This window comes from Paenibacillus sp. SAFN-117 (assembly GCF_051966115.1).
Lineage (GTDB): Bacteria > Bacillota > Bacilli > Paenibacillales > NBRC-103111 > Paenibacillus_L > Paenibacillus_L residui.
In genome coordinates this window covers 115,344-173,014 of the sequence record NZ_JBQCLK010000006.1, presented here as the reverse complement: position 1 = coordinate 173,014, position 57,671 = coordinate 115,344, and the positions used below count along the sequence as shown (strand labels likewise).

General features: G+C 49.3%; 49 protein-coding genes and 1 pseudogene (1 of these 50 only partly in view). 14 read left to right on the top strand and 36 right to left on the bottom strand.

From position 1 onward, the window contains the following. Nucleotides 1-505: 505 nt before the first annotated feature. The 10 genes and pseudogenes from ligA to ACTHRH_RS06265 all read right to left on the bottom strand — a co-directional run bounded on the left by ligA (nucleotide 506) and on the right by ACTHRH_RS06265 (nucleotide 11,803). Nucleotides 506-2,509: an NAD-dependent DNA ligase LigA gene (gene ligA / locus ACTHRH_RS06310; RefSeq protein WP_379289013.1), complete on the bottom strand. Its 2,004-nt coding sequence runs from the start codon at nucleotides 2,507-2,509 to the stop codon at nucleotides 506-508. 111 nt (nucleotides 2,510-2,620) lie between these two features. Beyond that, nucleotides 2,621-4,873, bottom strand: coding sequence for a DNA helicase PcrA (gene pcrA / locus ACTHRH_RS06305; RefSeq protein WP_379289009.1), 2,253 nt, complete (start codon nucleotides 4,871-4,873; stop codon nucleotides 2,621-2,623). 51 nt (nucleotides 4,874-4,924) lie between these two features. After that, the gene (locus ACTHRH_RS06300) at nucleotides 4,925-5,638 is read right to left on the bottom strand and encodes a heptaprenylglyceryl phosphate synthase (protein WP_440414620.1); all 714 of its coding nucleotides are present in this window, start codon (nucleotides 5,636-5,638) and stop codon (nucleotides 4,925-4,927) included. A 163-nt stretch (nucleotides 5,639-5,801) separates the two neighbouring features. Further along, a complete protein-coding gene (locus tag ACTHRH_RS06295) occupies nucleotides 5,802-6,914 on the bottom strand; it encodes an RNA-guided endonuclease InsQ/TnpB family protein (RefSeq protein WP_440414618.1) in 1,113 nt (370 codons plus the stop codon). Beyond that, a pseudogene (locus ACTHRH_RS06290) lies at nucleotides 6,874-6,989 on the bottom strand (IS607 family transposase); the annotation flags it as partial. The pseudogene ACTHRH_RS06290 and the gene ACTHRH_RS06295, both read right to left, overlap by 41 nt. 71 nt (nucleotides 6,990-7,060) lie before the next feature. Continuing rightward, nucleotides 7,061-7,189: a MerR family transcriptional regulator gene (locus ACTHRH_RS06285; RefSeq protein WP_379289230.1), complete on the bottom strand. Its 129-nt coding sequence runs from the start codon at nucleotides 7,187-7,189 to the stop codon at nucleotides 7,061-7,063. Nucleotides 7,190-7,660: 471 nt separating this feature from the next. Next, entirely contained in the window at nucleotides 7,661-8,659 is a 999-nt protein-coding gene (locus ACTHRH_RS06280) for a DUF4340 domain-containing protein (RefSeq protein ID WP_440414616.1), read from the bottom strand. Then, nucleotides 8,656-10,053 carry a GldG family protein gene (locus ACTHRH_RS06275; protein ID WP_144941764.1) on the bottom strand — a complete coding sequence of 466 codons (1,398 nt, stop codon included), beginning with the start codon at nucleotides 10,051-10,053 and terminating at the stop codon, nucleotides 8,656-8,658. The genes ACTHRH_RS06280 and ACTHRH_RS06275 overlap by 4 nt, the downstream gene beginning before the upstream one ends. Nucleotides 10,054-10,065: 12 nt before the next feature. Beyond that, nucleotides 10,066-10,776, bottom strand: a complete 711-nt coding sequence (locus ACTHRH_RS06270) for an ABC transporter permease (protein ID WP_440414614.1) — start codon at nucleotides 10,774-10,776, stop codon at nucleotides 10,066-10,068. Beyond that, nucleotides 10,763-11,803 (bottom strand): ABC transporter ATP-binding protein, encoded by a 1,041-nt coding sequence (locus ACTHRH_RS06265; RefSeq protein WP_440414612.1) that lies wholly within the window; start codon nucleotides 11,801-11,803, stop codon nucleotides 10,763-10,765. The genes ACTHRH_RS06270 and ACTHRH_RS06265 overlap by 14 nt, the downstream gene beginning before the upstream one ends. A 214-nt stretch (nucleotides 11,804-12,017) precedes the next feature. Between ACTHRH_RS06265 and ACTHRH_RS06260 the strand changes: the two genes are divergently transcribed. After that, entirely contained in the window at nucleotides 12,018-12,245 is a 228-nt protein-coding gene (locus ACTHRH_RS06260; protein WP_144934195.1) for a hypothetical protein, read from the top strand. A gap of 132 nt (nucleotides 12,246-12,377) precedes the next feature. Beyond that, nucleotides 12,378-12,770 carry a hypothetical protein gene (locus tag ACTHRH_RS06255; protein WP_440414610.1) on the top strand — a complete coding sequence of 131 codons (393 nt, stop codon included), beginning with the start codon at nucleotides 12,378-12,380 and terminating at the stop codon, nucleotides 12,768-12,770. A 174-nt stretch (nucleotides 12,771-12,944) separates the two neighbouring features. Here ACTHRH_RS06255 and ACTHRH_RS06250 read toward each other — a convergent pair whose 3' ends face one another. Next, nucleotides 12,945-13,529 carry a hypothetical protein gene (locus ACTHRH_RS06250; protein WP_144934199.1) on the bottom strand — a complete coding sequence of 195 codons (585 nt, stop codon included), beginning with the start codon at nucleotides 13,527-13,529 and terminating at the stop codon, nucleotides 12,945-12,947. A gap of 231 nt (nucleotides 13,530-13,760) precedes the next feature. On the opposite strand from ACTHRH_RS06250, the gene ACTHRH_RS06245 reads away from it, so the two are divergent. The 6 genes from ACTHRH_RS06245 to ACTHRH_RS06220 all read left to right on the top strand — a co-directional run bounded on the left by ACTHRH_RS06245 (nucleotide 13,761) and on the right by ACTHRH_RS06220 (nucleotide 21,719). Next, nucleotides 13,761-16,910: an FG-GAP repeat domain-containing protein gene (locus ACTHRH_RS06245; protein ID WP_440414608.1), complete on the top strand. Its 3,150-nt coding sequence runs from the start codon at nucleotides 13,761-13,763 to the stop codon at nucleotides 16,908-16,910. Between the two features lie 32 nt (nucleotides 16,911-16,942). Then, nucleotides 16,943-17,194: an acyl carrier protein gene (locus tag ACTHRH_RS06240; RefSeq protein ID WP_144934203.1), complete on the top strand. Its 252-nt coding sequence runs from the start codon at nucleotides 16,943-16,945 to the stop codon at nucleotides 17,192-17,194. 5 nt (nucleotides 17,195-17,199) lie between these two features. Continuing rightward, nucleotides 17,200-18,399: an aminoacyl--tRNA ligase-related protein gene (locus ACTHRH_RS06235; RefSeq protein WP_144934205.1), complete on the top strand. Its 1,200-nt coding sequence runs from the start codon at nucleotides 17,200-17,202 to the stop codon at nucleotides 18,397-18,399. Nucleotides 18,400-18,413: 14 nt separating this feature from the next. Then, complete coding sequence (locus tag ACTHRH_RS06230; protein WP_379289215.1) at nucleotides 18,414-19,346, top strand: hypothetical protein; 933 nt, start codon at nucleotides 18,414-18,416, stop codon at nucleotides 19,344-19,346. Between the two features lie 98 nt (nucleotides 19,347-19,444). Next, nucleotides 19,445-20,599 (top strand): MBOAT family O-acyltransferase, encoded by a 1,155-nt coding sequence (locus ACTHRH_RS06225; RefSeq protein ID WP_440414605.1) that lies wholly within the window; start codon nucleotides 19,445-19,447, stop codon nucleotides 20,597-20,599. 151 nt (nucleotides 20,600-20,750) lie between these two features. Further along, entirely contained in the window at nucleotides 20,751-21,719 is a 969-nt protein-coding gene (locus tag ACTHRH_RS06220; RefSeq protein ID WP_440414603.1) for a sugar phosphate isomerase/epimerase family protein, read from the top strand. A 255-nt stretch (nucleotides 21,720-21,974) separates the two neighbouring features. On the opposite strand, the gene ACTHRH_RS06215 is transcribed toward ACTHRH_RS06220, so the two are convergent. From ACTHRH_RS06215 to uvrB, 3 genes are all read right to left on the bottom strand, one after another. Continuing rightward, nucleotides 21,975-22,193: a hypothetical protein gene (locus ACTHRH_RS06215; RefSeq protein ID WP_144934213.1), complete on the bottom strand. Its 219-nt coding sequence runs from the start codon at nucleotides 22,191-22,193 to the stop codon at nucleotides 21,975-21,977. A gap of 190 nt (nucleotides 22,194-22,383) precedes the next feature. Then, complete coding sequence (gene uvrA / locus ACTHRH_RS06210; protein WP_440414600.1) at nucleotides 22,384-25,269, bottom strand: excinuclease ABC subunit UvrA; 2,886 nt, start codon at nucleotides 25,267-25,269, stop codon at nucleotides 22,384-22,386. Between the two features lie 87 nt (nucleotides 25,270-25,356). Next, nucleotides 25,357-27,354 (bottom strand): excinuclease ABC subunit UvrB, encoded by a 1,998-nt coding sequence (gene uvrB, locus ACTHRH_RS06205; RefSeq protein WP_144934217.1) that lies wholly within the window; start codon nucleotides 27,352-27,354, stop codon nucleotides 25,357-25,359. Between the two features lie 217 nt (nucleotides 27,355-27,571). Here uvrB and ACTHRH_RS06200 point away from each other — a divergent pair, with 217 nt between their 5' ends. After that, nucleotides 27,572-28,363: a flagellar motor protein gene (locus ACTHRH_RS06200; RefSeq protein WP_144934219.1), complete on the top strand. Its 792-nt coding sequence runs from the start codon at nucleotides 27,572-27,574 to the stop codon at nucleotides 28,361-28,363. After that, a complete protein-coding gene (locus ACTHRH_RS06195; RefSeq protein ID WP_144934221.1) occupies nucleotides 28,347-29,096 on the top strand; it encodes an OmpA/MotB family protein in 750 nt (249 codons plus the stop codon). Before ACTHRH_RS06200 ends, ACTHRH_RS06195 begins: the two co-directional genes overlap by 17 nt. An 84-nt stretch (nucleotides 29,097-29,180) precedes the next feature. Here ACTHRH_RS06195 and ACTHRH_RS06190 read toward each other — a convergent pair whose 3' ends face one another. The 5 genes from ACTHRH_RS06190 to ftsE all read right to left on the bottom strand — a co-directional run bounded on the left by ACTHRH_RS06190 (nucleotide 29,181) and on the right by ftsE (nucleotide 34,967). Next, entirely contained in the window at nucleotides 29,181-30,461 is a 1,281-nt protein-coding gene (locus ACTHRH_RS06190; RefSeq protein ID WP_440414597.1) for a PDZ domain-containing protein, read from the bottom strand. A 159-nt stretch (nucleotides 30,462-30,620) separates the two neighbouring features. Next, entirely contained in the window at nucleotides 30,621-32,060 is a 1,440-nt protein-coding gene (locus ACTHRH_RS06185) for a S41 family peptidase (RefSeq protein WP_440414595.1), read from the bottom strand. Nucleotides 32,061-32,146: 86 nt separating this feature from the next. Beyond that, a complete protein-coding gene (locus tag ACTHRH_RS06180) occupies nucleotides 32,147-33,361 on the bottom strand; it encodes a murein hydrolase activator EnvC family protein (protein ID WP_150959406.1) in 1,215 nt (404 codons plus the stop codon). Between the two features lie 12 nt (nucleotides 33,362-33,373). Next, nucleotides 33,374-34,291 (bottom strand): permease-like cell division protein FtsX, encoded by a 918-nt coding sequence (gene ftsX, locus ACTHRH_RS06175; protein ID WP_379289203.1) that lies wholly within the window; start codon nucleotides 34,289-34,291, stop codon nucleotides 33,374-33,376. Then, on the bottom strand, nucleotides 34,281-34,967 hold the full coding sequence (gene ftsE / locus ACTHRH_RS06170) for a cell division ATP-binding protein FtsE (RefSeq protein WP_144934231.1): 687 nt from the start codon (nucleotides 34,965-34,967) through the stop codon (nucleotides 34,281-34,283). Before ftsE ends, ftsX begins: the two co-directional genes overlap by 11 nt. A gap of 226 nt (nucleotides 34,968-35,193) precedes the next feature. Between ftsE and ACTHRH_RS06165 the strand changes: the two genes are divergently transcribed. From ACTHRH_RS06165 to ACTHRH_RS06155, 3 genes are all read left to right on the top strand, one after another. Then, complete coding sequence (locus ACTHRH_RS06165; protein WP_440414591.1) at nucleotides 35,194-36,612, top strand: VanW family protein; 1,419 nt, start codon at nucleotides 35,194-35,196, stop codon at nucleotides 36,610-36,612. Nucleotides 36,613-36,761: 149 nt separating this feature from the next. Further along, complete coding sequence (locus ACTHRH_RS06160; RefSeq protein ID WP_186328264.1) at nucleotides 36,762-37,298, top strand: HAAS signaling domain-containing protein; 537 nt, start codon at nucleotides 36,762-36,764, stop codon at nucleotides 37,296-37,298. Between the two features lie 3 nt (nucleotides 37,299-37,301). After that, nucleotides 37,302-38,240, top strand: a complete 939-nt coding sequence (locus ACTHRH_RS06155) for a DUF4097 family beta strand repeat-containing protein (RefSeq protein WP_440414589.1) — start codon at nucleotides 37,302-37,304, stop codon at nucleotides 38,238-38,240. An 85-nt stretch (nucleotides 38,241-38,325) separates the two neighbouring features. Here ACTHRH_RS06155 and argH read toward each other — a convergent pair whose 3' ends face one another. The 16 genes from argH to ACTHRH_RS06075 form a co-directional block, all read right to left on the bottom strand. After that, nucleotides 38,326-39,735, bottom strand: a complete 1,410-nt coding sequence (gene argH, locus ACTHRH_RS06150; RefSeq protein ID WP_440414587.1) for an argininosuccinate lyase — start codon at nucleotides 39,733-39,735, stop codon at nucleotides 38,326-38,328. A gap of 54 nt (nucleotides 39,736-39,789) precedes the next feature. Beyond that, complete coding sequence (locus tag ACTHRH_RS06145) at nucleotides 39,790-41,028, bottom strand: argininosuccinate synthase (RefSeq protein WP_440414585.1); 1,239 nt, start codon at nucleotides 41,026-41,028, stop codon at nucleotides 39,790-39,792. Between the two features lie 74 nt (nucleotides 41,029-41,102). Next, complete coding sequence (gene argF, locus ACTHRH_RS06140; protein WP_144934243.1) at nucleotides 41,103-42,059, bottom strand: ornithine carbamoyltransferase; 957 nt, start codon at nucleotides 42,057-42,059, stop codon at nucleotides 41,103-41,105. Nucleotides 42,060-42,176: 117 nt separating this feature from the next. Beyond that, entirely contained in the window at nucleotides 42,177-43,373 is a 1,197-nt protein-coding gene (locus ACTHRH_RS06135) for an acetylornithine transaminase (protein WP_440414582.1), read from the bottom strand. An 84-nt stretch (nucleotides 43,374-43,457) separates the two neighbouring features. Further along, nucleotides 43,458-44,255, bottom strand: coding sequence for an acetylglutamate kinase (gene argB, locus ACTHRH_RS06130; protein WP_144934247.1), 798 nt, complete (start codon nucleotides 44,253-44,255; stop codon nucleotides 43,458-43,460). A gap of 196 nt (nucleotides 44,256-44,451) precedes the next feature. Further along, nucleotides 44,452-45,678 (bottom strand): bifunctional glutamate N-acetyltransferase/amino-acid acetyltransferase ArgJ, encoded by a 1,227-nt coding sequence (gene argJ / locus ACTHRH_RS06125; RefSeq protein WP_440414580.1) that lies wholly within the window; start codon nucleotides 45,676-45,678, stop codon nucleotides 44,452-44,454. A 22-nt stretch (nucleotides 45,679-45,700) separates the two neighbouring features. After that, the gene (argC, locus tag ACTHRH_RS06120; RefSeq protein WP_144934251.1) at nucleotides 45,701-46,750 is read right to left on the bottom strand and encodes an N-acetyl-gamma-glutamyl-phosphate reductase; all 1,050 of its coding nucleotides are present in this window, start codon (nucleotides 46,748-46,750) and stop codon (nucleotides 45,701-45,703) included. Between the two features lie 205 nt (nucleotides 46,751-46,955). After that, complete coding sequence (locus ACTHRH_RS06115; protein ID WP_440414627.1) at nucleotides 46,956-47,849, bottom strand: YitT family protein; 894 nt, start codon at nucleotides 47,847-47,849, stop codon at nucleotides 46,956-46,958. Between the two features lie 151 nt (nucleotides 47,850-48,000). After that, a protein-coding gene (gene prfB / locus ACTHRH_RS06110) for a peptide chain release factor 2 (protein ID WP_144934253.1) occupies nucleotides 48,001-49,126 on the bottom strand; the annotation gives its coding sequence in 2 pieces (ribosomal slippage) (nucleotides 48,001-49,053 and nucleotides 49,055-49,126; 1,125 coding nt in all). Between the two features lie 102 nt (nucleotides 49,127-49,228). Next, on the bottom strand, nucleotides 49,229-51,736 hold the full coding sequence (gene secA, locus ACTHRH_RS06105) for a preprotein translocase subunit SecA (protein WP_440414577.1): 2,508 nt from the start codon (nucleotides 51,734-51,736) through the stop codon (nucleotides 49,229-49,231). A gap of 225 nt (nucleotides 51,737-51,961) precedes the next feature. Beyond that, nucleotides 51,962-52,513, bottom strand: coding sequence for a ribosome hibernation-promoting factor, HPF/YfiA family (hpf, locus tag ACTHRH_RS06100; protein ID WP_144934257.1), 552 nt, complete (start codon nucleotides 52,511-52,513; stop codon nucleotides 51,962-51,964). Nucleotides 52,514-52,663: 150 nt separating this feature from the next. Beyond that, on the bottom strand, nucleotides 52,664-52,861 hold the full coding sequence (locus tag ACTHRH_RS06095; protein WP_144934259.1) for a cold shock domain-containing protein: 198 nt from the start codon (nucleotides 52,859-52,861) through the stop codon (nucleotides 52,664-52,666). Between the two features lie 299 nt (nucleotides 52,862-53,160). Next, nucleotides 53,161-53,496: a hypothetical protein gene (locus ACTHRH_RS06090; RefSeq protein ID WP_440414574.1), complete on the bottom strand. Its 336-nt coding sequence runs from the start codon at nucleotides 53,494-53,496 to the stop codon at nucleotides 53,161-53,163. Nucleotides 53,497-53,506: 10 nt separating this feature from the next. Further along, nucleotides 53,507-53,887: a flagellar export chaperone FliS gene (gene fliS / locus ACTHRH_RS06085; protein ID WP_440414572.1), complete on the bottom strand. Its 381-nt coding sequence runs from the start codon at nucleotides 53,885-53,887 to the stop codon at nucleotides 53,507-53,509. Between the two features lie 29 nt (nucleotides 53,888-53,916). Continuing rightward, nucleotides 53,917-54,303 (bottom strand): flagellar protein FlaG, encoded by a 387-nt coding sequence (locus ACTHRH_RS06080; protein WP_440414570.1) that lies wholly within the window; start codon nucleotides 54,301-54,303, stop codon nucleotides 53,917-53,919. A gap of 41 nt (nucleotides 54,304-54,344) precedes the next feature. Then, nucleotides 54,345-55,823, bottom strand: coding sequence for a flagellar hook-associated protein 2 (locus tag ACTHRH_RS06075; protein ID WP_440414625.1), 1,479 nt, complete (start codon nucleotides 55,821-55,823; stop codon nucleotides 54,345-54,347). 356 nt (nucleotides 55,824-56,179) lie between these two features. On the opposite strand from ACTHRH_RS06075, the gene ACTHRH_RS06070 reads away from it, so the two are divergent. Next, nucleotides 56,180-56,467, top strand: coding sequence for a hypothetical protein (locus ACTHRH_RS06070; RefSeq protein ID WP_440414568.1), 288 nt, complete (start codon nucleotides 56,180-56,182; stop codon nucleotides 56,465-56,467). 480 nt (nucleotides 56,468-56,947) lie between these two features. On the opposite strand, the gene ACTHRH_RS06065 is transcribed toward ACTHRH_RS06070, so the two are convergent. After that, a protein-coding gene (locus ACTHRH_RS06065) for a flagellin N-terminal helical domain-containing protein (RefSeq protein ID WP_440414566.1) crosses the window boundary here: on the bottom strand, nucleotides 56,948-57,671 show its 3' portion. The gene runs 464 nt beyond the window's last position; 724 of the gene's 1,188 nt are visible here — the last part of the coding sequence; its start codon lies beyond the right edge, outside the window; its stop codon occupies nucleotides 56,948-56,950.

Genomic DNA, 57,671 nt, shown 5'->3' with positions numbered 1-57,671 from the left:
CATTGGAGCTCTTTAAAGTGAAGAGCGATTAGCTCATTAATTCGTTCATTCATTGACGTGGATACGGTCCGAAAACCGTATACGCACTGGCTTGTTTCGTTATTGAAATCATTTGTTCAGTTTTCAAAGAGCTTTCGTCAACCTGCTGTTTCATTTGTGGTGACAAGATAATATCTTACCAGCACTCCAGCCTAAAGTCAACTGTTTTTTATTTCCCATTTGTTGGATAGAGCAGAGAAAGCATGGACAACATTTTATTCGTCTTTCCAGCCATCCCGGACTTCCATATGGACAGTCCCGCTCCGAATGGGCGAAAACTAATATATCATGGTCCCACTCAGAAATCAATAGGAATATCTTGCCCTATACTTTTTTATAAAACCTTGTACGCCTTTTGAAACATTTATTGTATTCCTTTCTATAAAATTGCCAACTACAAAGACACCCCAACTCCCAAAAATCCGGAATTGGAGCATCTTTTTTTACGCTTTTAGCAATGTCCGGCTTATTGGCCGCTTTCTCCTAACATCTGCAAAAACTGCTGCTCATCGTCGACCACCTGGATACCTAAATCGCGGGCTTTGGCCAGTTTGCTTCCGGCATTTGCACCCGCAATGACCATGTCGGTTTTCTTGGACACACTGCCAGTAACCTTTGCACCCAACGCCTCCAGCTTCTTCGTCGCCTCATCTCTTCCGAAAGATTCCATCGTCCCCGTAATCACGACCGTTTTACCGTAGAACGGATTATTCTCGTTAATCGCTGCAGCCTGTTCCTCAACATGCGGACGCACACCCGCCGCCAGCATTCTTTCAATACTGGAACGCATCAGCGGATCGGCAAAGAAGCCTACAATGCTCTCCGCTACGATCTCCCCAATATCGGGAATCTGCATCAGCTCTTCTGCGGAAGCGCTCATTACCTTGTCCAGACTCCGGTAATGATCGGCCAGTTCCTTCGCGGTCGTCTTCCCCGTATTGGGGATTCCCAGCGCGAACAGGAAAGAACCCAGATCGCAGTCCTTGCTTTTCTCAATCGCTGCCAGCAAATTACCGGCTTTCTTCTCGCCGAACCGCTCCAAGCCAACTAACTGGTCGAAAGTAAGACTAAACAAATCGGCCGGATCCCTGACTCCCAGCTCCTGATAAAGCTGTTCAGCCGTAGCGACACTGAAGGTTTCGATATCCATGGCATCCCTGGAAGCAAAATGAGTGATACGACCAACTAACTGAGGAGGACATTTCAGCCGGTTAGGGCAAAAGATATGGGCGCCCCTCTGAACAAGCTCCGAACCGCAAGCGGGACATGTTTCCGGATAAAGGATTTCTTCTCCGTCCTCGGCATCCGTAGCCCGTCCTAATATTTCCGGGATGACGTCATTAGATCTTCTAATATAGACAAGGCTGCCCAAAGCATTTTTTAAATCCTTGCGTTCAATATCCCCGATATTGTTCAAGGTGCATCTTTGCACGGTTACCCCGGCCAATTCAACCGGATCCACCGTTGCCACCGGAGTCAGCTTCCCGGTCCTTCCTACTTCCCAGGAAACTGTCCGGAGAATGGTTGTAGCTTCCTCCGCCTCAAACTTAAATGCAATCGCCCAGCGGGGGAACTTCTCCGTATAGCCCAATACTTCACGGGTCCGAAGATCATTGATCTTAATCACGGCGCCATCCAGCAAATAATCCAGTTCATGGCGTTTCTCCGTAATTACGGCAAGCTCCTCCTTGACCTCCTCTATCGAGTGAACCAACCGGGTATGCGGATTTACTTTAAAACGGTTCTCGCGCAAAAATTCAAGCATCTGTTCATGGGTAGCGAAGGCTTTGGCATCCGAAAAACCGACGTTGTAGAAAAAGGCATCCAGCTTGCGGGAGGCCGTTACCGCCGGATTAAGGTTTCTAAGGGCGCCGGCTGCGGCATTCCGCGCATTCTTAAGCGGTTCCTCCGCCGTCTTGTTATATTCCTCAAGAACCGATAGGAACATCAGTCCTTCTCCTTGAACTTCAATAACTCCATCCTTATAAGGAATGGTTAGCGGTACGGACCGAATAGTCCGAACCTGCGCCAGTATCCCTTCACCGACCGTTCCGTTTCCCCTGGTGGCCGCCTGTACCAAAGTGCCTCTATCATAAGTCAAATTTAAGGTTAGTCCGTCGAATTTCAACTCCACCACAAACGATAACGGAGGCAGCGGATGATCCGGGTTGGCTTGATTATATTGCTGGATCAGCTTCTGAATACGCTGATACCAAGCCATCAGCCCTTCTTCATTTTGAGCTTTGTCCAGACTCCATAGACGTGCCCGGTGCTTGTGAGGCTCGAACCCCTTCAGCAGCTCTCCGCCAACCCTTTGAGTAGGGGAATCGGGAAATACCGTCCCGGTCTCCTTCTCCAGCTGGACCAGACGGTCATACAGCTTGTCATAATCCGGATCGGATAATTCCGGAGAGTCCATTGTATAATACAGATAATTGTGCCGATTGATTTCCTCAATTAACGCTCTCATTTCTTTGAATTGTTCTTCCACAGGCAATTCATCCTTTCCAAATGGTCATCCCGCTTCCAAATTTGAAAATCAATGTACACAACGGATCCCCGCCGACAAGCTCTCATGATTTTATACTTTAGTAATCGGGGCGAATTTGGCAAGCAATCTCTTCACACCGACCGGTGCAGGGAAAGCGATCTGCAGCTCCATATCATCGCCGCTGCCTTTAACCGCCACAATAACGCCCGTTCCCCACTTGCCGTGCTGAACCTTGTCGCCATTATGAAAATCCGTTACGTTATTAACGGCAGGAGCCGCCGGTTTAGTACGGTTGTAAGGTTTGGCCGCGCCGGCCATTCCACCGGGCGAACGGTTCAACCCGGCGAAGGATCCCCCTTGTATCCGCCCATAGCGGTCCTCCGAAGGGGAGTCATTTTCCAGAAGCTCTTCCGGAATTTCCCTCAAGAACCGGGATGGAGGGTTACTGCTTGTGCGTCCGAATAAAACCCGCATCCGGGCACAAGATAGATACAGCTGCTCCTCAGCCCGAGTAATACCGACATAAGCGAGACGACGCTCTTCCTCTAGCTCCGTATTGTCCATCAGGGCCCGGCTATGGGGGAACACTCCCTCTTCCATACCTATAATGAAAACAAACGGAAATTCCAATCCTTTCGCGCTGTGCATGGTCATTAATACGACTGCGCTGCCGGAAGTCCCGTCATCTTCTTTATCCATGGTGTCGATATCCGCAATCAAAGCCAGATCCGTCAGGAACGAGACAAGAGATTTATCTTCATTTCGATTTTCAAACTCCAGGGTTACGGATAAAAACTCGTCAATGTTCTCTAGTCTGGTCTTGGCTTCAATGGTTGCTTCCCGCTCCAGCTCCATACGATAGCCGGTTCGGTTCAGCATCTCCTCCGTCAGTTCGGTAACGGATAGATACTCAACCATGTAATGCAGGTTCGCAATCATCTCTCTAAATTCCCGAAGCGCCCCTTTGGCACGGGAGCTGATCTCCAGCGAATCTACATCCTCCAGCAGCGCAAAGAGGGAAACTCCGCGTGCCGCCGCCTGTTCGGCTAATCGATCCAGGGTCGTATCCCCGATCCCCCGCTTCGGAACATTGACGATACGGCTGAAACTAATGTCGTCATCCGGATTTGAAATCAAACGCAGATAAGCGAGCAAGTCTTTAATTTCTTTCCGGTCATAGAACTTGATGCCGCCGATAATTTGATAAGGAATATCCGATTTAATCAAAATTTCCTCGATTACACGGGACTGCGCATTGGTACGGTATAGGATCGCATAATCGGAATAGCTTCTGCCCGCATTCCTGCCTTTATTAATCTCCGAAGCGACATAATACCCTTCGGCATGTTCCGAGTCGGCCTGGTAGAACTTGATCTTGGGACCATCTCCCTTATCGGTCCATAACTGCTTGTCCTTCCTCCCGGCATTATTCGCTATTACTGCATTGGCCGCATTCAGAATATTGGCGGTAGACCGGTAATTCTGCTCCAATAAGATCGTTTTCGTCTCCGGGTAATCCTTCTCGAAATTCAAAATATTAGAAATATCCGCCCCTCTCCACCGATAGATCGATTGGTCGCTGTCTCCTACCACACAGATCCGGTGATGCTTATCCGCAATCATCCGACAGAGCAAATATTGCGCACGGTTCGTATCCTGGTATTCATCCACATGAATGTAAAGAAATTTATTCTGGTAAAACTCCAGCACTTCCGGAACTTCCTCGAACAGCTCGATGGTCTTCATGATCAAATCGTCAAAATCAAGAGAGTTATTGCTCTTCAGTTTCTTCTGATACATCGTATAAACCTTCGCGACAATGCCTTGGAAATAGTCTCCGATTTGGCTTTCAAATCGCTCAGGGGATATTAACTCGTTCTTGGCGCTGCTGATTGCTGCCTGAATGGCCTTGGGGTCGAACTTTTTCGGATCTATGTTCAACTCTTTAACACAGGAACGGATAACCGACAATTGATCGGCCGAATCCAGAATGGAGAAATTCGAGGTATATCCGATGCGTGAGATGTCTCTGCGAAGTATTCGGACGCACATGGAGTGAAAGGTCGATACCCAGATGTCGCGGGCGGCAGAGCCGGCCAGCTTCTCCACTCTTTCCTGCATTTCCCGAGCGGCTTTATTCGTAAAGGTAATAGCCAGTATGCTCCAGGGAGCCGCTTTGCCGGTGGCAATCAAATAAGCGATACGATGGGTTAACACCCGGGTCTTCCCGCTACCTGCCCCGGCCATAATCAGAAGCGGACCGTCCACGCTCTGAACAGCCTGCTTCTGCTCCGGATTTAACTTGTCGATTGCCTGAAAAATATCATGAACAGAATTAATCATATTAATTAACCTTTCTGCTTGGATTGTCTAGAAAGTCTGGAACATCTGCCGCTACTCCCGGGCATCCTCCGGACGATCGTAACGGATAGCCTCCACGGTAGCCAGCGCCTGCTCCAGATTCTCATAAATCAAATTTCCAACTACGATGGTATCCGCACAACCTGACGCCTGCCGGGCCTTGTCGGGCCCATCAATCCCGCCGCCATAGAACAACCGGGCATCCTCCAGCACTTCCCGTACTTGGGCGACCCAATCCATATTACCGAACGTACCGCTATATTCTACATAAACAATCGGAAACCGGAACAGTTTATCAGCCATTCGGGCGTAAGCCGCGAGATCCTTGTTATCCAGATTCGAATCGGCCCCGGTTACCAAGGCTGCTGTCGATTGCCCATTCATAATGATATAACCTTCCGGAATGACCGCATCCCAATTCATCATCGCCCCGTATTCCCGGATCGCTTGTTGATGATGCCCGGTTATCCATTGTCCGTCCGGTGTATTCAGAACTACCGGAATCAAATACAGGTCGAAGCCGGGTACAATCGCATCCATCGAAGATATTTCCAAAGCGCAGGGAAGCTCAAACCTTCGTACTCTTCCGAGAAGTTCAACGGTATTATCAAAGGCAACCCCCGAAGAGCCGCCTACAATAACGGCGTCTGTCCCGGATAGACATATCTTCTCCAATTGTTCATCGGAGAGGCTCCGGTCGGGATCCAGCTTAAACACGTGCTTCCATTTACGAATGTCCAATTCCACAGTTCATCCCGTTGCCAAGAACTTATAAAAGTCTATAAATCCTTGTTTGCTTCCTGTTTCGCCGTGTCCGCTTTTGCCGGAACTACTCGCGTTTGGTATGACACTCCACAGGCGTAAATTCGGATGCAACGAATCCTACATATTGGCGATGACGAGATACGTGTCAGACCGCCAATTTAGATAGGTTGATCGCCGCGTTCAAGTCGCGGTCGATCACATGTCCGCAAGTGCATTCATAGGTGCGATCAGATAGTTTCAGGTTTGGCTTGATCTGACCACAACATGAGCACATTTTCGATGAAGGGAACCATTTGGCGGCTTGAATAAATTTCGCGCCGATCTTCTCGCACTTGTATTTCATCTGCCGGATGAACTCGTGCAGCTTCTGTCCGGCAATCGCCTTGCTCAAGTGGCGGTTCTTCATCATTCCGCTCACATTTAAGTCTTCCATCACTACAGCGCTTGGCTTGGTTTTCGCTATCGCGCTCGTCGTTTGGTGAATGTGATTGGTGCGGATATTCGTTAATCTCCGATGAAGCAAACGAATCGACTTTTCGACTTTTACAATGTTGCGTGTCTTGACGAAACGGTTTCCCTCCTTGTTCATCTCGTATTTGCGGGAAACCTTGCGCTGCAACCGACGCAAGCGTTTCTCCACCTTTCTTACGGCGGCAGACTTGTTGATGTTCTTGAACACCATTCCGTTACTGCATACCGCCAATTCCTTAATGCCTACGTCAATACCGATCACCTCGTCCGTCAGTTCGGACTTCTCTTGCTCGTGCCTGATACCAATAGACACATACCAATACTTGCCGTCAAAGGATACTCGCGGGTTGCTATATGCTCCTGATTGAGGAATCGGTTCACTGGTTTGTATCCAGCCGATCTTTTCCAGATAGACCGTGTTTCCATCTGCTTTAAATCGGTCATATCTGCTATAAAATGCTGGTTTTGAATGTTTTCTGCTTTTGAACTTCGGTTTCCCGGATTGTCCTTTGAACATCTTCTTGTAGGCATCACATGCGTCTTTGACGGCTTGTTTCGTTGTCTGGGCAGATATATCGTTCAGCCACGCATATTCTTCCGTCTGCTTCAGCTTCGTCAATTCTTTTCGCAGCTCCCCACCAGGAATAAACTTGCTGCCATTCCGATAGTTTTCTTCCTGACGAGCCAGCGTCCAATTGTATACCCACCTAGCCGCCCCGGCCGAACGCCATAACGCTTGTTCCTGATCAGGAGTCGGTTTGATTCTGACTTTTTTCGCAAGAATCATCTTCCATCAACTCCTTGAGCATCTTTCTCGCTTTGTTCGCTCGTTCCCTTGCAATTGACAACTAAATACGGTGACGCTGTATCCACTGGCGCTAACATGATGGGGTTTTAGCTTTCCTTTTTTAAAATATAAGAAAGTATAAGTTTTCATCTATACCTGTTCTTATATTTCATCGGTAAACGCGCCCGTCCTAAGGACGGCGATAGCCGTTTATCCTTGTCCCATATCCTCAAAGTTTGCTGCGTAACGCCAATCATCTTCGAAAAGTCGCCAATTCCGTACAGCTTTATTACATCACCTCTATAGCATTAAAACATTAGAGCATTTGTTATAGAGTATACTAAAGATTAATAGACATTGATTAGCTGTTGTTATCCCTCGCGGCAACGTCAAAATCCGCTGTCCTAATCTACTCTTCCTCAGTCTATTCCAGCGTCCGGGGAGTGTCAAATCGTTCTTAGAACATTATACTATCCGGAACAAACGTTCTCAACCCGATGACTCCTTCTGACATGCTTTTTCCTAAAAATAGTACTATTTTTTCTTTTTCAGTCCTAATTAGAAGTCGGTAACTAACCCAATCAAGTCATTTTGAAAATAGTCAAACGTAACCTTGCCCTTGACTCCCCCTTGATCGTTTAAAACAAGAAATTCCATTGATAGCGCAAACTTGTCCGCCCCTTAATTTCTCGTCTGCATGATAAAAAGAAAAAAAACCGGGTAAATCACCCGGATTCATCATCACTTCATTCCTTGTTCCCTTCTGCCGGCTCCGCCGGAGTTTCATCCGTGCTCTCCCCGCTGGCTGCTTCCGCCGCTGAAGCCCGGGCTTGCTCGACATTATCCATTAACGCTTTCAAATCCGCCTCATTAATAGAATAAGCCCATTCATCGCCTTCTCTGACAACCAGGAATTGATCATCCTTTACCTGGCCGACGAAGCGGATTGTCTTCTCTTCCTCGCCCTTTCCTTCCTTAAGCTCCACCCTCAGCTCAGGTGTTTCCAGTTGGAGACTGCCTGCCTGCAAGGGTAATTGAGACGTAGCAATCAAGGTGAGTTTGTCCAACACCGCACTTCCGGCATTAGCCTCTAATTCCTGCCCATTCAGGCTCCATTTCGATTCATAGGCGGTCTTGTCCGGCTCCAGCTTATCCAACTGCCAGCTTTCCCCTTTCCAAGTGAACGAAAGATGATTGATTTTATTGTACTCGGCTTTAAAAACCTTCTTATCCAAAAAGTCCAGCGTTTGCTTATCCAAGCCCTGCACCGAAGTTCCGGCCAGCGAATAGACGGCGTTAGAGTCTCCCAATTTGGCGTAATATCCATCTCCTACCGGAAGCTCGCTGCCTACCACAACAGTGATAACCGATCCGTCCTTGAGCGATACTTCGAATTGACGAGCGGGGGATTCAAAGCCAAACGGCTTTAGATCCTCCGCATTCTCTTCAACCATTTCGTTATAGGGGAGCAATGTAAATGTTGAAAGCCAATTTTCCACCGTAAACCGGTTAACCGGATATCCCATCGGCTCACTCATGGTCCAGCCGCCATCACTTTTAACAAGCCGGACCGTCTCGCCTTCCGGAGAGCTGATCTTGATCTCTTTCACGTCATCTGCCGCTATGGAAACCAGTTCTTTCGTTTTATTGTCCTCCGGCTCTTTAAACCAGTTTTGAGAGGACGCATACCAGAACCCGGATATACATAGGATAACCAGCACCAGCGTCGGAATAAACTTCTTCATCCCCGTCTCCTCCTCCACCAGATCAATCCGCCGCTTACCAGGAACAGAAGCGGAATAACAACTACCGTCCCTATGAAAATCGTGTTGGCCTGAGAAGCCGTAATGAATGCCTGCTGAAGCTGTGCTTCTTCACGGGGCCGGATCGTAACGGAGCTCTCCTGCTCGTTCAACCAACCGACGCTGTTCAGGATGAAGTCCCGGTTCCCCTGCTGGTTCAGCAATGAATCGGACAAGAAGACCCCGTTTCCAATAATAACCGCCCGCGGCTGGCCTTCACTATTTTCGATAGCATAAGCCAAATCGATGGGGCCGTTCAAGTCAGCATCCGTTTTGTTCAGGTCTTCCATCCGAATCTGGCCTGACGCGAATAGCCCCAAATCTGTTTTGCCATAAGCTTTATCCGATGTTTTCAGCAGAGCCGTCGAGCTCCACTTTTCGTTAGAAGCATCGATGCTTAACCCTATGGCGCCCGGGAAGACGGCAATCCGGTTTTCATTTTTCAGCTTATCGACAATCGTATGATACTGGTATTGAGGGACAATTGTGAACGGATCACTTATTAGAGTCTGTTTTGATTCTATGATCAAAGCATGCTCGTTGGTGACCCCATAGGTCCCCAGAAGATCGTTCCAGTTGGCCCATTGCTCCATGTTTTGCGCAAGGTCCAAAGTGATCAGGAGCCGACCTTCTCCTTCCGCATAAGGCTTAAGCAGATTTTTCTCCGCCTCGGACAGATCGGATTGCGGCGAGAGAACAAAGATGGAATCCGCATCTTCAGGAACTTGCGCCTCCTGCACCAGATTCAAATCTTGAATCTCGTAGCCTTCCCCTTGCAGGCTGGAAACAAACGATGGAAGCTGCTTGCTCGTCATTTCTCCGTGCCCCGTCAAGAAGTAAAGCTTCCTTTTCTCATCGGAAGACAGACTGACCAGAGCCTGGGTGAATTTCTCCTCCCCGCTGAACGCGTAAGAGCCTTGCGTCGATCCGTAGCCGAACAGCTCATGACTGTATACATTCTTCGTCTGGCCGCCGCTTTCGAATACAATTGTACCATATTGGTTAATCTTGTATTGCTGTGCGATCGCCGGCTGCTTCACGGGATCAATGATTTCATAAGTAAATTGGCTGCTTCTCTTCTGATATTCCTGCAGCAGATCCTCCACCTGCCGGTCCATATAAGGGTCCTGGGAAGTAAAAGCTACCGCATGAACCGGTTTATCCAGCCCTTTAAGCGTCGTGACCGTCTGATCCGATAACGTAAACTTTTTATTTTCCGTCAAATCCCATTGCAATCCATTAATCGAGTGAAGGAAGATCGTGAGCAAGATGAACAGGCCGACTACGGCCAGAGACAGAACAGTCGCATTGGTCCCTTTAATCCAGTTGTTTTTCACGGTTCTTCCCCCTTATCTCCAGCGCTTTCTTTCCAACGCTTGTACGCTCAATACTATGAATACGGCAGCCAAGGTCACGTAAAACAGCACATCCGCCCAGTCCAAAACCCCTTTATTGAAATTGGACAGCCGGCCGACGATGGAGAAGAGGCCGAACCATTCCTTGGTGGAATAGAACAAGCTTTCTCCGATCCAATCGATCATCCATAGACCGAGGAGCATCGCGAACCCGATAATCCCCGCCACCATTTGATGAGAGGACAAGGTGGAAGCGAACAGTCCGACAGCCATCATGGCTGCCCCCAACAGGAACAGGCTTAAATAGGTTAGCCATAGTACCGGCTGATCCAAGTCTCCAAAGGCAGACAGAATAAGAGGATAGATCAGCGCACCGACCACGAGAACCAGCTGCACGGTCAAAGCGGCCGCATATTTGCCCAGTACAATTTCCCATACGGAGGCCGGAGAAGTAAGGAGAAGCTCATCCGTTCCCTGCCGCAGCTCATCGGAAACCAGTCTCATGGTCAAGAGCGGAACAGTGAACAAGTAGACAATGAGAAGGCTGCCTAACAAAGGCCTTACGTCCACAATCGGGAAACTAAGGAAATCCAGACTGAACATCAGACCGCTGACCAGAAAATAAAACGCAAACGCTACATAAGCGGTAGGTGAATAAAAATACATTTGCAGCTCCTTACGGCAAATGGCACTAATTTTTCTCATTGTCATTCACCTCCGACTCCGATTCCGGCGCATCCTCTGTCCGGCCGATCTGATCGCCGGCATTCTCGCCCGAACCGCCTTCCTCGGTTGTAAGCTTGACGAAAATATCTTCCAGACTCAAGCTTTCTCTGCGCATCTCTACAATGGGATAACCCAGAGCGGCCATCCGGAAGAAGAGCCCTTCCCGAATATCCTCGCGATCTCTGGAGGAAACCAGGAGTTGAACCGCGACCTCCTGTTCTTCCCCGGCGGCCTTATCGTTGATGACTTGCACCGATTCCACTTCTTCCATCCGTTCCAATTCTTCTCTAACGCGATCAAGCGGCCCTCTTATCTCCAGCTTTACTTGGAAGGCTTGTCCCATCGAGTGAGCGATCTGGTCGGGCCGATCATCAAGCACGACCTTGCCTTGATTGATAATCAGCACCCGGTTGCAGATCGCATTCACTTCCGGCAGAATGTGGGTGCTCAGCAGCACCGTATGGTTCTCCCCCAATTCACGGATTAATTCGCGAATCTCAATAATTTGATTGGGATCCAGACCCGAAGTCGGTTCATCCAAAATAAGCAGGTCCGGCTTATGCAAAATGGCTTGCGCCAATCCGACACGCTGCTTGTAGCCCTTGGACAGGCTGCGAATGATTTGCTTCTCTCTGCCCTGCAATCCCAGTTTGTCTACCACCTCGCCGATCCGGGATTTCTGCTCCTGACGGGGGATTTCCCGCAGATCGGCTACAAATTTCAAGTAAGCAGCCACGGACATTTCCGGGTAAAGGGGGGGTGTCTCCGGCAAATATCCGATTTTACGTCTAACCTTCCTGGGATGGTCCGCCATGGATTGCCCGTCGATTCGAATGCTTCCTGAAGTCGGATTCAAGTAACCGGTGATCATCCTCATCGTGGTCGTTTTGCCTGCTCCGTTAGGCCCCAGGAATCCGACGATTTCTCCCCGGCTCATCGTAAAATCTATTTCATGGACACCTCTGCGATTTTCATATATCTTGCTAACCCGATTTACTTCGAGCACCAGTAACCCTCCCCTGTCATTTGAACTTCCTTCGAGCAATTACAAACCGAATATAAAAGGAGAACAATAAACAAACCTTAATTTCTCCTAAATCTAAGCTTAAAAAGATGTGTCAATTTTGTGTCAAAGCTCATAAATATTTTTTCGCAACTTTTACGGAGCACGGAAGGAACTGATCGACTCTTGGCGAACTAATGAGTTAGAGGTGACCGCAATGTACAGTTTTAAATCGCTGACTACAGACATGGAATTGTTTGCAGCAGCTCTGCTTCAACGCAAAGTATCCGTGTGGACTAAAACAGCGGATGACATATATGCTTTATTGGATGAGGGGGGGATTATTGAGAAGATCACTCCGGACTGCGTCGTCATTCGCTTTGCCGACGCCCGAAACAGCAAGGAATATTATTTGAGGGAAGAATGCGATTTCCGCATTGAATGATAGGGTCAGGGTATTGGACCTGATATAAGGATGACAGCGAATCGAAAGAGACGCGCTCCGCTTGGAAATATTGAGACCGAGAATACGGATAGATATAGACACGAGCTATATGGAAATGGAGTCGATCAAGCGATGATAACTTACAGTAAGTGGCTGATTCGCGTGGCGGTGGTTTTTTCCGTTATGGGAGCCTTACTCGGATCGGACATGGCCGGGCGTAAGGACTATTCTTTTATTCCGGTGCATTCGCATATTCTTGTGGTAGGATGGCTGTCGTTATTTGCATATGGAATTTTCTATTATGTTTTTCCCGAGCCGCAGAAGCTCAAGCTGGCTAAGGTCCAGGCCATACTTTCCATGCTCGGCGCCATGCTGCTGCCCCTGGGCATGCTGCTGTACAACAAAGCTTACAACGGCTTCACAACCGGATTATTCATCGGCGGAGGGACGATTCTTCTGATCGGAATGCTGTTATTCGCTTTTCTCGTCTTTTTCGATAAACAATTATTTACGAAGAAAAACTAGACTTGTCCGGCTATCGGGCATTATAAACACGCTGCTGCCTGAACAGTTAGCGTGTTTTTGTATTCTCATGGCCCTGATATTACACGTGGCCGCTCGAAATCTTCCCGTCAAGCTTCTCAGATCACCGAATTACAATGGCACAACTTAGTCCTTCAATGCTCAACCTGCAGCCATTTACCCGGAAATCTTCATCTCTCTGATCTGCCCATCCGAGAATACGCGATATTCTACTACCGCCCGGTCATTGTCGGAATAAAACACCGTAAACCGGCTGACCCGGGTTCCCTCCGCATTCCAATTTATATACAACTGGGCTTGCAGTGCACCTTTCTTCAGCCCTTCTATATCGACCTCATCCCCATTAATCGTTGAACCGTCCGGCGAAAGCAGGGCTCCGTGAACCAGATCATACCTTGAGACCGGTGTACCGTCCAGATTGTTGGAAAATTCGGCGTAAGCCGGTCCCAGCCGCTTCTGAACTTCTTCTCTGGCCATGCCGAGCTGTACCATCTTCTTAAGGTCGTCCGGTCCTGCTATATTAAAGGGGGCTTCGGATGCGATCCGGTCAGACGGCATTCTGTTGACCGCTTGGGGCAGGTTGTTAACAACCCCGATCGTTTCTCCCGCCTCAACGCCCAGGGCTCCGATTACCGCCGGATAAGGACGATATGCTTCCATCCATCCGGCCGCCTTGGCTGCTCCGATTGACGATATAATCAATGCCGACATGATTGCGACAGACGCGACCATCTTTTTCATTTCAATAAGCCCCCTTATGACTTCCTTTCAAACTCCCTGCCATGTTACTAATATAGACGGCAGCAGGATGGATTTCGTTCCACCTATTACGAAAATGTTACAAAGTTTATTGTCATTATTCCCCCATTGTTCTTCCTCTCATCCGTTACCGCCTCTATTCGACGTTTGTTAACAATGTTCGCGAAAAATGCTATAATGACTTGTGACATTTTAGAGACGGAGGAAACTCCCGTGAAATCCTTTTTACGAATCATTGCAGTTGTCGGCAGTGTTCTGGTCATCCTCATTGCCGCTCTTTTTTTTATTAATCGCGTGGAGGAGGTCCGTCTGCTGTATGCGACAAACGGCAGCGATACGGATTTGTCCGCCTGGGGTAATTTCGAACAGACGCTAGCTGCGAATGTCCGGGTGGAGCAGCGCGGGTTATCGGACCTAAGCTCCAAACAGTTAGCTAAATTTGATGCTATTTATTTAGATGTTCATTTGTTAAAATCGGAATCTCTGCAAGCCAAGAAGGAAGCGTTAATGGATTATGTCCGTCAGGGAGGCCACCTGTTTCTGGAGAACGGGTTTGCCGCAGAGTTTCCGCCAGAGTTCCTGGGTGCGGAGCAGTTGGTCGAGCTTCCCGAGAATACCGCCCCGCAGTTCCAATATCCTGAGGTGACGGAATCTATCCGCGGGATGCAGACGGTGTTCCGCTTATACGCGGATAATTTCCTGAATCATTCCGGAATGGACAGGCTTCCCGGCTTTGCCTGGGGATACGGCCTCGTTCCAAGCACTGCGGAGACGATCGTAACCTTGAATGAGGTTCCGGTCATGACGCTGAATCATGTGGATCAAGGCTCGGTCCTGCTGACCAGCGCTTTCCTGCCGAACCGGTATTTCATTACCGGCTTCGATCTGCAGAGCGGCATGGATCCGCAAGCCGGATTCGAGCAGTTGGCCGCACAATATAACGGCCCTTCGACGGAGGACGGGACCGCCTATTTCAACCGCTACCGGCTTCCCGTGGAGCCCTATTTTCAGTTCTCGTTCGCCGCGGCCAATTACGAGCTTCGGGGACAATTTCTTTCTTATATAAGTAAGGAAAAGTACGGCTACTCCATCACTAAAGTATTGGGACCGTACGGGCGCCCGGCCATGGCCTTCCAGAACCATTACGAAGCGCTGCCCGCTTTCCGCGATCTCGAGGCTATTCAATGGACGGAAATGCTTAAGCAGTACAACATGCTTCCTTCGTTCTCGGTCGTTCGCGGCTCCTATGATTGGGGGCAATGGTGGGAATCTATCAATATTCACATCAATAAGGGCACCCAGGAGAAGCCAGAGTTCATCGGAGAATACGTGAACTCCTTCTACGGGAGCGGAGCGAAGCTATTGAGCGAAGGCAAGCCGTTGAAGCTCGCCCAATACCCGAAATATGTCCAGCTTTCGGAGCCGATCGAGCTTCCTTACCGCGCGTATCCGGCCTTCGCCGACCTTGACGGCAGCGGGCGGGCGGACCTGCTGGTCGGCAGCGCCGACGGGTTCATCTACCGGTATCCCAACGAAGGGATGAACCCGGACGCTTACGACTACCAGCCGCTGCCGCCGGGGCTTGAGCCGCCCGCCGTCTTCGGCGCGCCGGAGCCGCTGCTCACGCCAAGCGGCGAACCGCTCCGCGCCTCCGGCTATGCCGCGATCGCCGCGGCGGACGTCGACGGCGACGGGCGCCCCGACCTGCTCATCGGCGATGAGCACGGTGCGGTGTTCGTTTCCTTGAACCAAGGAAACGGCACTTTCGCACCGCCCACGCCGGTGATGGCAGGCGGCGCCCCGCTCGTCGTCGCGTCCTACGCGGCGCCGGCCTGGGGGGACGTCGACGGTGACGGCATCCCCGACCTGGTTGTCGGGGATGGGAACGGTGACGTCCGCCGGTATCGCGGCATCGCCGGAGAGCCGCTGCGGTTCGAGCGCGGCGAGGTGCTCGTGAGCGCGGTCGGCCGGTTCGCGGCGCCTGCGCTCCGCGATATGAGCGGCGACGGCCGGCTGGACCTGCTGGTCGGCAGCAATGAAGGAGACATCAAGCTGTTCGTTCGTGATGGAGATCATTGGACCGCCCAAGGACCACTGGTCGGCGACAAGCTGAATCCGGCCGGCAATCACGCCTTGGTCGGAGGCCATAATTCCGTACCACTATGGTATGATATTAACGGAGACGGCATAGACGATCTGCTCGTCGGCCAAGTGGAATTCGGTATTCCGGTGACCATCGACGATCCCGATTTTCCATACGCCGATGAGCTGCAGCAGTTTTTACAATATGCCCGGGAAAATCATTTAGAACTGTATCCGCACGTGTTCTTTCATAATTTTATTAGCGATGAACAGGAGAAGCTGGAGCTCGAGCTGCACCGCAAAGCTTTCGACAAGCTCGGCATTCCGTGGACAGATACCGGGACCAACCAGCATACCTGGAGAATTAACCATCCGGACAGGCTGCAGACGCTGCGCAACGAGAACCATCAGGACATCTGGTTTAATTTCGGATTCAGGCCTTCCTTCGTGCCCAGCGATCCCCGCTCGTATCTCGACTATATGTGGGGAGTGCCTTTCCTGTTGATGGATCCGGAGCTGAAGCATCCGATGGTGCTGTATACACCTTCTCCCATCTACGATAGCAGCTCGGCGTCCTCTACTCTGGATATCTATCAATCGATTATTCAGTTGGACATGCCGATCAACTATATGGAGCATATTGAGTACTTCGAAGGAAAGAAAGCGAATTTCGAGAAATTCGTCCAATATTTCGATCGGGTTCGGACCGAGCACGATTATAATTTCGTCTCCGAGCCGCAGATGGCCCGCTCCTTCCTCGCGACGTTGACGGCCCGGGTGGAGGTTCGCCAATCGTGGGGAATGTACCTGCTGGACCGGATCAAGGATACTCTCGGCAAGGGCGTTCACCGAACGCTGCAAATCACGGCCGATTCTTCCGGAATCCCGTCTCAGGCCGGGGCTTACCGGGATACGCTCGGGGTCCGGATTGAATCCGGCTCGTCGTTGGCGGGACATCCGCTGAAGGTCGATTCCGATATTTTCTACAGCAAGGACGGCACCCTCTACACCGGGCTGAGCCGGCCGACCAAGCTTCAGATCAGTTGGGAGAGCGACCCGGTCCATCTGATTCGGGCCAATGTTCCCCTTCAGATCGACAAAGGAGAGAAGCAATGGACCATCAAGCTGCTGGAGGCCGGAATGCAGCAATTCAAGCTGTACAGCCCTGTGCCCGTACAGTTCGAAGGAAACGATTTGAAGCTGGAAGAAGATGCTGAAGCACATACTTATACCATTACCCGATACGGTGATGCCTCTGAGATCATCGTTCGGTGGGAGTAAGAACCCATTCTTATTAATCAGGAGGAACTGATATGGAAGAAATCGTCCGCCACTTGGAAGAGCATATTCGCGAACGCTATGAAATCGATCCGGACGACGATGAGTTTACGGTTGATGTTCATCTATTCGACTACGGGTTCATCGACTCGATCGGGGCTACCGCTCTTATTGCCCATATTGAGAAAAAATACGGAATCGAAGTGACCAATCAAGACCTGATGCTGTACCCTTTGAACACCATTAATGAAATTGCCGAATTTATCCACAATAAACTAGCGGGGTGAGCGAAATGGAATGCATCGTATCACTGAAACGGTTAGACCCGGGCCAGTACGGACAGCTAAAATACGCTTCCGCTTTTGTAGATGAGCATATTGAAGAAATTCGTCTGGACGAGGCTCGTCAAGAGCTGCTTCTTGTACACCACTCTCCGCTTGGTAATGATGTGATTGCCGAGCGGCTGGAGCGGTTGATCGAGCGTTTCTCGAAAGGGGACTTCGGCTTCAAGGAAAACCGCCTGTTCGAAAACCGCGGTCCTCTTCCTTACAACGGAGATATCATCGCAGAGCTTGTCCAGGCCAAGACGATCAAGGTGCTGGAGCCCGGCTTGTTTATCTTCCGCGAGCCCTTCTCCAGTTTGATGAGATTTATGGACTATGCCTTTGTGACGAAGGTGGCGAAGCCGTTCGGTGTCACGGAGGAATCTTACCCGGCCGTTATTCATTGCGATACTCTGAATAAGACGAACCACTTTACCTCCTTTCCGGAGCATATTCATTTTCTGACCCACCTGCGTGAAGACCTGGATGTTATTGAAGGCTTCTCCCAATCGGTTCGCGAAGCCGGCGGGTGGAAGCAGGATGCCCCGCTCGCGTTGGATGCTAATATGCCCAAGCCCAGGTTCGCTATGAATCCGTCCACCTGCTATCACTGCTATGAAGGGCTTCAAGGAGAAACCATCGAAGGAGACGGATTGGCGGTTACAGCCATATCGAAGTGTCACCGGTTCGAATCCAGGAACCATACCGATTTCGGAAGGCTTCTGGATTTCAGCATGAGGGAGATTGTATTCGTCGGCAAACCGGACTACGTCAAGGAGAATCGCTTGAAGTCCCTGGAATATATTCAGGATTTGGCCCGGGAGTGGGAGGTTGACAGCTACCTCGAGGTCGCTAACGATCCTTTCTTCACGAACGATTTTCAAGTGAAAGCCTCCTTCCAGCGCAATCAGGAAATGAAGTATGAGCTTCGGCTCACCATTCCTTATTTAAACAAGTCGATCGCATGCAGCTCGGTCAACTTCCACAGCAATACCTTCGGCAGCGCCTTTAATATTAAGGTCGGCAAGCGCAACGCGGTAACGGGATGCGTCGGTTTCGGCATAGAGCGCTGGGTGTTCGCCTTTCTCTCCCAGTTCGGGCTTGAGGAATCCGGATGGCCGGCACGCTTCCGCGAGCAATATGAAGCCTGGAAAGAAAAATCATTATAGTGAGATGAACTGACGTGAGAGTCCTTTCGTTCCTTAGAAAAAACGGGTTCATTCTTGGACTGCTCGCCGCCTTCCTGCTGACGGATTGGCTGGTCGCTCGCTGGGATCCGTTAACGAATTCGCTTCGATTCCGCAAGAATGATTTTACTAAAACCTTGTCCCAGCATAACTGGGAAACGTCCGGCCGGGTTTTCTTCGGCAATTCGGCGGTGACCGGAGCCTATATCGAGGATCAGGCCGGCTATCCCCTCGTGGAGATGGGCCTGTCTTACGGAAAAATAACCGATCTGCAGCAAATTATCGAGCGTTCGTTGTATACTTTCGAAGACGAGCTTGTCATCGGTATCGACGTTCATACGATGCTGGACCGGCTGGAAACCGATCCGACCTATCCCTGGAATTCGAAGAAGTATCAGCCCTACCTTTACGAGTACCGGGACTATTTCAAGGAGGCCGGGATCGGCATGCTGAAGCAGATGGTGACCTCGCTCCGCGAGCGGAAGCCGGAGGAGATGTTCGAGTATTGGGCCTGGAACGACAAGATGCTGTATTACGGAATCAAGCCGGCAGAAGGGCCCGGCAGCAAGCAGGCGGATTGGGAGAAATACGAGCAGAAATTTAATTATATGAGGATGCCTGACTTCCAGCAAAACCTTAACGCTTTGGAATGGGTAATGAATTACGCCGATAAACAACAGCTAGAATTGAAGGTCATCTGGATGCCGTATAATCCCGAATACCCCCTTCCCGGATATATGCCGGAGCTGAAGAAGGAAGTGGACCGGATTCTGGCCGAGCATCAAGTTCCTGTGTTGGATCTGCTGAATAGCTTCGAGCCGCAGTATTTCCATGATCTGGTTCATATTAACCGTGAGCAGGGAGCTCCTCTCTTTACCAAGGAGGTGGACCAATGGCTTCTTTCCTTCGAAAAACCGCCGAAATCCTGATCTATCTGGCTATGCTCGTCCTGGTCATCATCCATTTTAGCGGGAAGGGCGTCTTTATCTATGAAGGGTTTTAGCTGATCGCGAGGGAGCCGTAAAGTATGTTTTACTTTAATATATACTCGATGATGGGGTTGGCCGGCATGATTGCTGCCCTGCTGCTGACCCGCCTATGGAAGGATAACAAACGCATTTTGCTCCTTCTGTTTAATTGTGGCTTTTTGCTTGTGTTCAACTACAAGCTTTTTTTGTTCTATGCCGCTTATACGGTTCTGAATTATCTGGGCTATTCTTTGCTGTGCCGGGTTACCTTCGCCCGTTTGGCCTGGTTCATCGGATTCATTGCCGCCAACATCGGTATAGTGTCGCTGACCCGGTTTATGGAATATGGTTGGCTGGAGCATCCGATAGCCAATCTGATTGTCACGATCGGACTGGTTTATAATGTGCTGAAGGTAATCGACGCTTATTACTTCGCCTATTTTTTCCGCAGGGATGGGCAAGTTCCGGCTCTGGATTACGCCAATTTTATTCTGTTTATCCCCACCTTCACTTCCGGCCCGATTCTGCGATTCCGCGATTTTATTGCAGACAGCAAGAAGCCTTACACGGTGGATTCGGCGTTAATCGAGTCGTCCGTCAAGCGGATTATTCTCGGCTTGTTCAAAGCGGTCGTCGTCGCCTTTTACATGAGAACCGTCTTTGATTATATAGCGGGACAGGAACTATTGTTCTACCATTCCATCTTCCTGCTGTTCTGGTTCTATCTGTTGATCTACGTCGACTTCTCGGGGTACTCGGACATCGCCATCGGCTTCGGACGACTGCTCGGCTATCAAATTCCGGAAAACTTCAAGAAGCCGTTCCTGTCTCCATCCATGACGCAGTTTTGGCGCAACTGGCACGCATCCTTGGGGGATTGGTTTCGAGAGCATATCTTCATGTTCTTCTCACGCAAAGCGATCTCCAAGTGGACCGGCGCCTACTTGTCCCTGTTAATTATGACGCTGATCGGACTTTGGCACGGTTATACTTGGCCTTACTTTCTATACGGACTCTACCATGGCGGCCTGATGGCGTTGGAAAACCTGTTCGGCTTGTCCCTGGTTAACAAGAAGAAGTCCTCGAAAACCTACTATTATTTCCGTGTGGTCTGCACTCAAATATTGGTCGCCATCTCGGTCATCGTTTATTCCGGAAACATCGACATCGTAATGAAAATCTACAAGGGTCTTCTTTCCTTTCCTTCTTTTTGACAGAGGAGGATGATATAATGAATTTGATTTGCCCCAACCTGTAAACACCTTAGACGATAGAGGATTCTATGCACCGGGTAGTTTCGCCAGCTACTTATGGTATCAGCGGAATCCTTGTTTCAGCTTCACATTATCACGGGAGGTGCCCAGTATGAAATTGGGAGTTTTTACAGTACTATTTTCGCAGAAGCCATTGGAAGAAGCCCTGGATTACATTGCGTCCAAAGGATTGGATGCGGTCGAGATCGGAACCGGCGGCTATCCGGGTAACAGCCACTGCGATCCTGATGTTCTGCTTAACGATGCAGCCAAGCTTAAGCAATTCAAGCAGGCCGTAGAATCGCGGGGATTAATAATCAGTGCCCTGAGCTGCCATTCGAATCCGCTTCATCCTCAGAAGCCGGTGGCCAAGGAAGCCCAAGAACTGATAACGAAAACGATTCAACTTGCCGAAAAGCTGGAGGTCCCCGTAGTCAACACCTTCTCCGGCTGTCCGGGAGACCACGAGGATGCAAAATACCCGAATTGGCCGGTCGCCCCTTGGCCTAACGATTATCAGGAAATTTTGAAGTGGCAGTGGGAAAATAAAGTCATTCCTTACTGGACGGAGGTTGGTAAATTCGCCTCTGAACGGAATGTGAAGATCGGCTTGGAGCTGCACGGCGGTTTCTCCGTACATACTCCGGCTACGATGCTCCGTCTTAGGGAGGCTGCAGGGGAAGCGATTGGAGCCAACCTCGACCCCAGCCATATGTGGTGGCAAGGAATTGACCCGGTGCAGGCGGTTCTTATTCTCGGCAAAGCCGGAGCGATCCACCATTTCCATGCGAAGGATACTTCGATGGATACGAACAACGTCAATATGCACGGAGTTACCGATATGCAATCCTATACCCGGATGCTGGATCGGGCATGGCAATTCCGCACCGTCGGTTTCGGCCACGATCTGAAAACCTGGGCAGACATTATCAGCGCTCTTCGTCTGGTCAACTACGATTATGTTGTCAGCATCGAACATGAGGATGGCCTGATGTCGATCGATGAAGGCTTTACCAAAGCTGTGCAAAACCTTCAACAGGTGCTTATCAAGGAGCCGTTAACGGAGATGTGGTGGGTGTAAAGAGAGCAGATCTATTATGAGGCTCTCGAGGTAAAGCGAGCGGGCTCTCTTACTCTACTTTTGCAAGCAACCCATATTGTCTATCAAGGATAAACGACTATCGCCGTCCTTTGGACGGGCGCGTTTACCGATGAAATATAAGATCAGGTATAAGGTGAAACTTATACTTTCTTATATTTAAATAAAGAACCCTCTAATCTGTAAAGATTAAAGGGTTCTTCTATGTGTTCATTGCCGCTGGATGAAAAGCGGGCATCAGCCCATCCAGCCTTTAATCATAACGATGTCCATGAATACAAACACGCCTAAGCTGATAACTGTGAATCCGATAGCGAATAAATTCTTGCGTGGTGCTGCCAGCAGTCTCACAAGACCGATAGCAATAATAACCGTTATGATCAAGACAAAAATATCAAAAAAAGTAAATGTGCTGGTGGATTGTGCAGCCGCTTCCGCCCCTTCTGCCAGAAACATCGATAGTCCTCCTTATCATACCTTATCTTATCTTATGTTATCTTCTGAGAAGCAATGTTGCAAGTCCTTTATTTGAACTGTAACAACATTGTCACCTTTATTATAATCGATCTATGGCACTCCTATCCTTTATAACCAAAAGTGCACAGATCTCATACAGGCTTTACGGTTTAGTCTCTTGAAGGTCGGATTATACGATCGCATCCTCTTTTTCCAGATAAGGTTCAGTGGAAGCTTCCTCTGTGCGTTTTCTATCCCGCTCCAAAATAGGCTTCAAATACTTCCCGGTATACGACTGCTCTGATTTCACAACCTGCTCCGGCGTCCCTTGAGCAATTATCGTCCCTCCGCGGTTACCTCCCTCCGGCCCCAGGTCAATAATATAGTCCGCCGTCTTGATGACATCGAGATTATGCTCGATGACAATGACCGATTCCCCGTTGTCCACCAATCGGTGAAGGACTTTGAGCAGACGGTCGATATCGTGGATATGAAGGCCAGTCGTAGGTTCGTCCAAGATATAGATGGATTTGCCGGTGTTCCTCCGGTACAGCTCCGCAGCCAGCTTCACCCGCTGGGCTTCTCCGCCCGACAAGGTTGTCGCAGGCTGGCCTAATTTCATATAGCCCAGTCCTACATCAAGCAAGGTTTGAATCTTGCGATGAATTCGGGGAATATTTCTGAAGAACTCGCAGGCATCCTCGATAGTCAATTCCAGAATCTCGGCAATATTCTTCCCCTTATATTTAATCTCCAGGGTTTCCCGGTTGTATCTCTTGCCTTTGCACACTTCACAAGGAACGTAAACATCCGGAAGGAAGTGCATTTCAATCTTGATTATCCCGTCTCCACGGCAGGCTTCACAGCGTCCTCCCTTGACGTTAAAGCTGAACCGCCCCTTCTTGTATCCACGAACCTTAGCTTCCGTTGTCGCGGCGAATACATCCCGAATATCGTCAAAGACACCGGTATATGTCGCCGGATTGGAACGGGGGGTCCGGCCAATCGGAGATTGGTCAATGTCGATGACCTTCTCGACGTGCTCAAGTCCCTTGATCTCTTTAAAATAACCTGGCCTTACTTTGGCGCCGTTTAAATCTCTGGCTAAGGCTTTATACAGAATTTCATTAATGAGAGTGCTCTTCCCGGAGCCGGAAACTCCTGTTATGCAGGTGAAAGTACCAAGCGGAACCTTTAAGTTAACGCTTCGCAGATTGTTCTCTTTAGCGCCTTTGACCTCGAGCCACTTGCCATTGGGCTTCCTGCGTTCCAGAGGTACCGGAATGAATCTGCGGCCGCTTAAATATTGGCCCGTCAGGGACTTCGCATCCTTCATCACTTCCTCAGGCGTTCCTTGAGCCACAACCTGTCCGCCATGAATACCCGCTCCCGGACCTATATCGATAATATAGTCGGCGGCCAGCATAGTATCCTCGTCATGCTCGACAACAATTAACGTATTTCCCAGATTCCGCATATGCTCCAGTGTCTTAATGAGGCGGTCGTTATCCCGTTGATGGAGACCGATGCTGGGCTCATCCAGAATATACAGCACCCCCATAAGACTGGACCCGATTTGGGTAGCCAGCCGGATCCGTTGGGCTTCTCCGCCGGACAAGGTTCCTGCCGACCGGCTTAATGTCAGGTAATCCAGCCCGACATTAACGAGAAAGCCCAACCGGGAATTGATTTCCTTCAGAATCAAGTTGGAGATCGTCTGTTCTTTCTCGCTTAATTTCAAATCGCTAAAAAACTGCTGCGCTTCACCGACCGAGAGTTGAGTCGCATAAGCTATATTCTTGCCGTTGATGGTTACCGCCAGAGACTCCGGCTTAAGGCGGTCCCCTTTACACTTGCTGCATGGCTTGGCGCTCATATAGGATTCTATATGCTCGCGGATTCCGTCGGATGCGGTTTCCCGATATCTTCTCTCCAGATTGTGTATAATCCCCTCGAAGGGAACCAGCGCTTCCTTCGACCTTCCAAACTCATTCTCATAGCGAAAACGAACTCTCTCTCCATTCGTGCCGTGGAGAATGATCTTCATCTGTTCATCGGTTAATTCGGATACCGGAACCTCTCTTGGTATATTAAAGTGCTCGCATACGGCGGCCAAAAATTGCGGGTAATAATTCGAAGTGCTCCCCGCCCATGCGGCAAACGCCCCATCCTCAATCGATTTCGAAGGATCGGGGACAAGCAGGTCCGGGTCTACGATCATTTGGTTGCCGAGACCGTCACATTCCGGACAAGCGCCGAACGGACTGTTGAAGGAGAACATGCGCGGAGCGAGCTCCTCCATGCTGAACCCGCATTCGGGGCAGGCCAGGTTCTGGCTGAACAGCAGCTCCTCCTGATCTATAATATCGACCAGCACTCGGCCATCCGCCAACTTAAGTGCCGTCTCCAACGAGTCAGCGAGGCGGGTTTCTACCCCCTCCTTGACGACAATGCGGTCGACCACCACTTCAATAGAATGCTTCTTGTTCTTCTCCAGCTCGATCTTCTCGGAGAGTTCCCTGATCTCTCCGTTTACACGAACACGGACGAATCCTTGCTTCTGAACATCCGAGAGCAGCTTTACATGCTCTCCCTTTCTCCCGGAAACGAGAGGGGCTAAGATTTGCAATCGGGTCCGTTCCGGATAGTCCATAATCCGGTCCACCATGTGCTCAATGGTTTGCGCCGTAATCTCAACCCCATGCACAGGGCAATGTGGACGGCCGATACGGGCAAACAACAGACGCAAATAGTCATAAATCTCCGTTACGGTCCCTACGGTAGAGCGAGGATTCCGGCTCGTCGTCTTCTGATCGATTGAAATCGCAGGAGATAGTCCGTCAATGGAATCGACATCCGGCTTATCCATTTGTCCGAGAAATTGTCTGGCGTAGGCGGACAGAGACTCGACATATCTTCTCTGTCCCTCCGCATAGATCGTGTCGAAGGCGAGAGAGGATTTGCCTGAGCCGCTTAACCCGGTCAGAACTACGAACCGATCTCTCGGAATGGTGACATCGATATTTTTTAAATTATGGGCTCGCGCCCCTTTAATGACGATATGATCACTTGCCATGTGAATCCTCCTCTTAAGGAATGCCCTCTCCACTATATCAAAACACATTGGCTATTTCTTTCACTAACCTCAGGCGGGTAAATCGTATCAGGATTGAGCCTTCAGTTCCAGAATGGCATCCCGCAGCTCTGCTGCCCGTTCGAACTGCAAACTCTTGGCGGCTTCCTTCATTTCCGCTTCCAGCCGCTCAATCAGTGCCGCGCGGTCCTTCTTCGACATCTTGTCGGCCCTTACCTCGGCCAGATAATCGGCTTTCTGCTCGGCTACCTTCGTTGCCTCAATCACTTCGCGGACCTTCTTCTGGATGGTCTGTGGAGTGATTCCGTGACGCTCATTATAGGCGATCTGAATCGCGCGGCGGCGTTCGGTCTCCTGGATTGCTTTAGTCATCGAGTCCGTATATTTATCCGCGTACATGATAACCTTGCCTTCCGAGTTCCGGGCAGCACGGCCGATCGTCTGGATCAGGGAACGCTCCGCACGCAGAAACCCTTCCTTGTCGGCATCCAGAATAGCAACCAGCGAGACCTCCGGCAAGTCAAGGCCTTCCCTCAGCAGATTAATACCTACCAGCACGTGGAATGTTCCGACCCGCAGATCCCGCAAGATCTGCATCCGCTCAAGCGTCTTGATGTCGGAGTGCAGATAGCGAACCTTAATCCCGATTTCCTTCAAATAATCAGTCAAATCCTCGGCCATTTTCTTGGTCAAGGTCGTTACGAGCACTCTCTCGTCCTTCCGAATTCTCTCCTGGATCTCTTCGATTAAATCGTCAATTTGACCCTCGGTTGGCCTTACCTCAATGATCGGGTCGAGCAATCCGGTAGGACGGATAATTTGCTCGATCATTTCCGGGCAGTGCTCGATCTCATAAGGACCCGGAGTCGCCGAAATGTACAGCGCCTGTTTAACCTTGCTCTCGAATTCCTCAAAACGGAGCGGGCGGTTGTCCAGCGCCGACGGCAGCCTAAAGCCGTGCTCCACCAGTACTTCCTTCCGGGCTCTGTCTCCGTTATACATTCCACGAATTTGCGGGAGGGTGACATGGGACTCATCGACTACCACCAGCATATCCTCCGGGAAATAATCAAACAGCGTATACGGCGTCGCTCCCCGCTCGCGGAACGTAAGCGGCCCGGAATAGTTCTCGATTCCCGAGCAGAAGCCCATCTCCTGCATCATTTCGATATCGTAGCGGGTTCTTTGTTCAAGTCTCTGCGCCTCGAGTAGCTTGCCTTGACTACGAAACTCGGCCAGCCGCTCCTCCAGCTCCCGTTCAATATCAACTAGCGCCCGCTTCATCGTATCCTCGTGCGTGACAAAGTGAGAAGCCGGGAAGATCGCGATATGTTCTCTCTCGCCGAGAATTTCGCCCGTAAGCACATCAATCTCGGTAATCCGTTCAATCTCGTCCCCGAAGAGCTCTACCCGCACCGCATGCTCGCTGCGCGAGGCCGGGAAAATCTCGACCACATCCCCGCGAACCCGGAAGGTGCCGCGGACAAAATTGATATCGTTGCGCTGATACTGGATATCCACCAGCCTGTGCAATATCTGATTTCTCGGCAGCTCCATTCCTACTCTTAAGGAAAGCAAAAGATCCCGGTACTCCATTGGAGAACCGAGTCCATAAATACACGACACGCTCGCCACGATAATGACGTCACGCCGTTCGAACAGCGCACTTGTAGCAGAGTGCCGAAGCTTATCAATTTCGTCGTTGATGCTCGAATCCTTCTCAATATAAGTATCGGAAGAGGGAATATAAGCCTCTGGTTGATAGTAATCGTAGTAGCTTACGAAATATTCTACGGCATTGTTCGGGAAGAATTCCTTGAATTCACTGCAAAGCTGTGCCGCTAAAGTCTTGTTATGGGCAATGACCAGAGTCGGCCGGTTCAACCGCGCAATAACCTGAGCCGCGGTAAACGTCTTACCGGTTCCGGTCGCTCCGAGCAGGGTCTGATGTCTTCTCCCGCTCTGAATGCTTTGCACAATCTTCTCAATGGCCTGCGGCTGGTCCCCCTGCGGCTGGAAGTCGGAGACCAGCTCAAATTTCTTATTGCTTAATATGAGATCGCTCATAAGAATCCTCCGTTAAATTCGGAATGCGATTTCCTCTAAACTTTTACACATTGGCGGTCGATAAAAAGGATAGAAAACGGCAACTGCCGTTTATCATGTGTTGAAATATAGGAATGTTTGTTCCTACTATTATACCTTGTTTGCAACCGAGTTGCAAATCAAGATTGGTTCCTTATCCTCCCAACTATTATAAGCTGAACTAGGAGTGGTATCTATCGTGGATTTGACAACAATTATTGGGCTAATTGTGGGCTTGTTTGCACTGATTATGGGTTATATATGGGATGGCGGTCATTTAAGCGCCTTGTTCGTTCCCAGTGCCTTATTAATAGTCGTTGGCGGAACCGTCGGCGCGGTCATCGTCAGCTTCCCCTGGTCCAAGCTCAAGGAACTGCCCAAGGCGATGGGGATGGCTTTTAAAGAACAGAAGCAAGAAGCAGGAGTCATTATCGACGACATTGTGGAGATGGCGACTATTGCTCGAAGAGAAGGTGTTCTTGCCCTGGAGCAAAGAGCTGTCGAATACCATGATCCATTCCTCAAAGACGGATTAATGATGGTTATCGATGGAACGGATCCGGAATTGACCCGCCAAATTCTGGAACTGGAGATGGATGCGCTCGAAGCCCGCCACGAAGGATACGCGAAAATATTCGAATCGGCCGGAGGATTCGCTCCGACAATGGGGATTGTCGGTACCGTTATGGGCCTTATTCACGTTCTCGGCAGCCTCAGCGATCCGGATTCCCTAGGTCCCGCGATTGCCGTTGCATTCGCCGCCACTCTATATGGGGTAGCCACGGCAAACGTTGCCTATCTGCCGATAGCCAACAAAATTAAAGTTCGCAGCAAAGAGCAGATTTCCACTATGGAGCTGATGCTGGAAGGCATCCTGGCACTACAGGCAGGTGAGAATCCTCAGTTAATTCGCAAAAAGCTGACCTCCTTCCTTCATCAAAAGAAAAACTCAAAAGCGGAAGTAGGTGGAGAATTTGGCGAGGAGAGGTAAGAAGCCGGAGGTTCCTGAAAATCATGAACGATGGTTGATCACATATGCGGACTTGATAACGCTGCTGCTCATTTTCTTTGTCATTATGTACGCTATGAGCAAGGTCGATGAAACCAAATATAACGATCTGGCACAAACTTTGCATCTGCAGTTCAGCAGCAAAGGGGACTCGGTTCTACAACAAGGATCCGGCGTCATCGGCGGAATGGATTCAGGCAAAGGAAAAGAAGGCAACCTTAAGGATTTCGAGGCTTTCCTGGAGGAAATGGATAAGCGGAAAGAGCAAGGCCTTCAGGACTTGATGAAGATTGTCAATGAATACATTGAAGAAGAACAGCTGCAAGACACCGTGTCCATAGGCGACACCCCAAGAGGCGTTGCCATTACCTTGAATGATTTGCTGCTATTTGATTTAGGTAAGGCTGATCTCAGGGAAAACGCCTATCCGATTCTCGAAAAGTTGGCCAGCTTGTTCCCGACCTTGAATACGAAAATAAGCATCGAAGGACATACCGACGACTTGCCGCTGGCGACCGGTGCTTATTATAAAGATAACTGGAGACTCAGCTCCGAAAGATCGCTGTCCGTACTGCGGTACTTCACGAATGAGGCCGGACTGCCGGAATCCATGTTTCTCTCTACCGCCTATGCGGATACCAAGCCTATCGTTCCTAATACATCCGATGAAAATAGACAAAGGAACCGGCGGGTGGAGATCATCGTACTCAGATAATATCGTTAATCGATTGAAAAGAAGCGGACAGGAAGACGCTGAAGTTACAATGTCTTCCTGTCCGCTTCATTATTTAATCCGCCCTCAAGAGGAGGCGGAGGAAGGATTGCTGCGAAGCCTGTTGTCTCTCTTGCGGAAATATGCAAAAATCGAAGCCGGCTTCTGTTCCACATAATATACGGCCTTATCATCCGGACAGAGAATCAGTCCTAACTGATGATGCTCTCCTGCGAACATAGCCCGGCTGACAAACTTGGAGTGCCCATCCAAATTGATAATTTCCAGCTTGCAGAAAGCTGGATTCAACTGCATCGCAAGATGAAGCCCTTCCTTCGTTATCACTTTCCGCTGATTTACTTTACGAATAATTTCTCCGGCCCGGATGCCTGATTCGGCTGCAGGACTGTTCGGTAGGACGGCCAATATTTTCAAGCCCCGGGTATCATGCACATAGAGCGGGTGGGCCGTTTCCTCCTGACTGTTGGAATAAGCAATCATCCCTTCATGCAGCAGCAAGGTCAGCAAGGAGGCCGCCAGGATCAGCGGCTCCCAATAGTAGCTTCCGATGGCAGCACAGAGAACAAGCACCGAGTAACCCAATAATAATGTCGAATCGAATCTCGCCTTCAGATAGGGAAGCTTGCTGATCGTGGACGACGTAAATCCAATCAGCGCGGGAAAAGCGACCATTCCCCAGCCGGCTGCTCCGCCCTCCACAAACCATGGATTCCACGGCAGATGGCTTATTCCCGTCTCGGAAGGAACTAACAGAAACAGGGGTACTGGCCAAAAGCCATGCAGATGGTATGCTCCTACCAGCTTTCCCCGTTTGCTCTCCATAAAGAGAGGCGTTGCCATCCGGCTGCCTTGCCACCGCACCAGCAACCCTTCCGTCAAATGCAGAATCGCGGCCAACGCTAGCAGCGATGGGATATTGACCGATAATGCGGTGGCAAATATCCAGCCTGCCCAAGGCCAGTCAACGGCGCTTGGGACGAACAGTGCCAGGGAATGAAGAAGACCTATGATCCCGACAGAATAGGCAATGCAAAAATAACGGACCCGCACCAGCATCAGCAGGAGCGATATCCCCCAAATCAGCAGCATTGCTTGGAGGGGTAGCGTCACTCCGAACAGGAGCATTAGAACCGATGCCATTATGCCCGCCAGCCACCCCCATAGCAGCGTCCGCCAAGTTTCGCCTATTAAGGAATGCAGGCGGGAATGAAATAGTTTGCGCTCCAACGAAATTTGCCGGCGGTATTGAAGGATAATAAAGGCGATTCCTATATAATACAGAGGATTCAGCAGAAGCTGAGCCACTGCACGGACAATCTGCTCTCCCCAATCAACCCAAGGATTCATTCCATTTCTCCTTAATAGAAAAGAATAAGAAGGCGGTGCAAACCGACCTTCTTCACAAATTCTACGTTTCTATTCAATTTCCTGCCGCTTCTCTAAAAGGTAGTCAATAAGTCTTCAGCATGTATTCAGTAAAAGAGCACTGCAGCGATGCTGCAACCTTTAATTACCGTTAGCCAGCTTTTCCCGCAAGTATTGAACAGCGGCCTTAAGCTGATTATCGTTGTTCGGATCGCGAATCGCCTCTATCACTTTACTTTCTAACAGGCCCATCATCTGTTCGTCCACTTCCCCGTTGACAACCAGGCTGTTATCCGTCTGGAAGGCTTTGACGGCATCCACCGTCTGCTGATCGAAATATCCGTCGTTACGGCTGACGGAATAGCCTAGGGCAGGAAGCATCGTCTGCAGTACTTTTACATCCTCATTAGCCATGTCATAGGTTAGCGTCACCTGTTTACTGAAAGGTCTGACCGTAAAGATTTCCGGCTGCTCAACCTTCATATCCGGCTCGATTCCGGTCTTGTTAATCCAGTTCCCGTCCGGAGTCAGCCATTTGGAGGTTGTCAATTTGATATTGCTGCCGTCCCCCATTTCCTTCTCAAAAGTGACCTGTACCGTTCCCTTGCCATAGGTCTTCTCGCCGATTAATTGGCTGCCGGCCGATTCCTTCAAAGCACCGGCCAGAATTTCCGAGGCGCTCGCACTTCCTTGGTTTGTAAGAACCGCGACCGGATACGCTTTGGCCGGGTTAGGATTCTTGGAGAGCGTCGGCTGCCGCTTCCCATTGCGGTCTTCGATTTGGACAATAGGCTTGCCTTTCTCGATAAACGGCTGAACGATATGAATCACCTGATCCAACAGACCTCCGGGATCATTCCGTACATCGATAATCAAGCCTTTCATTCCTTGGGCTTCCAGCTTGCTCAATTCCTCCTCAAATCTTTTACTTGTCTGGAAAGAGAATTGAGTAATTTCGATCTTGCCTATGGAATCCTCCAGCATCTCTGCGTAGACCGTCTCTATGGGGATGTCGTCGCGAACGATGACAATCTCCACCGGTTCCGAGGTACCGCTCCGCAAGACGGATAATTTTGCTTCGGTTCCTTTGGGCCCGCGGATCTTGGCTACGGCTTCATTCAAAGTCAGCCCATCCAGCGATTCTCCGTCTACACTTAATATGACGTCCTTGGCCCGCAAGCCGGATTTCTCTGCGGGAGAGCCTTTAATAGGCGAGACGATCGTCACCCTGCCGTTATCCAACGATACCTCTGCCCCGATGCCTTGAAAGGAAGAACTGATATGCTCCTCGAAATCCTTGGCTTCCTTGGTCGTCATATACGTAGAGAACGGATCCTCCAGGGAGGCAAGCATGCCTTGAATGGCACCGTCGATGATCTTATCATGATCGACTTGCTCCAAGTACCTCTGACGAATAATCTCATAAGCTTTCGTGACCTTGTCCAGATCCTTGCGGGTTACTTCTCCTTGCGGAGCTTCGACGGTTGCAAAGGAAGGACTCACTATCGTTAAAGTAAGAATGCTGCTGGCGAACATAGCCAGCACAATAAATGCCAAAACCGTACGGCCTTTAAAGACCATAAACCTTGCACCACCTTTGCTACCCTGACTTACCTGCTAGTATATGACAAGCACGTGCGGTTTATAATAGACAAGCTATTAATTTTCTACTCCACATACGGCCTTGGGTTAACAGGCTTCTCATCAATTCTGACCTCGAAATGAAGATGGTTGCCGGTAGAATCTCCCGTTGATCCTACTTCAGCAATCTTCTGTCCTCTTGTAACCGAGTCTCCCTCGCTAACTTTGATTCCGTTCTCCCGGATGTGACCGTACCAGGTCCACATTCCACCGCCGTGGTCGATCACAACCGTATTGCCATATCCTCTTACCCAGGAAGCGATCAAGACCACTCCATCGTCCGCAGCCACAATTGTAGTTCCGTTAGGGGCGGCGATATCCATGCCCGCATGCAGCTTTCTCTTCTTGGCAATGGGGTCTATCCGATAACCGAATTCGGAGGTAATGATCCCGCTGTCCGGAACCGGCCAGGCCAGCTGCCCGCCGGCTCGGCTTACATTGGATGTCTTCATCTTCGCTTCTTTAGCCTTTTGCTGCTGAATCAATTTATTTTTTTCATTGTACAGTTGGGCTTTCTCCTTGGCCAGAGCGACCAGACTCTGTTCCTGCTCCTCACTGATGCCCTCAGCTTCTGCCTCTTGGGCGGACAGACTGGCAATGGCCACTTCCTTCTGCTTCTCGCGTGCCAGCAGCTGCTGACGCACATCCTCCGCTTCAGCATACAATCTCTCGGCTTCCTGCAGCTGAATTTCGACCTCTATCTTTTTCTCCGCGATCAGGTCGCGGTCCTTTTTGTTAGCTTCCAGTAACCGCTTGTCATTACCGGATATCAGCTTCAACGTATTAAATCTTTCGATAAAATCCGAGAAACTGGTCGCGCTAAGTATAACATCAAGATAGGACACCGTACCGTTCATATACATGGCCCGAACTCTCGATTTCAACTGCTTGTCCCTTTCTTCTACCCGTTCCTCCGCATCTACTAGCTGTTGGGTCGTTTCATGAAGCGTAGCCGTTACCACATTAACCTGCTCATTCAGCTCGTTCAGCTTGGCTACCTGCCGCTCAATCTCTTCCTGAATCTCTTGCAGGGTAATGATTTCTACTCTTTTTTGCTCCTGTAGGGAAGCCTTAAGCTCTTCGGCTTCCTTCCGTTTCTTGGCCGCTTCCTGCTCCTGCTTCTGCAAATTCTCCAGCTTGCGGTTAATATCGTCCAAAGGACCGGCAAATCCTGTATAGGGCTGCACTACCAGGCATAAGGCCACGACTACGGCGGTGAGAGACAACGACAACTTTTTCAAAAGAAATACCTCCTACACTTTTAAATACTTGCGAACCGAAATCGTGCTGCCCCATATTCCGATAACTAATCCGATGGAAAGCAATAAAATGCCGACCGGATATATGACTTCCAGAAGCGGTTTGAAATGCACCATAAAAACGCTGATATCGGCCTGGGTCGACTTTAGAAGTTCAAAGTATCCGTAGGACAGGATACCGATCGGAATGATCGATCCTATCAATCCAAGCAGCGCCCCCTCTATGAAGAAAGGCCAATTGATAAAACTGTTGGTAGCTCCTACAAGCTTCATGATCTTAATTTCCCGGTTACGGGCCATGATGGTCAGCTTGATCGTATTGGATATCAGGAACATCGCCGTCAACGCTAGGCAAACGACCAACACCAACCCAACGTTGCGAATAATGGAGGTTACTTTAAACAGAGTATCGACGGTCCCCTTACCATAATTAACGCTGACGATCGGAGCCGGGTCCTTCCCTGTATTCAAGGCTTCAATCTTCTGAGCCACCATTCCTACTTGGCTCGGTTCCTTGACTTCTACCGTGAAGGAATCATTCAATGGATTGTTCTCGCCATCCAGCCCTTCCAGATAGGCTTCACCGGATTCCCCCATCTTTTCCCGCAGAATCTCTAAACCTTCTTCTTTGGAAACAAAAGTGTTCTTCTCTACTTCGGGCATGCCGGTAATGCCGGCTTCAATCGCTTCTATTTCCTCCTGCGGCGTTTCCAGCTCCAGGAAGACCTTGATTTCCACCTGCTTCTCTATTTGTTCCGTCAAATAATTGACATTCAATGATAAAATCAGGAACAACCCTAGTATAAATAGCGATATAGATATCGAACTGATCGAAGCGAACGTCATCCACCCATTGCGGATAATGTTCTTGCCACCCTCTCTGAAGTGCCGGCCAAGTGTACTAATCGTCATAGCCGTAATCTCCTCTCGCTTGGTCGCGGGCAATCTGGCCGTGTTCGATAGCAATTACTCTCTTTCGGATGGTATTAACAATTTCTTTGTTATGCGTAGCCATGATGATCGTCGTTCCCCGGTAATTGATTTCCTCCAGCAAGTTCATAATTCCCCATGAGGTCTCAGGATCCAGATTTCCCGTAGGCTCGTCCGCTATAATGACAGCCGGATTGTTGACAATCGCCCGGGCTATAGCAATTCTCTGCTGCTCCCCGCCGGACAGCTGCGTCGGGAAAGAGGCCGCTTTGTCCTTCAGCTTGACCAGTTCCAGTACTTCCATCGTTCTTTTCTTGATTAACTTCTTGGGAGCTTCGATAGCTTCCATGGCAAAGGCAATATTCTCATAGACCGTTAACTTGGGCAGAAGCCGGAAGTCCTGGAAAATCACTCCGATATTGCGCCGGACATAAGGAATCTTACGCGGCTTCAGCTTCTCCAGATTAAAGCCGTTAACAAAAATTTGACCTTTGGTAGGCCGCTCTTCCCTATATATCATTTTCATAAAAGTAGATTTCCCCGCTCCGGAGGGGCCTACAACATAAACAAATTCATTAGCATTAACCTTAAGATTTATGCCCCTTATCGCATGTGTCCCGTCCGGATAAGTCTTCCAGACGTCCTGCATTTCAATCATGCTATCACATCCTGTTTGTAGTAACCTTCTTAAACTTCGACATAAATCTTTAAATTCCTTTAGATTGGTATCAAAAACGTAACAAATCCCCGTTATTTTCACCAAATTAACAGTTTATCCCGACATGTGACGAATAACGCCGAATGAAGAAGGAGGCGAAATATCTCGTCCATTCTCTTCATACAATTGAAGAAAGGTTGTTGCATCATCTAAGGAGGTCATTCTCATGCCATGGTCAAGGAGGAGCCTATTAATCATTGTTTCGGCATTATCGGCTCTACTTTTAATTTTTTTGGCGCTTATAGGCTATGCCTCTCAGAACCGATTTCCCAGGGGAATGAGTCTGCACGGCTGGTCCATTGCCGGAGCCCCCTATTATTCAACCGTCGCCAAGCTGGAACAAGCGGCCCGGGAGTTCTCCCAAACCAAGATCGCTTTGACATCGGACCGCCCGGAGGCCCCTCCGAATACGTTAACTATGGAGCAGCTTGGAATCAGAATCGATATGGATCCCTTCTTCACTGTCCTGCAGCAGCTTCGCTCTGGAAACCGTTTCGAACAAGTAAGGAACCGCTGGAGACTTTCCGGGTCATCCTTAAAGCTTACCTTATTTTTTAATGACAATGCAATGCACAATATGTTGAAATCTGTATGGTCGGATATGTACAGCCAAACTCCCCAGAATGCCCGAAGAATGATTACGGAGGATGACCGGATTGAAATCATACCCGAGCAAACGGCATACCGTATAGATGAACAGGAGCTTAAGCGCAGAATTATGGAATGGTTTGATAAAGAGTGGAATGGCCTAAACGGCGAGATCGCCCAGGCTTCCATCCATCTGCCCCTGCTTGCCGAGAACCCGCAAGTGACGGCTGCAGATCTGAATGCCCAAGGCATTGACCGCAAGTTTAGTGAATTTACCACAGTATTCATGACTAATGAGGAAGGCCGAATGCACAATATTCAATCCGCCGCCCGCATAATGGATAACATGCTGCTGGGTCCGCAGGAGGTCTTCGACTACGGCCAAATCGTCCATAGGGCTGAAACGGAATTCGGCTTTAAGGAAGCCCCCGTTATTGTGAACGGGCAGCTTGTAACCGGAATCGGCGGCGGGATTTGCCAGGTGTCCAGCACGTTGTATAATGCCGCCCTGCGTGGCGGCCTGGAAATTGTGGAAAGAAGGAATCATACCCTTCCCGTCAGCTATGTCGAATTGGGTCAGGACGCCACTTATGCGGACGGATATATTAATTTCAAGTTCCGCAACAATACCGGCCATCATTTGCTGATTAAGACAACCTTGATCGAAAACCGGCTGACCATCAAATTGTTCGGTCATACTCCAAGTCATATTACTTACGATGTAGAATCGGTTATAGTGAAAGAAGTGGAGCCTTCGGTGAAATACGTGTATAATCCCGGCCTGACCAGAGAGCAGCAGATTCAAAAAGGCAAGCCCGGCTATATTGTCGAAACTTATCGGCATAAGATTGAAAATGGGCAACGGACGGATTCCCAACTCATTTCCAAAGACACCTATGCCGCCCAGCCAACTCTCATCGCTACTCCTCATGACGCCAAAGCCGAGAACCCTTCCCAGCCGGCACCCATGGTAGAAGACGGGATAAGGGGACGCTGATATCCAGGAAGGCAAAGCTGGCCCTGGTCCAATTACATTGGACCAGGGTCTTTTATTTATGACAAGTCATATGACTTCGGTGACTTGGCAGCGCTATCTTCTTCTAGTAATCTAAGTTTACGGAAATGGAACAAAGAGGTGAGCAACCGATGTCCAAGGAAGATTTCTTCCGAGACCTTGAATATAAGCTGAAGGGCTTGCCGGAACAGGAACGGCGACAAATTCTGCAAGTGTATGAAGACCTGTTTCGGACGGCCGCCGAGAATGGCAAGGATGAACGCGAGGTAACCGCTTATCTGGGATTCGCTTCGGATCATCCCCCCCATGACCATCTAGCTGTTTATCCGCATCCAGCTATCGATAGCTCGCACCAAGGGATTCGGCCGTTGATAGCCAGCGTAGCTCTCGGATTATTTAATCTGATTATTGTTCTGCCGCCGTTTCTGGCCATTAGCGCATTACTGTTAGCCTTCTGCATCATGACGTTCGTCCTGCTGGCTCTGCCGCTGTTCATTTGGTGGTTCCCCTATGGGGATATTCTTTTTATTCACAAGCTGTTCTTAACTATGGCCGTGTTCGGTCTGGGCATGCTTACGGGCATCGCGTCATGGTATTCCGTCAAGTGGTACTTCATTGCCGTACGGAAATATATCCAAATTAACGTTAATCTGATAAAGGGGGAATAAGTCTTGAAACGTAAAGCAGTCGCCTTTCTCGCCCTCTTTTCATTTGCATGCTTCCTGATTGGTTCCATCGGCTTTGCCGCTACCTATGTCTGGAAGCGGGGAGCAAGCACCCATGCCATTAGTACGGAATTTGGCCAGTCCCGGGATTCGGCTGATGGCTGGAAACCGTTAACGTCCGAGAGCTCCGAGGAGGAGCAGACGTTCGATTCGTCTGACATTTCCCGCTTTTCCCTAAGGACCGATTTGGCCAAGCTTCAGTTTGTTACCAGCCCGTCCGATACGATTACTGTCCGTTTGACCAGCCAGTCTTCCGATAAATATAAGCCTGAAATCAAAGCTGAGCAGCGGGGTGATCATTTAAGCGTAGAGGTCCTCCATCCCGAACAGACAGGGTTTGGCCTCGATCGGATTCAGGATTTGCTTCAGAACAATAATAATCAGTCTCTGACGATGACCGTGGAGGTAGCGCTGCCTGATAAAGTTTTCTCCGAAGTCAGACTGCAGTCCGATATGGGGAGTATTGCTTTGGGAGGAATGAAAGCTGATAAGCTTCATATCCGAAGCGATGCAGGCTCCGTTCACCTGAATGATTATGTTGGAAAGAAGTTGGAGGTTAATACCAATATAGGCAGCATTCAGTTAAAGGAAATTGATGCGGAGATTAACGTCAGCAGCGATATAGGGAGTATCTCCGTTGAACAGTCCTCCATTCTCCATCCGTTGAACATCAAGAACGAAATTGGCAAGGTCGAGTTAATCGTCAGCGAAGTGGCGCCTATGACGATGGAGCTTACAACCAGTATGGGCAGTATCCATACCAACCTCCCGGGGATGACAGAGGAAGAACGCCGCCGCACCTACTGGAAAGGATCCTACGGGAATAACGGTCCATCGGTGAAAATAAATACGGAGATCGGCAGTATAAGCGTTCTATCCAAGTAATGGAATCTTGCGCGCCGTTCGAATACTTACCTAACAAGCCCCCTTGCTGTTCACGCAGGGGGGCTTGTTTATGGATGGTTGCTTGCTATTTATCCAGATGGGTCTGAACCCATTCTTCCGTCTTCCCGACGGCTTCCTCCGCCCGGCCAATCGCTTGCGCTACTTGCTCGGAGGCTGTTCCTCCGTAGACGTTGCGGGCATTGACCACCTGTTCCGGCTGCAGCACCTGATAAATATTGTCGTCGAACAGCTCGGAAAACTGCTTGAACTCGTCCAAAGTCAGGTCAAGCAAATATTTTTTGTTCTGAATGCAGTAAAGCACTGTCTTCCCGATAATTTCATGGGCTTGACGGAATGGAATCCCTTTATTCACCAGGTAATCGGCAATATCGGTCGCATTGGAGAAATCCTGATTGACTGCTTGTCTCATTCGGTCCCGGTTTACCTTCATGGTCGAAACCATAGGGGCGAATAATTGCAAGGCCCCCTGCAGCGTCTTGACGGTATCGAACATTCCTTCCTTGTCTTCCTGCATGTCCTTGTTGTAGGCCAACGGAAGTGCCTTGAGGACCGTCAGCAAGCCGACAAGATTGCCGTAGACCCGTCCGGTTTTGCCCCTTACCAATTCGGCCACGTCCGGATTCTTCTTCTGCGGCATGATGCTGCTGCCGGTGCAGAAGGCATCGTCCAGCTCGATAAAAGCAAACTCGGTGCTGGACCACATCACCATCTCCTCGCAGAGACGGGACAAATGCATCATTATCATAGAAGCATTGGACAGAAATTCGATAATGAAATCCCGGTCGCTAACCGCATCCAGACTGTTTTCATATACGCGGTCAAAGCCAAGCTGTTCGGCCACGAAATGGCGGTCGATCGGGAAAGTCGTACCGGCTAATGCTCCTGCCCCGAGCGGGAGAACATTAATCCGTTTGTAGCTGTCCTGGAGCCGTTCGATATCCCGTTGAAACATGGAGACATAAGCCATCAGATGATGGGCGAACAGGATCGGCTGGGCCCTTTGCAAATGGGTATAGCCCGGAATGATTGTGTCCAGGTTGGCCTTGGCCTGTTCCAATAAGGCTAATTGAAGCTTATGCAGCATGCCGACAAATTCCACTACTCTTCTGCGCAGGTACAGATGCATATCCGTAGCTACCTGATCGTTCCGGCTGCGGCCTGTATGCAGCTTGCCTCCTACAGGACCGATTTCCTCGATCAAGGCCTTCTCAATGTTCATATGGATATCTTCGTCACTCACCGAAAATTCCATCTCACCGCGCTGAATCCGCTCCTGAACCTTGAGCAGTCCTTCCTTGATCCGCTCGGCATCGGCCACCGGAACGATGCCGCACTTGGCCAGCATGGCAATATGGGCAAGGCTGCCTTGAATGTCTTCTTCCGCAAGCTCTTTATCAAATAGAATCGAAGCGGTATACTCTTCGACGAGCTGATCCGTTTTTTTGGTGAACCGGCCACCCCATAATTTTGACACTGTACTTCCCCTTTCCATCAACAAGCGAGCCGCACCAGGCGGCCCGCTGTTTTCCTATTTCTGCTTGCTCTGCTCGACACCCGAACCTACCTTCAAACGCAGTGCGTTCAGGTGAATAAATCCGGTGGCATCCGACTGATTGTAGGCTTGGGTCGGATCCGCCTCCATCGTTGCAATATCCGGATTGTACAGGCTCACCGGGCTCTTCACTCCAGCGGCAATGATGTTGCCTTTATACAGCTTGATGCGCACGGTACCCGTTACATTCTTCTGGCTTTCCGTCACCAATGCCTGAAGCGCAAGCCGCTCCGGAGCAAACCAGAATCCGTTATAGACCAAAGTGCTGTACTTGGAAATCAAGGAATCACGCAGATGCATAACGTCCCGGTCCATTGTCAGAGACTCCATTTTGCGGTGGGCATGGAATAAGATCGTTCCGCCCGGGGTCTCGTAAACGCCGCGGCTTTTCATGCCGACGAACCGGTTCTCGACCATATCGACGCGGCCAATTCCATGCTTGCCGCCAAGCTCGTTCAAGGTATCCATAACTTCAAGCGGAGTCATTTTCTTCCCGTTTAGAGCGACGCAGTTCCCCTGTTCAAACTCCAGCTCCAGGTATTCCGGGGTGTCGGGAGCGTCCTCCGGAGATACGCTTAATACGTACATATCTTTGCAAGAATCGGCGCTTGCGTCAAACCAAGGGTCTTCCAGCATGCCGCTCTCAAAGCTGATATGAAGCAAATTGCGGTCCGTTGAATAAGGCTTGGAAGCCGTCGCCTGCACCGGAATGCCGTGCTTCTCCGCATACGCGATCATTTCGGCGCGTCCCGGGAATTGCTCACGGAACGACTCAAGACGCCACGGAGCGATCACGGAAATTTCAGGAGCCAACGCCGCGGCTGCCAGCTCGAAGCGGACCTGGTCATTCCCCTTGCCCGTAGCACCATGAGCGATAGCCGTCGCTCCTTCCGCTCTGGCGATCTCCACCATCCGCTTGGCGATAAGGGGGCGTGCGATGCTGGTGCCCAGCAAATACTGACCTTCGTACAAAGCACCTGCCTGAAACATCGGGAAGATAAAGTCACGGGCAAACTCGTCGCGCAAATCATCGATATACACTTTCGATGCCCCGGTCCGCAGTGCTTTTTCCTCCAGTCCGTCCAACTCGTCCTTCTGTCCGATATCCGCCGTGAACGCGATAATCTCCGCATCATAGGTTTCCTTCAACCATGCCAGAATTACAGAAGTATCCAATCCGCCGGAATAGGCGAGAACAATTTTATCTTTTGCCATGACTATTTCACCCTTCTCTATACTTGTTCGCATGGTGCCTAAGCTTCGCTGCCTTAAGCACATGGGTCCGTGAGCTACATAATGGCGGCCATAATTGCCTTCTGCGCATGCAGCCGGTTTTCCGCCTGATCGAATACGATGGAATGATTTCCGTCTATGATGCCTTCGCTAACCTCTTCGCCACGATGGGCTGGCAGGCAATGCATGAATAAGTAATCCGGCTTCGCGTACTTAACCAGTTCCTCATTAACCTGATATTGGCTGAAAGCGGCGACTCGTTGAGCCTGCTCCTCTTCTTGCCCCATGCTCGCCCATACATCTGTATATATGATGTCCGCATCCGCTACCGCTTCTTTCGGATCGGTCACAATTTCCAGCTTGGAGCCGGTTTGCGCAGCGATTTCCCTAGAGACATCAACCATTTCGCGATCGGGTCCATAGCCTTCCGGAGAAGCCACAGAGACGTCCAGTCCCAGTTTACAGCCTCCCACCATCAGAGAGTGGGCCATATTGTTGCCATCGCCGATATAAGCCAGCTTAAGCCCCTGAAGCTTGCCCTTCTTCTCGAAGATGGTCTGGTAGTCAGCCAGCGCCTGGCAAGGATGGGACAGATCGGACAAACCGTTAATAACCGGGATGGTAGCCCCTCTAGCCAACTCAATAACAGTCCGGTGTGCAAACGTGCGGAACATAATGCCGTCCAGATAACGGGACAGGGTCTGAGCCGTGTCCCAGATTGTTTCCCCGCGGCCGATCTGCAAATCATTGCGGCTCAGGAATAGTGCGTGCCCGCCAAGCTGGTACATCCCCACCTCGAACGATACCCGCGTACGGGTCGAGGATTTTTCGAAGATCATGCCCAAAGTTTTTCCTTTGAGCGGCTGATAAACTTCTCCCTCTTTATTTTTCCGTTTCAGCTCTACGGCCAAGTCGATCAAGTATTGGATTTCTTCTGTGGTGTAATCGGCTAACCCGAGAAAGTCTCTTCCCTTCAAATTCAGCCCATTTTCGGATGATGTTAAATTTGTCATGTCATCGCTCCTTTCAAGTTGATTCCTTCAAAATAGTTTCGGCAGTTCAAAAGAAATTGTTCATGCCGATCTATTGACAGCGCCTCAAAGCACAAATAATTATTTAGTAATCGTTTCTCACTCTTTAACGGCGAGCGAATAGCCGGCCATCACCTTGCTGATGACGGCAATGCCTTCATCGAGCTCTTCCTTCGTAACCAGCAGGCTCGGAAGCAGACGAATAACATTGGGGCCCGCCGATACTACCAGTACCCCTTGCTCATGAATCTTCGCCAAGATGTCGGCTACCGGCTCGTGACATTCGATACCGATCAACAGCCCGAGACCGCGGACTTCCTTAACCAAAGGATGACCGTTCAACTCTTCCCTCAGCCGGTTCATGGCGTATTGTCCCATTTCCGCTGCCCGCTCGGACAGCTTGCCTTCCAGAAGCGTCTCTACGGTAGCTATCCCTGCGGCCGTAGCTATAGGCGTTCCTCCGAAGGTAGATCCGTGGCTTCCTGCGCCGAAGGCCTCCTTCAGCTTCTCCTTGCCGAGCATGGCCCCTATTGGGAAGCCGCTGCCCAGAGCCTTCGCTAAGGTAAAGATATCCGGTTCAATTCCGTAATGCTCATGGGCGAACCATTTCCCTGTGCGGCCCATTCCGGTTTGGATCTCATCAACGATGAGCAGCAGGTTGTGCTCCTTGCACAATCTGGCCACTTCTTGAACAAATTCGGGCTCCGCTATCCGTACCCCGCCCTCAGCCTGAACCATCTCCAGCATGATAGCACACGTCTTGTCGGTAATGTAACCGGATAGCGCAGATGCATCGTTAAACGGTGCATAAACAAAGCCTTGAGGAAGAGGCTGGAACCCCTCCTGCACTTTCTCCTGACCGGTTGCGGTCAAGGTAGCCAAGGTCCGGCCATGAAAGGACTGTCTGAAGGTGATGATCTCGTACCGTCCGGTTCCGAGCACCTTCTGATGATATCTGCGCGCCAGCTTGATCGCCGCTTCATTAGCTTCCGCTCCGCTGTTGCAGAAGAAGACGGCATCCGCACAGCTTACATCTGTCAGCAGCTTAGCGAGCTTCTCCTGATTAGGAATATGAAATAAATTACTGACATGCCATAAGTCATCCAACTGCGCTACAAGCTTCTCCTTCACTTGGGCGGGAGAATGCCCCAGGCTGGTGACGGCTAGACCGCTCATCAAATCCAAATAACATTTGCCCGTATCATCCCAAAGCCGGCTGCCCTCTCCCCTAACCAAGGTTATCGGATACCGGGTATAGGTTGGAAATAAAGAGCTCTTATTGCTTGCTTCCCCCATCGTTTGTTCCCTCCCGTCTAAAAATGCATATATTATGTTCATCCAGAACTTAGTCTGGATTTCCCATTTTTAGTTAAATAACGATCATGCTTCCTTAACAATCCTCGTGCCGATAGCTTCGCCTTGTATGACTTTGCTCAGCACTTCCGGCACCGTGCCGTCGACAATGACGACTTCCCGTACCTGCCCCTGTATGCACTGCACAGCCGCCCGAACCTTCGGAATCATTCCGCCGTAGATTTCCCCGCTCTCGATCATTTGATCGATTTCCTGCACGGTTACAGATGGCAGAACCTTCTTTTCCCCGTCAACGGTTTTCATAACCCCCGGCACGTCGGTAACGACGATCATACGCTCCACTCCGACTCGGGAAGCGACCGCCCCTGCAGCCGTATCCGCATTAATATTAAACCGCTGGCTTCCATCCTCGCCGATTCCTATCGGAGCAATGACCGGAATATACCCCATGGAGACAATCCCCTGGATCAGTTCAGCATTGACGGCCGTAACGTCCCCGACCCAGCCGACCTCTTCCGTGTTATCCACCGGTTTGGCTTGAATCAGTTGGCCATCGACTCCGGACAAACCAAGGGCTTTAGCCCCCGATTCTTGGATTTTACGTACAATTTCTTTATTAATCCGTCCGGCAAGCACCATCTCAACGACATCCAGCACCTCTTCGCTTGTTTTGCGCAGACCGTTAACGAACACGGATTCAATGCCCAATTGCTCAAGTGTGCTGGAAATAGCCGGTCCGCCGCCGTGTACGATGACCGGGATAGCTCCTTCCTGCTGCAGCTTCCTCATGTCGTCAAAGAAAGAAGACGGAAGAGCCGCCAGAGTGCTGCCTCCGCATTTAATAACAAAACAATGGTAACTCATAACTCCACCTGCTTTCCTCACGCTGCTATCAACACAAGTTATGTCGTAGCGTTATTCTGAATCCTTCATCCTTCAGGATGAAAACGACCCTTGCAGGAGCAGTGGACACCTATCCCTCACGTTCTTGACTTCATTGAATATTGGCGTCCAGACTGCTTTCTTGCCTATATATCTATTAAAGTTAATAAATGCCTTATTAAGTCCGATAAGCCGCATTAATCCGCACGTAATCATAGGTTAAATCACAGCCCCAGGCCGTAGCCTGATGTGTTCCCATATGAAGATCGACATGGATCTCTACCAGATCGCCCTTTAAATACTCGGCAGCCCGCTCCTCATCGAATTTCACGGGTCGCGATTGCTCAAGCACCGATATGTCGCCAATGCGTATATCGACCGTCTCCGTGTTGATCGGCTGACCGGCTCGGCCGGCGGCTGCAATAATCCGTCCCCAGTTCGCATCGGCCCCGAAACAGGCAGACTTGACGAGGCTCGATCCCACGATGGTCTTGGCGATAGCCCGCGCCGCCTCTATCGAGGCCGCTCCGTTCACCTGCACCTCGACCAGCTTGGTCGCTCCTTCTCCGTCCCGGGCAATTGCCTTCGCCAAATATTCGCTCACATGCCGGAAGCCTGCCGCGAAGGCTTCCCAGTCCGGATGGCCCGGCGCCAGCTTTGCACTGCCGGACAATCCGCTTGCCATGGCCACGACCATGTCGTTCGTGCTCGTATCCCCGTCCACCGTAATCATGTTGAACGTAGAATCCGTCACCCCGCTGAGCAGCTTCTGCAATGGATCCGCATCGATATTCGCATCGGTCGTAATAAACCCGAGCATCGTGGCCATGTTCGGATGTATCATCCCCGAACCTTTAGCCGCTCCGGCGATATAAACCGGACGTCCATCCACTGTAACCTTGACGCAGATCATCTTCTGAACCAGATCGGTCGTCAGAATGGCCTGGCAGAAATCGTCGCTGCCGTCAAGCTTTACCCGCTCCGGAAGTCGGGCGATGCCCGCACCCAATTTATCCATCGGCAGCAGCTCGCCGATAACGCCGGTGGAGGCGACCCCGACAAGATGCTCCTCCACGCCGAACGCTTGGGCCGCGGCCGCACGCATAGTTCGGGCATCCTCTTCTCCTTGCTTGCCCGTGCATGCGTTAGCGTTACCGCTGTTGACAACGACAGCCTGCAGCTTGCCTCCGGCAGCCAGGCTCTCCCGGGTTACCTTAAGCGGTGCCGCCTGAAAAGCGTTAAGCGTGTAAACCGCGGCCGCAGCCGCCGGTACCTCGCAAACGACCGCACCCAAGTCGTAGCGTTCCACCTTCTTCAGCCCGCAATGAAGGCCGCCTGCCCGAAAACCCGCGGGCGTCGTCAGGCCGCCGTCGGGCACGACAGTAAATTGCTCATGATCATTCATTCTGGTTCACCTTTCCTCATCATTACGGGTAGACCGGAGTAAATTCCAAACCGGTAGTCTCATCCCAACCCATCATCAGATTCAAATTTTGAATCGCTTGCCCGGCAGCGCCCTTAACCAGGTTGTCAATGACAGAAACGATCGTCACCCGGCCCGTACGCTCGTCTACGGAAAATCCGATATCGCAATAATTGGAGCCCCATACCTCTTTAGTTGCGGGCCATTGGCCGGATGGACGAATTCGGACAAACGGCCGGCCTTTATAATATTCGCGATACAAGTCGATGAACTCCTCATCGCTTTTGGAATCCGTCAACTGGGCATACATCGTGCTGAGAATCCCTCTAGTCATTGGAACCAGGTGGGTAGTGAATGTCGTCAGCACTTCCTTGCCGGCAATCTGGCTTAACACCTGCTCAATCTCAGGCGTATGCTGGTGCCGGTTCACCTTGTAGGCCAGGAAATTCTCGTTCATTTCCGAATAATGGAACGATTGGCTTAACCCCCTGCCTGCACCGGATACACCCGATTTAGCGTCAACTATAATCGTCGAAGGATCAATCCAGCCGGCATTCACGGCCGGGATCAGACCCAACAGGGTGGCCGTCGGGTAGCAGCCCGGGTTCGAAATAAAATCGGCATCGCGGCATTGTTCACCGAACACTTCGGCCAGACCGTAAACCGCCTTCGCCAAGTAGACCTCATCCGCCGCTTTGCGCTTATAATACTTTTCATAGACAGCCGGCGACTTCAAACGGAAATCCCCGGACAGGTCAATAACCTTCAGCCCTGCATCCAGCAGCTGGGGAACAAGCTCGGCACTTACTCCGTGCGGTGTCGCCGCGAACACAACATCCGCCTTCTGCTTGATTAAAGGAATATCAACGGCATCCAAATGATCTACTATAATTTCTCTTAAATGGGGAAACCCGTCAGACAGCGGTTTTCCCGCACTCGATGAAGATATAACCGATGTAATCTCCACATTGGGATGCCTTAACAAAAAACGAATCAGCTCCACCCCGCCATATCCGGTGGAACCAATAATGGCCGCTCTTATCGATGAATTCATAATCTAAGCCCCTCCTCCATGCAACCAAGGATAAACGGCTACTGCCGTCCTTTTGACAATCGCGTTTACCGATGAAATTATAAGAACAAGTATAAGGTGAAACTTATACTTTCTTATATTTGAATAAAAAAACTTATGTATTATTATACGTCCTGTGGTATAAAAATTCAATCAGCTATTTTATCGACCCTTCTATTTTACATATTTAGCCGTTCACTTTAAACCCTTCTCCCAAAACTTCCTTAGTGTCGCTGATGATGACAAATGCATTCGGGTCTACCGTCTTGACAATGGTCTTTAACCGCGAGACTTCAGATTGATTCAAGACGACCATGAGGACCATTCTCTCATCACCCGTATAGCCCCCCAGCCCCTGCAGCTTGGTCAAGCCACGGTCTAGGTCGACCAGCACCGCCTGGGATAGACTGTCGGCTTCCTTAGATATAATGAAGGCTACTTTAGAGAAATTAAAGCCCGATTGGATAAGGTCGATCGTTTTACTCGTGACGTACAGTCCGATCAAGGCATACAGAGCCTTCTCGGGAGAAAAAACAAGGCCGGCCGTCAATATTACCAGTCCATCCAGCAAAGCCACGGCTACTCCCAGGCTGAGGCCTGTATAACGGTGAATTAGTTGGGAAGCCAGCGCCAATCCTCCTGTCGATCCCCTGGCCCTGAAGACGACCCCCAATCCGATCCCCGTCAGAATCCCTCCGTATAAGGACGCCAGCAGCACGTTATCTGTCGGAGAAGGCATTCCTTCCGTCAGAAGCACGAATAAGGGAAACGCTACCGTGCCGATTGCGGTTTTAATGGCGAAATCCCGACCCAGAAATTTAAAGCCCGCGACAAAAAGCAGGACATTAAGGGTCCATTGGATGAAAGCCGGCTTGATGCCCGTTACATGCTGAACGATAGTCGATATTCCCGCAACCCCGCCGGAAGCGACCTGATTCGGGTTCAGAAACACATTAAAGCTAAGAGCCATAATGAAAGCACCGATGAACAGCAGTACGTATTCTGTTATCAGCGAAGGAGCGGAAAGAGCCGGGGATTTGAATCTATCTCTATTTTTATTTGACCCCCCGCTTCTTTCCATCCCTCCCCCCTGATTTCCTTCTCTGTTGTTGTCATTGTCCCTGCTCAACAGTCCCACCTCTTTATAAATCGCTTAAGACAGCTCTTTCGCATCTGCATAAAAACATCCTACACATTTCATTTATGTGTAGGATGTTACATAGATGTTAAGTTTATGTCGATTCCCGATCCGGTTTCTTGTCAATCTGATGGCGAAGATAAGCATCGATCAGAAAATCGATTTCTCCGTCCATGACTGCTCCAATGTTTCCGGATTCCGCTTGGGTCCTGTGATCCTTAACCATACTGTATGGGTGGAAAACGTAGGAACGAATCTGGCTTCCCCAGCCGATCTCCCGCTGCTCTCCACGAATTTCCGCCAAATGCTGACGTTGTTCCTCAATTTTCTTCTCGTAAAGCTTGGAGCGAAGAATTTTCATCGCACGTTCCCTATTCTTGATCTGGGACCGTTCCGTCTGGCAGGTTACCACGATTCCAGTAGGCAAGTGGGTAATCCGGACCGCGGAATCGGTTGTATTGACGTGCTGGCCTCCGGCCCCGCTGGAGCGGTACGTATCGATCTTCAGCTCCTCCGGGCGGATCCCCACCTCTACATCATCATCGATTTCCGGAACGACGTCGCAGGATACGAAAGAAGTATGCCTTCTTCCCGACGCGTCAAAAGGCGAAATCCGGACCAGACGGTGAACTCCCTTCTCGGCCTTCAGATACCCATAAGCATTGTAGCCCTTAATCAGCAGAGTGACGCTCTTCACCCCAGCCTCGTCTCCAGGCAGATAATCCAGTACCTCGACCTTAAAGTTGTGCTTCTCCGCCCATCTCCTATACATCCGGAGCAGCAGCTCCGCCCAATCCTGGGATTCGGTGCCGCCGGCCCCCGGATGAAGCTCGAGAATAGCGTTCATCCGGTCGTAAGGCTCATTGAGCAGAAGCTGAAGCTCATAGTTCTGAAGCTTCTCCTCAAGTTGAGCAACGCCGGCCTCGAGTTCCTCGAGCATGCCCTCATCGTTTTCCTCTTCGGCCAGCATCATCATAACTTCCAGGTCTTCGTATTCTTTGGACAGAGCTTCGAATTCGGCCACCACATCCTTGACCGCATTGAGCTCGGCGATCAGCTTCTGAGCACGCTCATTATCGTCCCAGAAATCGGGAGCGCTCATCTTTTCCTCGAAATCGGCAATCTGTTCATGCTTGTAATCTAAGTCAAAGAGACCCCCGTAATTCAAGTATTCGCCTTGCCATTTCTTTCAAGCTATGCTTCCAACTGCTGTCGATCATAGCATACACCTCTTTCATATTAGTCATCGTGGTTATTGGGGTATCCATGGAGCTGATACCGGGCTGTTCAGTGTCTGGATAGTTTATGCTGACGAAATTCGCTTACTTGCCGCAGCATTGCTTATATTTCTTCCCGCTTCCGCAAGGACAAGCATCGTTGCGGCCGATTTTATCCTCTTTCTTAACCACAGGCCGCTTAGCTTGAGGCTCACCGCTCGGATTGACCGCCTGACCTTCAGCCACGGCCTTTCTTTCGAGGTTCGTCTCGACGTGAGCTTTCATTATATAAGTAGCAACTTCTTCCTGAATGCTCTCGATCATTTGTTGGAACATTTCGAACCCTTCGAATTGATACTCTCTCAGCGGGTCTGTTCCGCCGTAGGCTCTGAGGTGAATTCCTTGGCGAAGCTGGTCCATCGCGTCGATATGGTCCATCCACTTGCTATCCACGGCCCGAAGCACAACGACCTTCTCAAACTCGCGCATATATTCTTGGCCAATTTCCTGTTCTCTTTCCTCGTACTGCTCGAGAACCTTGGCTTTAATATACTCAATGATTTCTTCCTTCTCTTTGCCCCACAGCTCATCTGCGGTAAGCGTTCCTTCTTTGAGGAAGGTGGCGTTGGCATAATCGGCAACGGCCTGCAAATCCCATTCTTCGGGAACCTGGTCGCCCGGACAATGTGCTTCGACTATTCTCTCGATGACCGGGTAGATCATATTCAGAGTAATCTCACGGATATTCTCCGATTCGAGCACTTCCCGGCGCTGCTTATAGATAATATTCCGCTGTTGGTTCATGACGTCGTCATACTGCAGGACGATCTTGCGCACATCGAAGTTGTTGCCTTCCACGCGTTTCTGCGCAGATTCGATAGCCTTCGTAATGAGGCGGCTTTCGATTTCCTGATCTTCCTCGAACCCGAGCCGGTCCATCATTCCCATAATATTCTCTGCACCGAAACGGCGCATCAATTCATCCTCGAGTGACAGGAAGAACTGAGAGGAGCCTGGGTCTCCCTGACGTCCGGAACGTCCACGAAGCTGGTTATCAATCCTGCGGCTCTCGTGTCTTTCCGTACCTATAATATGCAGACCGCCAAGCTCGGCTACTCCTTCCCCGAGCAAGATGTCGGTTCCGCGTCCCGCCATGTTGGTGGCAATCGTTACGGCGCCGGGTTGACCGGCCCGAGAGACGATTTCCGCTTCTTCCGCATGATATTTCGCGTTCAGAACCTTGTGAGGCACGCCCTTCTTCTTAAGCATATCCGACAGGCGCTCGGAATTCTCGATCGATACGGTACCTACGAGCACAGGCTGCTTATTCTTGTGCCGCTCTACTATTTGATCCACCACTGCCCTAAATTTGCTGTTGATGGATTTATAGACTACGTCCGGCATATCTTTACGAATCATCGGACGATTTGTCGGGACAACAATAACATCAAGGCCGTAAATTTTCTTGAATTCCTCTTCTTCCGTCTTGGCCGTACCGGTCATTCCCGCCAGCTTCTGATACATGCGGAAATAGTTCTGGAAGGTTATAGTCGCCAGGGTCATGCTTTCATTCTGAACCTTAAGCTTCTCCTTCGCTTCAATAGCCTGGTGGAGGCCTTCGCTATAGCGTCGGCCAGTCATAAGGCGCCCTGTAAACTCATCAACAATAACAACTTCATCGTCTTGAACGACGTAGTCGATATCTCTCTTCATTATTACATGTGCTTTCAAAGCTTGCGTGACATGGTGGTTGAGCGTGACATTCTGATGGTCAAACAGGTTTTCGATGCCGAAGGCTCTTTCCGCCTTGGCTACGCCCTCTTCGGTCAAAGTAACGGAACGCATCTTGATATCTACGGTGTAGTCCTCTTCCGCCTTCAGTCCGCTTACAAACCGGTCAGCTGCATAATACAGATCTGTCGATTTGGCCGCCTGCCCCGAGATGATCAGAGGGGTCCGGGCTTCGTCAATCAAGATTGAATCGACCTCATCGATGATGGCAAAATTCAATGGACGCTGGACCATCTGTTCCTTATACAGAACCATGTTATCGCGGAGATAATCGAAGCCGAATTCGTTGTTCGTCCCGTAAGTAATATCACAGGCATAAGCCGCCTGCTTCTGAGCATGGTCCATATTATTGAGGTTAAGCCCGACGGTCATACCCAGGAAGGTATAAATTTTGCCCATTTCCTCACAACCAACGGTCGCCAAATAATCGTTGACGGTAACCAGATGGACTCCTTTACCGGACAGAGCATTAAGATAAACCGGCAGGGTAGCCACCAATGTCTTCCCTTCCCCGGTCTTCATCTCCGCTATGCGTCCTTCGTGCAGAACCATGCCTCCAATTAACTGGACGTCAAAATGCCGCTTGCCCAAAGTTCTCTTGGAAGCCTCCCGCACGGTCGCATAAGCTTCAGGAAGCAGGTCATCCAGCGTTTCCCCTTTATCCAGCCGCTCTTTGAACTCGTCGGTCTTGGCCCGCAGCTGTTCATCGGACAGCACCTCGAACTTAGGCTCCATCTGATTAATCTGTTCTACGGTCTTGAGCATTCTTTTTATTTCACGTTCGTTTGAATCGCCAAATATTTTCTTAACAAGTCCTAGCATGGGTTTGCCCCTTTCAACAGTGAAAATTCACAAAAGACAAGTATACAGAAATTGTAACAGTTTGCTCTTAAAGCCGCAACAACAGGAAAGAAAAGGGGCCGCCATTACATAATGACTGCATAGGAAGACCGGATGTAATAAGGCCCTTGTCCTGAATATTTCCTGGATATGGTATATCAAAAAAAGCCCGATCCGTCATAAGAGGACCAGGCATTGGGAAAACGGTTATCTGGCAGGTTCGATCAACCCGTAGGTGCCGTCTTGGCGCCGATAGACTACATTTACATTCTCGGAGTCGTCCGAGTTGGAGAAGACGAAGAAGCTGTGGCCAATCATGTTCATCTGGAGAATGGCTTCCTCCACATTCATCGGCTTCAAAGTAAAACGCTTAGTACGAACGAGTTCAAATTCCTCTTCTTCCTGTGCAACCGCTTGAGTTTCGGAATCCTCGATAAAATAGTTCTTCATTCCGCTTTCTTGGCGGAGCTTACGGTTTACTCTAGTTTTATACTTGCGGATTTGTCGTTCCAGCTTGTCCACGACCAGGTCGATGGAAGCATACATGTCACTTCCCCGGACCTCAGCCCTTAACAATACGCCGGTTAGAGGGATCGTTACTTCCACGTTTTGCTTGTCTTTGACCACACTCAAGGTCACATTGGCCTCAGAAGCGACGGGTTGCTCAAAATACCTTTCGAGCCTGTCCAGCTTCTTCTGAACATATTCCCTTAATGCATTGGTCACTTCAATATTCTTGCCGCGAATGTTATATTTCATGGTAACAACTCCTCCCTTCTAATTCCTATTATAATCCATTTTACGCCATACTTCAAAGCATAAGAACACGAAAAAACCCCGGGATGTCCGGGGTAGAAATAGCTTCCAAAGTAACCTTCTATATGAGATATCGGCAGACAACCGGATAAATTACAGTTTGGTTACGTTAGCTGCTTGAGGCCCACGAGCGCCTTCTACAATATCAAATTCTACGGCTTGTCCTTCGTCCAAGGATTTGAAGCCTTCTTGTTGAATTGCTGAGAAATGTACGAATACGTCCCCGCCCTCTTCTGTTTCAATGAAACCGTATCCTTTTTCTGCGTTAAACCATTTTACTTTACCTTGCATTCGAAACATTCCCTTCTTATTCAATTGAATGTGAAACGCATTCACACCTTGACTATACCACCCGTTTCAAGAGATTGTCAATAATATACAATTAAGGACAATTATCAGAAAATACACAATTCACATTTCATTAACGTTTTTATACACAGGCTGAAAACTTATTTTCATTAGTTATTCACAAAGTTATACACATTATCCACAGGCTTGGGATAACCGGCTGTGTGTATATCTTGGTCTTGTTGTGCTGAATTTCGCAAAAAAATAACCGCCGGATATCTCCAACGGTATACTTTAAATGGTTATTTTTTCTGGTCGAAAAACACGCTGTCATAAGGGCCAACTGACTCATATCCGACCTTTTGCTGCCTTCCAATGGAAATTTTGGATAAGCCTTCATTTGCTTCCTGTCTTATTTCCTCCATCTTGGCAATAATGATTGAATCGTACTTTAGGAGGCTTTGGATCTGCACACGATAAGGATTTATGGATATTTGGGAAAAAGGAATGGATTGAAGCTTCGCAATAATTTCGCCTCTCCGCTGCACGAAATCTTCTAATTGTTCATAAGTAACACCATCTAAATTATCCACAATGCCTTTCGTCAATTTTTCCAAATTAGCAATTAAATTTTCCATGAGTCTGCCCTCAAGAAACAGTGGAAAGCTTGGAAGCCTGCACCCAAGTCTCTCTCAATTCTATTAAATAGCCCATCACTTCTTCAATCGGTTCAATCTCCTTCTTCATATTGGCTTCAACTAATCGATGAAGAAAATAATCATAGAGTCTAAGCAAATCTTCAGAAAAAGACGTATTCTTATCCAATGTAGCGGCAAACTCTGAAATGATATCCTGAGCTTTGCGTAAATTCTGATGAGCGTTGGACATATCGTTAACTTTAATAGCCTCTATAGCTGCTCTACAGAACCGTATAGCCCCGTCACATAACATGATTAGCAGTTGAGCGGGTGTTGCTGTCTGAATTGATGTTTCCAAATATTTGTTTCTGTTCGCCTGCGCTTGATACATTTTGTAAACCTCCAGTCTAGCGATAGAAACTATCTTCTCTCATCTACAATTAACCCAGCCAATTCCCATATTTTTGCAATAAAGTCCAGTGTCTTTTCCGGAGGAATTTCCCTAATTGTGTCACCTGTTTCATTATCCAAAACTTTAACCATGATTTGGTTGGTCTTCTCATGAACCGAGACTTCCAACGAAGTAGGCCTTCCCTGCATAGATTTGATTGCCCGATCAATAGCAAGTATCAGCTGTTCGTCACTGATGGAGATTTTTTCTCCATTCATCTCTGCCATCTTTAATTGCTTGAGTGTCTTTATTGAAGATAACATTCGCTCTGAAATGCTTTGGGAAGTGGAGGGAGAGATAATCCTCTCCACCACGCCATTCCCAATCTTATCATGGATTGGCAAATTCGCGTTCATTGTATTCCTCCGTTTCCTGAACATAACTTAATAGTTGGGTATTAACCGCCAAATTGTTGTGCAAGCCAAGCACTTTGACTATTCATTTGGTTTATCGCCTTTTCCATCGCCGTAAACTGTCGATAATATCTTTCTTCGACGCTTAACAGACGTTTGGACATCTCTTTTAATTTGTCCTCAATGTTACGAATATCTTTACTTAAAAAACTGTTGTCGGTTAAATTGTCAGCTGTTCCTGCTTTTTTAGTCAAATGCTCCAAAGAAGCTTTCAATACGTTGTTTAACCGCGTTGCAAACCCGTCTCCCACTGTGGACTTAGTTCCATCATCGGAAGTGAATAGTCTGGTGACCTCCTCTGGGCGCTCCACAATCGCCTGGCGTAGCTTTTCTTCATCCAGATGAAGCTTTCCGTTCTCACGGTAATCCCCTGTGGTGATACCTATTTCTTTCAGAATGGAAAGCTCTCCTTGTTTTCCTTTGAACGGTTCGGCCAAAGCTAGTCTCATCTCGCTCATAACCGTTCTCAATAGAGGATCGCTCTGAAGCAGTCCGCTCTTGGCCTTTTCCTCCCATCGTTCAATATCTTTTTCTTTCATGGCTTCTTTTTCTTCATCGGATAGCGGGTGATAGTCACGATATTTCTTCTCTGTTAATTTCCCGTGGACCAGATCAACCAATTCATTGTATTTCTCTACGAAGGTTTTAATCTTGTCTACTACGGCATCGGTGTTATGAGTCACCGAAATATTAATTGGCTGCTCTCCTGAACTCTGGGCCTTTTTGGCTGTAAAAGTCATTCCGTTAATGGTAAAGACGTTGGTGGAAAACTCGAAGGTATCATCACTGCCATTGTACTTTACTATTGCATTTTTCCCGGTGGCTTCCGCTGAATTACCGTCAGATAATTGCAAACGCTGCAGCACATCTGAATCGCTGGTCAGCTCAATTTTAGAATCACTACCGGTTTTACTTGATGTAAAAAACAATCGCTCCAGAGTAGCATCGTAATTTAGCTTTACTCCTGTCTTCCCTGCTTGACTGTTGACCTTGTCCAATAAATTAGCTATATTATCCGTGTCATTAACTTTAATTTCAACATCATTAATCTTGAAACTACCTTCTCCATTAAACCCTAAATCTTTTAATGTAGTTGAATAGTCCACTTTTCCATCTTGAGCATCTTGTTTTTTAAGTTGCTTAGACGTAAGGGAAGCAGAGGTCGCCAGTTGTTCAATAAATATACTATAGCTCCCATTGTCTACCGATTTTCCGGTTACCGAAACAACACTTTCGTCGGAAGACTGAAGCTTGGGAACATTAAAGGTCTTGTTAAGCGTCATATCGAACGCCAAGTTTCGAAACTCCAGCAGTTTACTGTTAATTTCACGATAAGCCGATCTCTGCCAATCCAAGGTTTGTTTCTTCTGATTCAACTTCTCGTAAGGCATCCGTTCCGCTTTCATCAATTCCTTGACCATCATATCGATGTCCATACCCGTGGCTAACCCGCCGACTCTCATTACCAAAACTATCACCTTCTTTTAATATTTCAATATATAATCCGTAATTTTATACAACTTATCTTTTTTATCGGAAGCTTCAATAAAAAAAATGAGATTTTGTATGATTTTTTATTGGAAGATCACAATAAACGCATTAGAATGGGAATATGTGTTCGTGTTTATTGAGGAGAGGGGATTATTGCTTTTATGAACAATCCATTAAATCTTTCAATTGGCCAGCACAATATACTTATTGCAAGCATTATTGGGGATGGGGAAATCAGTAAACTATATCCTATTCAAGAAGAAATGCGAGTTATCGTGAACATTATGGAGAGGGGCAGAGGAAATACCGGGAATGGAAGCAATCATTGATGGGGGAGTGGAGGTTCCAGCAAGAACAATGGATCCTGTCTAATCAATACCCCGGTTACGACATTATTGCTTCCTCTTCTGAGAGAAACAAAAAATATGAATCCTGGGAAATTGAAACGATGATTTTTGCCAAAAAAGACGGCGTAGCAGACAAGATTATTGCGGAGAGACTAGGCCGAACCTACTGGTCGGTAGTCTATAAACTTGCAGAGTTAAAAAAAGCTCCTAACGGAGCCTTTTCGAAGACGAATAACCCGGTTTTAAAGGTAGCTTTATATGCCAATTAGAAAGTTGTTCCCATTTTAATGCTTTAATGAACTTAAACTTTCTAATGTGGTAAGAAAGAGTGGCCGCTTGGAATAGCGGCCACTCTTGGAATGTATAAATTAACGAAGAAGTTGCAGAACACCTTGAGGCTGTTGGTTTGCTTGCCGCGCATCAATGTCTTTCGAGCATTGCGTAGACTATATCTTCACCCTCATCCATATACTCTGGGTAAGGGGCTGGGCACTTCGAATGGCCTGTCAAAAAGCCACCCTACGGATTTCATCACCATAGCCTTGGCCTTAGGTGGTCTACCCTAGTCGTTGAACCTTCTCCATTCTTTCGAAACAGGAGCTTGGCTGCTGATTATCCAATCCGCTTGCTTGTTCATCGTTCACGTTTACCGTTTCCGGTTCCGCTGTCGAGAAGCGGCTCTTAGGAAGTTCCAGCAATTCACCCAGTCATTCTCTTGGCCGTTGCCCGCCAAGACGCCCTTGAATAGATTACCTTAGGAGTTGAAGCACTCCTTGAGGCAGGCTATTCGCTTGAGCCAACATAGCTTGTGCTGCTTGAGTCAGGATGTTGTTCTTCGTGAACTCCATCATCTCTTTCGCCATATCTACGTCGCGGATACGGGATTCGGCAGCTGCCAAGTTCTCAGCAGTTGCCCCCAGGTTGTTGATGGTGTGCTCTAAGCGGTTTTGGTTAGCACCCAGCTTGGAACGCTCTTCGGATACTTTATTCAGAGCGTTGTTGATCGTAGTGATCGCTTTGTCTGCAGCTGCTTGGGTGGAGATATCTACACCAATAGTATCATCAACCTTACTAGCATCTGATTTAATAACTGTAATGTTGCTCGGGGCTGCAGAAAGTTGATTATCTAGGTCTGTTGCTGTTTCATCCGCTCTGATAATTATTGGAGCACCAGATGCTTTAAGCGCAGCTATTACTTCAGCCTTCGTTGCAGTGATAGTACCTGCACCGGAAGCATCTCCTGCTGCTTGGGCTAAAGTAACGGTAATCTTATTAGTTTCTTTATCATATACAACAGTAGTGGAGTCAACTGCTTCATTATCAGCATCAGTTGCAGCAACAAACTCAATTGTAATGTCATTAGCAGCATCTCTACTATTAATTATAGCAGAAATATCAGTTGCAGTTTGATCGGATCCCACTTTTCCCGCAATACCCAATTCCCTATTACCCATATTATTAATGCTCAATTTA

What these genes read in the sequence shown, in the direction of transcription:
- ligA (WP_379289013.1), bottom strand. Translation starts at nt 2,509, where the DNA reads ATGAGAGCGTTAATTGAGGAAATCAATCGGCACAATTATCTGTATTAT.
- pcrA (WP_379289009.1), bottom strand. Translation starts at nt 4,873, where the DNA reads ATGATTAATTCTGTTCATGATATTTTTCAGGCAATCGACAAGTTAAAT.
- ACTHRH_RS06295 (WP_440414618.1), bottom strand. Translation starts at nt 6,914, where the DNA reads ATGATTCTTGCGAAAAAAGTCAGAATCAAACCGACTCCTGATCAGGAA.
- ACTHRH_RS06280 (WP_440414616.1), bottom strand. Translation starts at nt 8,659, where the DNA reads ATGAAGAAGTTTATTCCGACGCTGGTGCTGGTTATCCTATGTATATCC.
- ACTHRH_RS06270 (WP_440414614.1), bottom strand. Translation starts at nt 10,776, where the DNA reads ATGAGAAAAATTAGTGCCATTTGCCGTAAGGAGCTGCAAATGTATTTT.
- ACTHRH_RS06260 (WP_144934195.1), top strand. Translation starts at nt 12,018, where the DNA reads ATGTACAGTTTTAAATCGCTGACTACAGACATGGAATTGTTTGCAGCA.
- ACTHRH_RS06255 (WP_440414610.1), top strand. Translation starts at nt 12,378, where the DNA reads ATGATAACTTACAGTAAGTGGCTGATTCGCGTGGCGGTGGTTTTTTCC.
- ACTHRH_RS06250 (WP_144934199.1), bottom strand. Translation starts at nt 13,529, where the DNA reads ATGAAAAAGATGGTCGCGTCTGTCGCAATCATGTCGGCATTGATTATA.
- ACTHRH_RS06240 (WP_144934203.1), top strand. Translation starts at nt 16,943, where the DNA reads ATGGAAGAAATCGTCCGCCACTTGGAAGAGCATATTCGCGAACGCTAT.
- ACTHRH_RS06235 (WP_144934205.1), top strand. Translation starts at nt 17,200, where the DNA reads ATGGAATGCATCGTATCACTGAAACGGTTAGACCCGGGCCAGTACGGA.
- ACTHRH_RS06225 (WP_440414605.1), top strand. Translation starts at nt 19,445, where the DNA reads ATGTTTTACTTTAATATATACTCGATGATGGGGTTGGCCGGCATGATT.
- ACTHRH_RS06220 (WP_440414603.1), top strand. Translation starts at nt 20,751, where the DNA reads ATGAAATTGGGAGTTTTTACAGTACTATTTTCGCAGAAGCCATTGGAA.
- ACTHRH_RS06215 (WP_144934213.1), bottom strand. Translation starts at nt 22,193, where the DNA reads ATGTTTCTGGCAGAAGGGGCGGAAGCGGCTGCACAATCCACCAGCACA.
- uvrA (WP_440414600.1), bottom strand. Translation starts at nt 25,269, where the DNA reads ATGGCAAGTGATCATATCGTCATTAAAGGGGCGCGAGCCCATAATTTA.
- uvrB (WP_144934217.1), bottom strand. Translation starts at nt 27,354, where the DNA reads ATGAGCGATCTCATATTAAGCAATAAGAAATTTGAGCTGGTCTCCGAC.
- ACTHRH_RS06190 (WP_440414597.1), bottom strand. Translation starts at nt 30,461, where the DNA reads ATGAATCCTTGGGTTGATTGGGGAGAGCAGATTGTCCGTGCAGTGGCT.
- ACTHRH_RS06185 (WP_440414595.1), bottom strand. Translation starts at nt 32,060, where the DNA reads ATGGTCTTTAAAGGCCGTACGGTTTTGGCATTTATTGTGCTGGCTATG.
- ftsX (WP_379289203.1), bottom strand. Translation starts at nt 34,291, where the DNA reads ATGACGATTAGTACACTTGGCCGGCACTTCAGAGAGGGTGGCAAGAAC.
- ftsE (WP_144934231.1), bottom strand. Translation starts at nt 34,967, where the DNA reads ATGATTGAAATGCAGGACGTCTGGAAGACTTATCCGGACGGGACACAT.
- ACTHRH_RS06165 (WP_440414591.1), top strand. Translation starts at nt 35,194, where the DNA reads ATGCCATGGTCAAGGAGGAGCCTATTAATCATTGTTTCGGCATTATCG.
- ACTHRH_RS06160 (WP_186328264.1), top strand. Translation starts at nt 36,762, where the DNA reads ATGTCCAAGGAAGATTTCTTCCGAGACCTTGAATATAAGCTGAAGGGC.
- ACTHRH_RS06145 (WP_440414585.1), bottom strand. Translation starts at nt 41,028, where the DNA reads ATGGCAAAAGATAAAATTGTTCTCGCCTATTCCGGCGGATTGGATACT.
- argF (WP_144934243.1), bottom strand. Translation starts at nt 42,059, where the DNA reads ATGACAAATTTAACATCATCCGAAAATGGGCTGAATTTGAAGGGAAGA.
- ACTHRH_RS06135 (WP_440414582.1), bottom strand. Translation starts at nt 43,373, where the DNA reads ATGGGGGAAGCAAGCAATAAGAGCTCTTTATTTCCAACCTATACCCGG.
- argB (WP_144934247.1), bottom strand. Translation starts at nt 44,255, where the DNA reads ATGAGTTACCATTGTTTTGTTATTAAATGCGGAGGCAGCACTCTGGCG.
- argJ (WP_440414580.1), bottom strand. Translation starts at nt 45,678, where the DNA reads ATGAATGATCATGAGCAATTTACTGTCGTGCCCGACGGCGGCCTGACG.
- argC (WP_144934251.1), bottom strand. Translation starts at nt 46,750, where the DNA reads ATGAATTCATCGATAAGAGCGGCCATTATTGGTTCCACCGGATATGGC.
- ACTHRH_RS06115 (WP_440414627.1), bottom strand. Translation starts at nt 47,849, where the DNA reads ATGGAAAGAAGCGGGGGGTCAAATAAAAATAGAGATAGATTCAAATCC.
- secA (WP_440414577.1), bottom strand. Translation starts at nt 51,736, where the DNA reads ATGCTAGGACTTGTTAAGAAAATATTTGGCGATTCAAACGAACGTGAA.
- hpf (WP_144934257.1), bottom strand. Translation starts at nt 52,513, where the DNA reads ATGAAATATAACATTCGCGGCAAGAATATTGAAGTGACCAATGCATTA.
- ACTHRH_RS06095 (WP_144934259.1), bottom strand. Translation starts at nt 52,861, where the DNA reads ATGCAAGGTAAAGTAAAATGGTTTAACGCAGAAAAAGGATACGGTTTC.
- ACTHRH_RS06090 (WP_440414574.1), bottom strand. Translation starts at nt 53,496, where the DNA reads ATGGAAAATTTAATTGCTAATTTGGAAAAATTGACGAAAGGCATTGTG.
- fliS (WP_440414572.1), bottom strand. Translation starts at nt 53,887, where the DNA reads ATGTATCAAGCGCAGGCGAACAGAAACAAATATTTGGAAACATCAATT.
- ACTHRH_RS06080 (WP_440414570.1), bottom strand. Translation starts at nt 54,303, where the DNA reads ATGAACGCGAATTTGCCAATCCATGATAAGATTGGGAATGGCGTGGTG.
- ACTHRH_RS06075 (WP_440414625.1), bottom strand. Translation starts at nt 55,823, where the DNA reads ATGAGAGTCGGCGGGTTAGCCACGGGTATGGACATCGATATGATGGTC.
- ACTHRH_RS06070 (WP_440414568.1), top strand. Translation starts at nt 56,180, where the DNA reads ATGGGGGAGTGGAGGTTCCAGCAAGAACAATGGATCCTGTCTAATCAA.